The sequence below is a fragment of the Marinovum sp. PR37 genome (genome assembly GCF_028807375.1).
GTDB lineage: Bacteria > Pseudomonadota > Alphaproteobacteria > Rhodobacterales > Rhodobacteraceae > Marinovum > Marinovum algicola.
This window is the reverse complement of record NZ_JARAML010000003.1, coordinates 167,220-221,880: the sequence shown is the minus strand read 5'-3', so window position 1 is coordinate 221,880 and position 54,661 is coordinate 167,220. Positions and strand designations below refer to the sequence as shown.

The following is a 54,661-nucleotide window of genomic DNA, read 5'->3' as shown; positions in this document are numbered from 1 at the left end:
ATGGTTCGACACCTCATACGCCGGCAGGCCGGCGGCCTCGCAAATCTCCTGGGTGAGCGCATACATATCCGCCGAAAGCTCTTCCTGCGGCAGACCGCGCAGCTTGCCGGCCTTGAAACGATCGCCAAAGGCGGTGCCATCCTCGATTGTCAGCTGGTAGAGCGACAGGTGGTCGACGTCCATGTCGAGCGCCCGGCGCAATTCGCTGTCCCACTCGGCAATGCTCTGATCCTGCCGGGCATAGATCAGGTCGAAACTCATCCGCTCGAAGGTCTCTTGCGCAATGGCAATTGCCGCTTCCGCCTGCGCCACGTCGTGCAGCCGCCCGAGCCGCCGCAGATCGGTGTCATTCAGCGCCTGCACGCCCAGCGAAACGCGATTGACCCCGGCGGCGCGATAGCCGCGAAAACGGCCGGCCTCGACCGACGAGGGGTTGGCCTCCAGGGTGATTTCCACGTCATTCGCCAGGGTCCAGCGCTGCGCCACGCGGTTCAGCACCGCCTCGACCGTTTCGACCTGCATCAGCGACGGCGTGCCGCCGCCGAAATAGACCGAGCGCAGCACGCGGCCCGGCGTCTGCGCGGCGATCCGGTCGATCTCGCTCAGATAGGCCTGGCGCCAGGCGTCATGGTCGATGCGTCGGGTAACATGGGAATTGAAGTCGCAATACGGGCATTTGGCCTCGCAGAACGGCCAGTGGACATAAAGCCCGAAGCCGCCGACCTGCCAGTCCTCAGTCAAAGCAGCCGGCCACGAGTTTGGCGAAGGCATCGGCGCGGTGCGAAATCCTGTTTTTCTCCCAGCGCGCCATTTCGCCAAAGGTGATGTCATAGCCATCGGGCACGAAGATCGGGTCATAACCATGCCCCTGATCGCCGCGCATCGGCCATACCACCTTGCCCGGCATCACCCCGGGGAACACCTCGTCATGGCCATCGGGCCAGGCCAGCACCAGGGTGCAGCAGAACTGCGCCAGCCGGGGGTGGGGGGCCTTTATCGCCTCGAGCTCCTCATGCGTGCGGCGCATCGCCATCTCGAAATCGCGGCCATTCGGGGTTTCGGCCCAATCGGCCGTATAGACGCCGGGGGCGTTGCCCAGCGCGGTGATCTCGATGCCGCTGTCATCGGCAAGGGCGGGCAGGCCTGTGGCCCTGGCCGCCGCATGCGCCTTGATCCGGGCATTGCCGACGAATGTGGTCTCGGTCTCCTCGGGCTCGTCCAGCCCCAATGTCGCCGCGCCCACAACCTCGACGCCATATGGCGCGAGCAAAGCCTGAATTTCTTCTAGCTTGCCCTGGTTGTGGGTCGCGATGACCAGCTTGTCGCCCGAGAATTTCCGGCTCATGCCACCGCCGCTTTCTGCGTCGCAGCAAGTTCCTCGACGCCTTTTTCGGCCAGGTCCATCAGCGCGTTCATCTGATCGCGGGAAAACACAGAGCCTTCGGCCGACATCTGCACTTCGATCAGCTGCTTGCTGCCGAGCATGATGAAGTTGCCATCGACGCCGGCTTCGCTGTCTTCGGGATAGTCGAGGTCGAGCACCGGCTGGCCGGCATAGATGCCACAGCTCACCGCGGCCACCGGATCGGTCAGCGGATCCGAGACCACATCGCCGGTCTTCATCAGCTTGTTGACCGCCAGTTTCAGCGCCACCCAGCCGCCGGTGATCGAGGCGCAGCGGGTGCCGCCATCGGCCTGGATCACATCGCAGTCGACAGTGATCTGACGTTCCCCCAGCGCCACCCGGTCGACACCGGCGCGCAGGCTGCGGCCGATCAGCCGCTGGATTTCCACCGTGCGGCCGCCTTGCTTGCCGGCCGAGGCTTCGCGCCGCATGCGGGTGTTGGTGGCGCGCGGCAGCATGCCGTATTCCGCCGTCACCCAGCCCAGGCCCGAGCCTTTGATGAAGGGTGGCACCCGGTCCTCGATGGTGGCGGTGCAGAGCACATGGGTGTCGCCGATCCTGATCATGCAGGAGCCTTCTGCATGTTTCGTGACACCGGTTTCGATTGAAACGGCGCGCATTTCGCTTAAGTTCCGTCCAGACGGTCGCATGATCTTGTCCTTGCTGGTTTCTCCGCCGGGATACGGGCGGGCGGCCTGTTGCGCAACCCTGTCGTGGCGTGGTCCGATGGCAGGAAAGGAAGGGGTCAGAGCCCGATGAGCGACGGCTCGAGAATACTCGAAGAGATGAACGACCGCTCGCGCGAAGTGTTTCGCCGGGTGGTCGAAGGCTATCTGAGCACGGGCGAGCCGGTGGGCTCGCGCACGCTCACCCGCACCCTGTCACAAAAGGTCAGCGCCGCGACGGTGCGAAACGTGATGCAGGATCTGGAATACCTCGGCCTGCTCGACAGCCCGCATGTCAGCGCCGGACGGATTCCCACCCAGCAGGGGCTGCGGATGTTCGTCGACGGGCTGCTCGAGGTCGACGAGCTGGCGATGGAAGATCGCGCCGCGCTCGATCAGACATTGGGCGACAATGCCAGTGATGTGTCGAACCTGCTCGATCGGGTGGGATCGGCGCTCTCGGGGGTGACCCATGGCGCCTCGCTGGTGCTGACGCCGAAACACGAGGCGCCGATCCGCCATATCGAATTTGTCTCGCTGGCGCAGGACCGGGCGCTGGTGGTGCTGGTCTTTGCCGATGGTCACGTCGAAAACCGGATCTTCACTCCGCCGCCGGGCCAGACGCCGAGCTCGATGCGCGAGGCGGCGAATTTCCTCAATGCGCTGATCGAAGGCCGCACCCTCAGCGAGCTGCGCAGCGAGTTCACCAAGGAGATCAAGAAACGTCGCCAGGAAATCGACAGCCTGTCACAGGAACTGGTCGAAAGCGGGCTGGCGATCTGGTCGGACGATGCGGCCGATTCCGCCCGGCTGATCGTGCGCGGACGGTCGAATCTTCTGGGCGAGCAAGGGGCCGAGGAAGACCTGGAACGGATTCGCGTGCTGTTTGACGATCTCGAACGTAAGCGGGACATTGCCGAATTCCTCGAATTGACCGAAACCGGCGATGGTGTGCGGATTTTTATCGGCTCAGAGAACAAACTTTTCTCTCTTTCGGGTTCCTCTTTGGTGGTCTCTCCATATATGAACGCGGATCGAAAGATCATCGGTGCGGTCGGTGTGATCGGCCCCACGCGGCTGAACTACGGGCGCATCGTTCCGATCGTGGATTATACGGCACAGCTGGTCGGCAAGCTGATTTCCGACCGAAGTTAGAGGTGAAGAATGGCAGAGCCGGAGAAAGAATTCCTCGACGATATTGACGAGGCAGAAGCCGAAGAACTTGCAGGCGAGATGGAAGAGATGGACGACGCAGCGATCGAGCTGGACACGCTGCGCGCCGAGCGCGACGCGCTTCAGGACAAATTCATGCGCGCCCTGGCCGATGCCGAGAATTCGCGCAAGCGGGCGCAAAAGGAACGGCATGACGCCGAGCGGTATGGCGGCTCGCGTCTGGCGCGCGACCTGCTGCCGGTCTACGACAACATGAAACGGGCGGTCGAGGCGACCCCGGAAGACCAGAAAGAGGTCGCCGCCGCGCTGATCGAGGGTGTCGAGCTGACCATGCGCGAGCTGGTGTCGGTGCTGAAGAAACACGGCATCGATCCGATCACGCCGCAGGTTGGCGACAAATTCGATCCGCAGCATCATGAGGCGATGTTCGAAGCCCCGGTGCCCGGCACCAAGGCCGGCGAGATCATCCAGGTTTCGGCCGACGGATTCATCATGCACGACCGTCTCTTGCGCCCGGCGCAGGTCGGGGTCTCGTCGAACACCGGCGGGTAAGTTTGAAAGCGCCGCCCCTCGGGGCGGCGTTTTTACGTTCCGGCCTTGATCTGGCGCGGCTCCCGAAAACGAGACCGCCTAGACCAAGCCCTTCAGCTCATAGATCACCTGCAATGCCTCGCGCGGGGACAGCTCGTCGGGATGCAACTCGCGCAGCCGCGCCTCCGCTTCCGATGGCTCGGCCGCAGCCACCGGCGCCGGCGCGGCCGCCATCGCCGAGAACAGCGGCAGATCGTCGATCACCGCCTTCTGCTTGCCGCCCTCACGCTCGCCTTGTTCCAGCGCATCGAGGATCTCGCGCGCGCGGCCGACAACCACCTTGGGCAGCCCCGCCAGTTGCGCCACCTGCACCCCATAAGACCGATCCGCCGCGCCTTTCTTGACCTCGTGCAGAAAGATCACCTCGTTCTGCCATTCCTTCACCGCGACGGTGGCATTCTCGACTCCGGCCATCCGTCCGGCAAGCGAGGTCATCTCGTGGTAATGCGTGGCAAAGAGGCCGCGGCAGCGGTTGACGTCATGCAGATGTTCCAGTGTTGCCCAGGCGATCGACAGCCCGTCATAGGTTGCCGTGCCGCGGCCGATCTCGTCGAGGATCACCAGCGCGCGGTCGTCGGCCTGGTTGAGAATGGCGGCGGTCTCGACCATTTCCACCATGAAGGTCGACCGACCGCGTGCCAGATCGTCCGAGGCGCCAACGCGGCTGAACAATTGCGACACCAGCCCGATATGCGCCTTTTCGGCGGGGACAAAGGCGCCCATCTGCGCCAGCACGGCGATCAGCGCATTCTGCCGCAGGAAGGTCGATTTACCCGCCATGTTCGGCCCGGTCAGAAGCCAGATCGCCGAGGCGCCATCGGCGTCGTTCAGATCGCAATCATTGGCGACAAAGGGATCGCCTTCGCGTTTCAGCGCCGTCTCGACAACCGGGTGCCGCCCGGTTTCCACGTGAAACATCCGGCTGTTGTCCACCACCGGCCGCGTCCAATCCTCCTGCGCCGCCAGTTCGGCCAGCGCGGTGGTGACATCCAGCTCGCTCAAGGCGCGGGCCAGATCGCCCAGCGGCCCGGCAGCGTCGAGAATGGCCCGGCGCAGCGCCGCGAACAGCCGTTTCTCGATCTCCAACGCCCGGTTGCCGGCATTGAGGATGCGGGTTTCCAGCTCTGACAGGTCGACGGTGGTAAAGCGCACCTGGTTGGCGGTGGTCTGGCGGTGGATGAACCGCTCGGACAGCGCATGCATCTTGTCGGCATGGGTGGCGGTGCATTCGATGAAATAGCCCAGCACGTTGTTGTGCTTGATCTTCAGCGAGTTGATGCCGGTTTCGCTGACATACTCCTGCTGCATGCGGGCGATCACGCTGCGGCCCTCGTCGCGCAGGGTGCGAGCCTCGTCGAGCTCCTCGTCATGGCCCGGCGCGATGAATCCGCCATCGCGCGCCAGCAGCGGCGGTTCCGCCACCAGCGCCTGGTCGAGCAGGTCGAGCAGCGCGTCATGCCCCGAGAGCCGCGCCACCGCGTCGTGCAGCCGCGCTGGCAGCGCGGTATCGTCATGGCGCGCGCCGATTTCGGCGGCCTGTTCCAGCGCGTTGCGCACGGCAGTCAGATCGCGCGGGCCACCTCGGTCGAGCGACAGCCGCGACAGCGCCCGGTCGATGTCGGGAACCTTGCGCAGGGCCTCGCGCAGCGCAGAACGAAATTCCGTTTCGTCCAGTGAAAAACCCACCGCCTCGAGCCGCGCGTTGATCTCCGCCAGATCGCGCGACGGGCTGGACAACCGGCGCTCCAGCAGCCGCGCGCCGCCGGCGGTCACCGTGCGGTCGATACAGGCGAGCAGCGATCCGGCCCGCCCGCCGGAAAGTGCCGCGGTCAGTTCCAGATTGCGCCGGGTCGCGGCGTCGATCTGCATCACCCCGCCGCTGGCCTCTTTCTGCGGCGGGCGAAGCAGCGGCAGTTTGCCTTTCTGAGTGATCTTCAGATAGTCGACCAGCGCGCCCATTGCCGAAAGCTCGGCCCGTTCGAACGTCCCGAAAGCATCGAGCGAGGCCACGCCAAAGACCTCGGCCACCCGGTCTGCTGCCAGTGAGCTGTCGAAGGAGCCGCGCCCCAGCGCGGTCAGCGCCGCGCCGGCGTCAGCCACCACATTCGCCAGTTCGTTTTCCTGCGCCTCCGAGACCAGCACCTCTGACGGGGCCAGCCGCGCCAGTTCCGGCCCCAGCCGCACCTGCGGCAAGGCCATCACGTGAAACGCCCCGGTCGAAATATCCACCCAGGCCAGCGCCGCCGCGTCGCGCACAAGCGCATAGGCGGCGAGGAAATTGTGCCGCCGCGCCTCGAGCAGGCTCTCTTCGGTCAGCGTGCCGGGGGTGACAAGCCGCACCACGTCGCGTTTCACAACCGATTTCGCGCCGCGTTTCTTGGCCTCGGCCGGGCTCTCCATCTGTTCGCAGACCGCGACGCGAAAGCCCTTGCGGATCAGCGTCAGCAGATAACCCTCGGCGGCATGCACCGGCACGCCGCACATCGGGATGTCACCGCCATCATGCTTGCCGCGCTTGGTCAGCGCGATGTCGAGCGCCTCGGCCGCCGCCTTGGCATCGTCAAAGAACAGCTCGTAGAAATCTCCCATCCGGTAAAACAGAAGTGCATCTTCATAACCGGATTTGATCTCGAGATACTGCGCCATCATCGGCGTCACGGTGGATTTGCCGCTGCTCATTCTGCCCCCTTCGGTGTTGCCGCAGACCATAAACTTCCGCGATTGTCGGGAAAAGCCGAAAGGCCCCTTCGGGAATTGCGGCAAAGCTTGCGCTTTGCTTCGCTTCGGGGCTTGGTTACAACCCGCCAGACGGAAACAGGGAGGCCAGTGAATGCCCAAAGCCAAGATCACCCGCGAAGAGGCCCTTGCCTTCCATCTCGAGCCCGCACCGGGCAAATTCGAGATCACCCCCTCGGTGCCGATGACCACCCAGCGCGACCTGTCGCTGGCCTATTCGCCTGGCGTCGCCGTGCCCTGCGAGGAAATCGCCGCCAAGCCGGAAACCGCCTATGACTACACCAACAAGGGCAACCTGGTGGCGGTGATCTCGAACGGCACCGCGGTTCTGGGGCTGGGCAACCTTGGCGCGCTGGGCTCGAAACCGGTGATGGAAGGCAAGGCGGTGCTCTTCAAACGCTTCGCCGACGTCAATTCGATCGATATCGAGCTGGATACCGAAGACCCCGACGCCTTCTGCAACGCGGTGCGGCTGATGGGGCCGACCTTTGGCGGCATCAACCTCGAGGACATCAAGGCACCCGAGTGTTTCATCATCGAGCAGCGGCTCAAGGAAGAGATGGACATCCCGGTCTTTCACGACGACCAGCACGGCACCGCGGTGATCTGTGCCGCCGGGCTGATCAACGCGCTGCATCTGTCGGGCAAGAAGATCGAGGACTGCCGTATCGTGCTGAACGGCGCCGGGGCGGCGGGGATCGCCTGTCTCGAACTGGTGAAATCCATGGGCGCGCAGCAGGACAACTGCATCATGTGCGACACCAAGGGAGTGATCTACCAGGGCCGCACCGAGGGCATGAACCAGTGGAAATCAGCGCATGCCGCCAACACCGATCTGCGCACGCTGGAAGAGGCGATGAAGGGGGCGGATGTCTTCCTTGGCGTGTCGGCCAAGGGCGCGGTGACCCAGGAGATGGTGATGAGCATGGCCGAGGATCCGGTGATCTTTGCCATGGCCAACCCCGATCCCGAAATCACGCCGGAAGAGGCGCATGAGGTGCGCGCGGACGCCATCGTCGCCACCGGCCGCTCGGATTACCCGAACCAGGTCAACAACGTGCTGGGCTTTCCCTATCTCTTTCGCGGCGCGCTTGACGTGCATGCGCGCGCGATCAACGACGAGATGAAGATCGCCTGCGCCGAGGCGCTGGCGGAGCTGGCGCGCGAGGATGTGCCCGACGAGGTGGCGCTGGCCTATGGCAAGAACCTGACCTTCGGGCGCGATTACATCATCCCGACGCCGTTCGACCCGCGTCTGATCCACCGCATTCCGCCCGCCGTCGCCAAGGCCGGCATGGACACCGGCGCGGCGCGGCGGCCGATTGTCGACATGGAAGCCTATGAGCTGTCGCTGAAATCGCGGCTCGATCCGACCGCCTCGATCCTGCGCGGCATCAATGCGCGTGCGCGCGCCAATCAGGCGCGGATGATCTTTGCCGAAGGCGACGATCCCCGGGTGCTGCGCGCCGCGGTGATGTATCAGCGCAACGGGCTGGGCAAGGCGCTGGTGGTCGGCCGTGACGACGATGTAAGGGCCAAGCTTCAGGCCGCTGGCATGGGCGATGCGGCCCGCGAGCTGGAAATCGTCAACGCTGCCAATACCCGCTATCTCGAGACCTACAAGGATTTCCTGTACAGCCGCCTGCAACGCAAGGGCCACGACGAGAAGGATATCCACCGGCTCGCCGCGCGCGACCGGCATGTCTTTGCCGCGCTGATGCTGGCGCATGGCCATGGCGACGGGCTGATCACCGGCGCGACGCGCAAATCGGCGCATGTGCTGGAGCGGATGAACTACGTCTTCGACGCCGATGCCGAGCATGGCGCCGTCGGCGTGACGGCGCTGTTGCACAAGGGACGGATCGTGCTGATCGGCGATACGCTGGTGCAGGAATGGCCCGACGAAGAGGATCTCGCCACCATCGCCGAACGCTCGGCCGATGTAGCGCGGCATCTGGGGCTGGAACCCCGGGTCGCCTTTGTCAGCTTTTCGACCTTTGGCTACCCGGTGTCGGAACGGGCGACCAAGATGCTGCTCGCGCCCAAGGTGCTGGACCGGCGCGGCGTGAGCTTTGAATACGAAGGCGAAATGACCGTCGACGTGGCGCTGAACGCCCAGGCGCAAAAGGCCTATCCGTTCTCGCGGCTGACCGGTCCGGCCAATATCCTGGTGGTGCCGGCGCGGCATTCGGCCTCGATCTCGACCAAGCTGATGCAGGAAATGGCAGGCGCCACGGTGATCGGGCCGATCCTCGCCGGCGTCGACAAGTCGATCCAGATATGTTCGTCTGTCTCGACCGCCAATGACATCCTGAACATGGCGATACTGGCCGCCTGCAAGGTGGGGTGAGCGGGCATACGGAAACCCTCCGGTGGCGGGTTTCGCCCGTGACCGGGCGCTGCAGGCAAGGTGAAAGGGGAGCGGCGTGACCATCTTCAACCTCGGCTCGATCAATGCCGATCTCTTCTATCACCTGTCGCATCTGCCGGCGCCGGGCGAGACCCTGGCCTCGACCGAATTTCGCCGCGGGCTGGGCGGCAAGGGTGCCAACATGTCAGTGGCGGCGGCGCGGGCGGCCGGACATGTGGTGCATATCGGCGCGGTCGGCGCCGATGGGCGCTGGGCGGTCGAGCGCCTGTTGGAATATGGCGTCGACACTTGCCATATCGCCGAGCTGGGGGACACCACCGGCCATGCGATCATCCTGATCGACGCGGCGGGCGAAAACCAGATCGTGCTTTATCCCGGTGCCAATGTCGCGCTGGGGCAGGGGCAGGTGACGGCGGCGCTGGCCGGGGCGACCCCCTCGGACAGCCTGATGTTCCAGAACGAAACCAACCTTCAGAGCTTTGCCGCCGGCCTCGGACAGCAGAAAGGCATGCGTGTGGTCTATGCCGCGGCGCCTTTCGATGCCGCGGCGGTGCACGGCGTGATCGACCGGATCGATCTCCTTGTGCTCAATCAGGTCGAGGCGGCGCAGCTGGAGGCGGCGTTGGGGCGGGGGCTGGGCGATCTCGGAATTTCCGATATCGTGGTCACCCTCGGGGCCGAGGGCTGTCGGCATCTGGAGCGCCAGAGCGGCAGCGACCGGCATTATCCCGGGATCAAGGTCGCGGCGGTCGATACCACCGGGGCCGGCGACACCTTTACCGGCTATCTTGTGGCCGGGCTCGACCGGGGCATGCCGATGGAACAGGCAATCGGCCGGGCCCAGCGCGCCGGGGCGCTGATGGTGACCCGGCAGGGCACGGCGGATGTCATCCCCGATCTCAGGGATCTGGAAGACTTCCGCCCCTGATCAACCGCCGACAAAAGGCGCGTCTTCGCCCCAGAGCGCGCGCACGCGATCATCGCGGCCACAGGCCTCGCGGTAACGCTTGTAGGCATCGGCCCGCGAGATATAGCCGAAGCGGGTGAGCGTGGATTTGCTCGATTTGTAGTAATTCTGGTGAAAGTCTTCGGCCAGATAGAAGGGTTTGGCGTCGAGCACCGGGGTCACGATCTCCTGTCCAAGCGCTGCCTGCGCCTCGGCCTTGGCGCGGCTGGCTTCGGCTCTGGCCTGGGCATTTTCGACAAAGACGGCGGTGCGGTAGCTGTTGCCCCGGTCACAGAACTGGCCGCCCGCGTCGGTCGGGTCGATCGAGCGGAAGAACAGGCCGAGCAGCTGCGCGCGGCTGACCTGATCGGGATCATAGCGGATCTGCACCGCCTCGTAATGGCCGGTGCCGCCGCGGGTCACCTGTTTGTAGCTGGGGTTTTCCACGTTGCCGCCGGTATAGCCGCTGACCACCTCTGCCACGCCTCTGACCTTTTCGAAATCAGCCTCGACGCACCAGAAACAGCCGCCGGCGACCGTCAGTACCTCGGTCTCCGCGGCGCGGGCCTTTCCGGAATGCACGATCAGTCCGAGGGCGATCAGGGCTGCCAGCAGCGCTGGCTTGAGCGATGAGAAACGGGACATGGGTGATACCTCCTGCGCCAAGCCTGTTGCAAAAGCGGCACGTCAGGCAAGCCGCCACCGCCCCCTGTCACGCAGAGGTGAGACGGTGTGACCGACCGCATTCGCCAAACATTCCCAGACAACATGAAACTATTGCCGGACCGGCCACGTAGCTGTGAACGCCGGACGCGATCCGGACGTGAAAACAGATTTCCAAGGAGACTTGACGATGACCCGTTTTACACTGAGCCTTGCCGCCGCCACCCTGTCCGCCACCGCTGCCTTTGCCGGCGGTCACGGCATGACCCCCGCCGTCGAGGCGGTTGATCAGGACCTTTCCAATGGCGTCGTGTCGGCCGACAAGGTCACTGCGTCCGAGAACGGCTGGCTGGTGGTGCACCGCACCGACACCGACATGAAGCCGGGCCCGGTTGTCGCTTATGCGCCGATCCGCATGGGGGAAACCATGGATGTCGCCGCCATTCTGCAAGAAGACGTGGCCTCGGGCGACATGCTGATGCTGATGGTTCACAGCGAAGCCGGCGGGATGGAAACCGGCGTTTTCGAATACACGCTCGGCGCCAAGGAAGACGGCCCGATCCGCGTGGATGACAAGCTCGTGATGGGAACCATTACCGCACAGTAGAGTTGGCTTGGCACGCTCGGCAGGGACCGTGAGCCCTGCCGAAGCGTTTTAACGAGTAAGGTGCGGGGCCGTCAGCCCTTCAATCGGCGGTCCCGTGCTGCAAGAAGCTTCAGCCGCAGCGCATTGAGCTGGATGAAGCCCGCCGCATCCTTCTGGTCATAGGCGCCGGCGTCGTCCTCGAAGGTGACATGCGCCTCGGAATAAAGCGAATGATCCGACCAGCGGCCGACGGTGCGCGCCATGCCCTTGAACAGCATCACCCTGACCGTGCCCGAGACATGCTCCTGGCTCTTGTCGATCAGCGCTTGCAGCATCTCGCGCTCGGGCGAGAACCAGAACCCGTTGTAGATCAACTCGGCATAGCGCGGCATGATCGAATCCTTGAGGTGACCAGCGCCGGAATCCAGCGTGATCTGTTCGATGCCGCGGTGCGCCTCGAGCAGGATGGTGCCGCCGGGGGTCTCGTAGATGCCGCGCGACTTCATGCCGACAAAGCGGTTCTCGACGAAATCCAGACGGCCGATGCCATGTTTGCGGCCGTATTCGTTCAGCTCGGTCAGGATCGTTGCCGGGCTCTTGGCGGTGCCGTTGATCGCCACGGCGTCACCTTTTTCAAAGGTGATCTCGATGTATTCCGGCTGGTCCGGCCCGCCGACGGGATCGTCGGTGCGTTGATAGACATAATCCGGTGCCATTTCGGCGGGGTCTTCCAGCACCTTGCCCTCGGACGAGGTGTGCAGCAGGTTGGCATCGACCGAAAACGGCGCTTCGCCGCGCTTGTCCTTGGCGACGGGGATCTGATGCGCCTCGGCAAACTCCAGCAGACGGGTGCGCGAGGTCAGATCCCATTCGCGCCAGGGCGCGATCACCTTGATATCGGGGTTGAGCGCATAGCAGGCCAGCTCGAAGCGCACCTGATCATTGCCCTTGCCGGTGGCGCCGTGGGCCACGGCATCGGCGCCGGTGGCTTCGGCGATCTCGACCAGTCGCTTGGAGATCAGCGGGCGGGCGATCGAGGTGCCGAGCAGGTAGAGCCCTTCGTAAACCGCATTGGCGCGGAACATCGGAAACACGAAGTCGGACACGAATTCCTCGCGTAGATCCTCGATGTGGATCTCCTTGACGCCCATCATCTCGGCCTTCTTGCGCGCCGGTTCGAGCTCTTCGCCCTGGCCCAGATCGGCGGTGAAGGTCACGACCTCACAGCCATACTCGGTTTCAAGCCATTTCAGGATGATCGAGGTATCGAGGCCACCGGAATAGGCCAGGACAACTTTCTTGGGCGCGGACATGGGCGTTTCCTTCTTGAAAGACGCAAGCGCGATACCGGGTTTTCGGGCGCGGGGCAAGGTGGCGGCGTTGACCTTGGTTCGGCTTACGCCCAATGTGCGCCCGAAACCGGTGTCCGAGGAGCGACAGATGAAAGCCTGGTCGATGTTCGTCCATTCCCTGCGGCTTGTGATCAACAATCTCGATGTGGCGCTCAGGGTCTCGCTGGTGCTTTATTCGGTGCAGGCGATCTCGCAGATCTACACCTTTTCGGCCAATAGCGGCGAAATGGTGCAGGGCCCCGACGGAATCCCCTATCCCGACATTTCCGCCGGCGAAGGGTTTGTCATGTTGCTGCTGGGCATTGCCGCGCTTCTGGCGTCGCTCTGGATCGCGGTGGCCTGGCATCGCTATGTGCTTCTGGGCGAAGAGCCGGCGGGCTGGCTTCCGAACTGGCCCGGCGCAGCGATCCCCGGCTATCTCTGGCGCTCGGTGCTCCTGGGGTTGGTGGTGGCGCTGGCGGCGGTGCCGGTGGGCGCGATCAGCGCGGTGATCCTGCCGCCGGTGCTGATGCTGGCGGTCACCGTGGGGGTGGCCTCTTTCGTGTTCTTCCGCCTTTCGCCGATCCTGCCGGCCATCGCGCTGGGCAACAGCCTGGGCTTTCGCGAAGCCTGGGAGGCGACGCGTGGAGAGGCCGGCACCATCGTCGGGCTGGCCGGGCTGATGATCCTCGGCTCGCTGGCGTTGCAGATCCCGACGATGCTGTCCGGCGACCCGAATTCGCTGCTCAGCCTGGTCTATTCCATCGTCGTCGGCTGGTTTGCCACGATGATCGGGATCTCGCTCTTGACCACGGTCTATGGCCATTGCGTCGAGGGGCGCGGCGTCGACTAGGCTTGCCTCGCGGCGAATTCGCCCCATTTTCGCCCGGTATTCACGGTATATGGCGGAGCATGCTTTACCGTGGAGCCCGTGAATGCGAAGAGCCTATGAAAGCCCTGTCTGGACCATGCCCATGCTGACACCCATCCCGTTCCGGCCCGATGAGGCGCACCGGCGGCTCTACCGCAGCGCGCTGGGCCAGTTCGCGACAGGGGTCACCGTCATCACCACGATGACCGACGACGGCCCCACCGGGATGACGGTGAATTCCTTCACCTCGGTGTCGCTCGATCCGCCGCTGGTGCTCTGGTGCCTGGCCGACAATTCGCAGCGCTATGACGTGTTCAGCGGCGCCAGGACCTATGCGATCAACGTACTGCATTCCGGGCAATACGAACTGGCGATGGTGTTTGCCAAGGATGGCGGGCATTTCACCGAGGCCAATTCCTTTGCCGGGGCGCTGGGCGCACCGGTGTTGCGCGATGCGCTGGCGGTGTTCGAATGCCGGCTCGAACAGACGGTGGCGGTGGGCGATCATTCGGTGATCGTCGGCCGCGTCGACCAGCTGAGCTATCGCGAGGGCGATCCGCTGATCTTTCAGGGCGGGCATTTTGGCACCTTTTCCGGATAAGCTGCCGGATTTCCTCTCCGAGCCCGAGCTGTGGCCGCAGGGCGCCGGGCGCTGCCTGCTGTTCGCGCAATACGACATCGCCCGCTGTCGCGACAGCGATTATGCCGTTGCCGGGCTGGCCCCGCCCGATTTCCTGTCGCGTGCCGTGCCGAAGCGGCGGGCCGAATTCCTCGCCGGGCGGGCGCTGGCGGGGCAGGCGCTGGCGCGGTTGGGGGCGACCGGCGCGGTGGGCCGCGATTCCCATGGTGCGCCGGTCTGGCCCCGGGGCATGCAGGGCTCAATTTCGCACAGTCACGGCATGGTCGGCGTCTGGCTGGGGCAGGGGGCGACGACCTTTGGTCTTGATCTCGAGGCGCTGGCCGATCCACGCGCCGTGCGCGCGATCTGTCATTCGGTGCTGACGCCGGGCGACAGGGTGCATCTGGGAGCGACCCCCGATGCCGCCGGCGCCACCGCAGTGTTTTCCGCCAAGGAGGCGCTCTACAAGGCGCTGTTTCCGCGCGTCGGGCGGTTTTTCGGTTTCGATCATGCGGAAATCGCCGAAATTCGGCCGGATGGACTGGCCTTGCGCCTGACAAAACCCCTATCAACGGGCTGGCAGGCAGGCTGCGTTTTCGAGATTGCGCAGCACTGGCGGGCCGGCACTGTTATCAGCCAATGCGAGATTGCTTCATGACGTCCGATTTGCGCCAATGCGCCCTGCACCTGTTCGACAAGGCGGTCGAGGCCGCCGATCCGGCGATTGCCCTGCGCCGCGCTCTGGCCGCGCATCCGCTGCCGCAACCGGACGGGCAGCTGCATGTCATCGCCATCGGCAAGGCCGCCCCGGCGATGCTGCGCGAGGCGCTGGCGCATCTGGACGGCGCGGTTCCCGCGCTGGCGATCACGCATTACGAAAACGACATGGATGTGCCCGGGGCCGAGGTGATCCGCGCCGCGCATCCGGTGCCAGATGCCGCCGGACTGGGGGCCGGACAAGAGCTTATCTCGCGGTTGTCGTCGCTGGGGCCACAGGATGCCGTGGCTGTGCTGGTCTCTGGTGGCGGGTCGGCGCTGGTGCCCGCCCCGGTCGAGGGCGTGACGCTGGAAGACAAGGCCGAGGTCAACCGCCTGTTGCTGGGCGCCGGGCTCGATATCGTGCGGATGAACCTGGTGCGGCAGCAATTGTCCCGGCTCAAGGGGGGCGGGCTGCTGCGCCAGGCCGCGCCGGCGCCGGTGACCGCCTATATCCTGTCGGATGTGATCGGCGACGATCTGCGCGCCATTGCCTCGGGCCCCACCGTCGGCCCGATCGGCACCCGTGCCGAAGCCAGGGCGGTGCTGCAAGAGGCCGGCGTCTGGGAGGCCTGCCCGGCCTCGGTGCGGGCACATCTTTCGGCCGAGGCTCCGGCGCCGGAGACGCCGGCGGCGCAAAACCATCTGATCGGTTCGAACCGCAAGAGCCTCGAGGCGATGCTTGCGGCGGCCGAGGGGGAGACGGCGCGGATCGTGTCGGACGCGCTCGAAGGCGATGTGGACGATGCCGCCCGGGAGGTGCTGCGCGCCGCGGCGGCTGCTCCGAAAGGCACGCCGCAGGCGCTGATCTTTGGCGGCGAGACCACGGTCACCCTGCGCGGCGACGGACGTGGCGGCCGAAACCAGGAGCTGGCGCTGCGGGTCGCGCTCTCGGCGCGGAATTTCGATCTGCCGGCCAATTGGCTGTTTCTCTCCGGCGGCACCGACGGGCGCGACGGCCCGACCGATGCCGCTGGCGGTATTGTCGGCCCCGGCACCGCTGCGGCGATGGGCGCCGAGGCGCAGGCGCTGCTGGCCAACAACGACAGCTTCGAAGCGCTGCGCCGGGCCGATGCCCTGCTGATGACCGGGGCGACGGGCACCAACGTGGCCGATGTCCAGGTCTTTCTGATCGGCGCCGACTAACCGGCGCGGCGGGTGGTCAGCCCGCTGGTGAATTCGCTGCGCGCACGGGCATAGGCGTCGCGGATAGCGGCGACGTCCACCCGCTCGCCCTGGCCGGCATTCGCCGCGGTTTCGCCCGCTTGGCACAGCGCCGCAAAGGCCGCGAACCCGAGGTTCAGCGCGCTGCCCTTGAGGAAATGCAGCTGCGCCTCGAGATCGGCCGTTTCGGGGGCAAGCGTGCCGATCACGCCGTCGACCTCGTCGAGGAACAGCTCGACCACTTCGGCAAAATCCTCTTCTCCCACTTCCTCGCGGAGCTCGGAGACCCGGGACCAGTCAATCATTATACACTTCTCCTGGTTACTGGTCAGGGTTCTACGCGCACGAGGCTAAGATTTGGTTGCCGAATCCGCGCGGATTTTCGGAAATTTCCGGCCTTCATTCCGGGTTAAGGCCGACAGGTCATACCGGGGGAAAGGAACACGCAGGACGGAATCAGCGACCATTGGATTTGGCAGCCAGACATACCCTTTCGGCCGGGGTCAGCGCCCGGCGCCCGCGCATTCTGGTTGTCGATGACAGCAAGATGCAGCGCAAGATCCTCTCGGCTTCGTTGCTTCGGCAGGGCTATATCGTCGATGTGGCCGCCGGAGGGCAGGAGGCGCTGGCGCTGTGCGAGGCCAATCCGCCCGATCTGGTGCTCAGCGACTGGATGATGCCGGGCATGGACGGGCTGGAATTCTGCAAGCGGTTCCGCGCGATGGAGCGGGACGGCTATGGCTATTTCATCCTGCTCACGTCTAAGAGCGAGAAAGGCGCGGTGGCGCGCGGGCTCGACAATGGCGCCGATGATTTCCTGACGAAACCGGTCTATGTCGACGAGCTGCGCGCCCGGATCACCGCCGGCGAGCGCATTCTCGAGATGCAGCGCCAGCTGAGCGAGCAGAACCGGGTGATCTCGCGCACGCTGACCGAATTGCAGGGGCTTTACGATGCGCTCGACAATGATCTGATCGAGGCCAAGAAGCTTCAGCAATCGCTGGTGCGCGACCGGTATCGCCGGTTCGGCAATGCCGATCTGTCGCTGCTGCTGCGGCCTTCGGGCCATGTCGGCGGCGATCTGGTGGGGTTCTTCCCGGTCGGCAAGACGCGGCTGGGCATCTATGCGATCGACGTTTCGGGCCATGGCATTTCCTCGGCGCTGATGACGGCCCGGCTGGCCGGCTATCTCTCGGCCACGACCCCGGATCAGAACGTCGCTCTGTATGAGACCGAGGAGGGCGCCTATGCGATGCATCCGCCCGACCAGGTGATCGGGCGGCTCAACCGACTGGTGCTTGAGGAGATGGAGACCGAGCATTACTTCACCATGTTGCTGGCCGATGTCGATCTTGCCTCGGGACGGGTCCGATTGGCCCAGGCCGGGCATCCGCATCCGCTGGTGCAACGGGCCGACAACAGGATCGAGCTGATCGGTGCTGGCGGCCTGCCGGTCGGGCTGATCGAAGACGCGGCGTTTGACCGGTTCGAGATCGATCTGAACAAGGGCGACCGGCTGCTGCTGTATTCCGACGGCATCACCGAATGCCCCGACGCCGGCGGCGGGTTCTTCGAGGAGGAGGGGCTGATCCGGCTGGCCGGCGATCTGCACCACCTGCCGGGGCGCGAGTTTCTCGAGGCGATGGTCTGGACCCTGGCGGAAAGCACCGGCAGCGAGGATTTCCCGGACGATATCTCTGCCGCCCTGCTGGAGTTCTAGCCCAACAGGCCCGGCGTCGCTCTGACCCGGCGGAGCGCGGCGCGGTCCACCGGGTTCGACAGCCAGTGCCCGGCGTCGGCCATCGGCACGACCCGCACCCTGTGACCGGCTTCCTCGGGTGGGCCCAGGCGATGCACCGGGCGGGCAAGGTAGATGGTGCAGAGCTTTTCGGCCCAGAGGTCGTATTCCGACATGAAGACAAATCGCCGCCAAGCCCCGATCCGGCGCGGCGCGGCGATCTTCCAGCCGGTTTCCTCGCGCACTTCGCGATGCAGCGCCGCGACCGGCGCCTCGCCGGGATCAATGCCGCCGCCGGGCAGTTGCAGCGGCTCGTCCGATCCGCTCTGCCAGGTCAGAAGCAGCCGGTTCCCGATCGGCAGCAGCGCATAGACCCCGGGGCGCAGCCGGTGGCGCTTGTCCCGGGCTGGTGCGGTGCCGACGCGGCGGATCATGGCATACCCCTTTAATGCTGCGCTTTCACGGCTATATAGAGGCGATATGCCAAATCTGGGCAACAAGGAACTCCCATGATCTCTGTGAATGCCATCGCCTGGGACGATACCGTCCTGCCGTTTCAGCTTGACCGCTCGGACATCCGCGGCCGCGTCGCGCGGCTGGACGGGGTGCTGGAAGGCATCCTGAAACAACACGATTACCCCCCGGTGGTCGAGGCGCTGGTGGCCGAAATGGCGCTGCTGACCGCGCTGATCGGCCAGACCGTCAAGCTGCGCTGGAAACTGTCGTTGCAGGTGCAGTCGAATGGCCCGGTGCGGATGATCGCCACCGATTATTACGGCCCGAGCAAAGAGGGCGAACCGGCGCGCATCCGCGCCTATGCCAGCTATGATGCGGCGCGGCTGTCGGGCAACAACCCCTTTGACCAGCTCGGCGAGGGCTATTTCGCCATCATGATCGATCAGGGGCAGGGGATGCAGCCTTACAAGGGCATCACGCCGCTGGCCGGGGGCACCCTGCGCGCCTGTGCCGAAAGCTATTTCGCCCAGTCGGAACAGCTTCCGACGCGGTTCAACCTGAGCTTTGGCCGCTCGACCGAGCCCGGCGACGCCGAGCGCTGGCGCGCCGGTGGCATCATGCTGCAACATATGCCCAAGGCCTCGCCCTTTGCCAGCGGCGAAGGCGGCTCCGGCGAGGGCGGGTTGCTCACCGTCGATGATCTTCTGGATGACGAAGAAACGGCAGAGAACTGGAACCGCGCCAATATCCTGCTCGATTCGGTCGAGCTGATGGAGCTGATCGGGCCGCAGGTGCCGCCGACCGATCTTCTGGTGCGGCTGTTTCACGAGGAACAGCCGCGGGTCTATCCGACCCAGCCGGTGCATTTCGGCTGCACCTGTTCCGAGGATCGGGTGCGGCAGAGCCTGTCGATCTATTCCGCCAAGGACATCGAAAAGATGACCACGGAAGACGGCCGGGTGACCGCCGACTGCCAGTTCTGCGGTGCGCATTACGATCTCGACCCCGCCACCGTGGGTTTCGAGGCGAATGACGATTGATCCGCTCGATCCGCTCGTCGCCGCGCTGTCCCGGGATGGCGCGGCCTCGTCGGATTTCGATCTGAACCCGGATTTCAAGCTTCCGCAATCCCGCAAGCTGCGCCCGGCCGGCGTGCTTGCGGGTTTTGTCATGCAGGACGGCGTGCCGCAGGTGATCCTGACCAAACGCTCCTCGGCGCTCAAACATCACCCCGGCCAGATCGCCTTTCCCGGTGGCAAGCAGGATGAGGGCGACGCCGATGTCACCGCTGCCGCCCTGCGCGAGGCGCAGGAGGAGGTGGGGCTCGATCCGGCGCAGGTCGAGGTGTTGGGCCTCTTGCCGACGCATGAGACGGTGACCAGCTTTCTGGTGACGCCGGTGGTGGCGCGGGTCCGAGGCGATTTCACCCCGCGGCCGGAACCGGGCGAAGTGGCCGAGGTGTTCACCGTGCCGCTCACCCATTTCGCCGATCCGGCGCGGTTTTCCGTGCAATCAAGGCGCTGGCGCGGGCTACGGCGGTCCTATTACACTGTGCCCTACGGCCCCTATTACATCTGGGGTGCGACGGCCCGTATCCTGCGCGGGCTGGCAGACAGGATGGTGGCATGAGGATAACAGGCGACTGGCTGATCACCCCGGCGACCCAAGCGGTCTGCGCGATGCTGACCGAGGCCGGTCATTCGGCCTATTTCGTCGGCGGTTGCGTGCGTAACGCACTGATGGGCGAACCGGTGGCGGACATCGACATCAGCACCGACGCGCGCCCCGAACGGGTGATGGAGCTGGCCCGCGCAGCCGGTTTGCAGGCAGTACCCACCGGCATCGATCATGGCACGGTCACCGTGATCTCGCACAAGGTGCCGCATGAGATCACAACCTATCGCCGGGATGTCGAAACCGATGGCCGCCGTGCCGTGGTGGCCTTTGCCGATAGCATCGAAGAGGACGCCCGGCGCCGCGATTTCACCATGAACGCGCTTTATGCCGATGCCTCGGGCGCGGTGCGCGATCCGGTGGGCGGGCTCGACGATCTCAAGGCGCATCACGTGCGGTTCATTGACGATCCTGCGGCGCGCATCCGGGAGGATTACCTGCGCATCCTGCGGTTTTTCCGCTTCAACGCCTGGTATGGTCGCGCAAAGGGCGGGTTCGACCGCGAGGCGCTGGCGGCGATTGCCGACAACCTCGACGGGCTGGAAACCCTGTCGCGCGAACGTGTCGGCGCCGAGATGATCAAGCTGCTCTCGGCCCCCGATCCGACCCGCGCGGTGGCGGCGATGGACAAGGCCGGCGTGCTGCTGCGCATCCTGCCGGGCGCCGTCATTTCCGCGCTGGGGCCGCTGGTCTATGTCGAGGACGAGGCCGGCCTTGCCCCCGACCCGGTGTTGCGGCTGGCGGCGCTGGGCGGCGAGGATGTGGCCGAGCGGCTGCGGCTGTCGAAGGCCCAGGCCAAGGCGCTTGCCTTCTTTCGCCACGAGGTCGGCGCCGCCACGCCGCCGGCCGAGATCGGCTATCGCCATGGCGCGGAGGAATCGGAGAAGCTGCTCGCCCTGCGCGCCGCGCTCTTGCAGGAACATATCGACCGCAAGGCCTTTGCCGAGATGGAAGAGGGCGCCAACGCGGTGTTTCCGATCCGGGCCGCCGATCTTATGCCGGAGTACGAAGGCCCGGCGCTGGGCGAAAGACTGCGGCTGCTCGAAACGCTCTGGATCACCTCCGGCTTCGAACTGACGCGCGACGAACTGCTGCGGAAGGACTGACCCGCCCCCCCGGGGGGTGACAAACCGTCACAGTCGGGGTATGAAAGGCGCATCTGAACAGGAGAGTGCAGCATGGAAACAGAGATCAGCTTCCGCCACGGCTAAGCCACGTTCTCTGTTTGCGTGGATGTTCCACGCCATGTCCATCAGTTGCCCATTTGCTCGCAGGAGCGCTCCATGTTCAAATTTTTCGAAAATCTTGTCGATCCCTATTGTGCCTACCCCGCCTCGGATCATCCGCCCCAGCGGCTTTGGCCGTTTCTCCTGGCCTATGCGCAGCCGTTCAAACGGGTCTTTGCCGTCGCCGCCGTGATGTCGGTGGTGGTGGCGGTGATCGAGATCGGGCTGATCTGGGCGATGGGCTGGGTGGTCGACATCCTCGCGGGGTCACCAGAGCAGGTGTGGCAGGACTACGGCGGCTGGCTGATTGCGCTGGCGGTCTTCCTGCTGGTGCTGCGGCCGGTGTTGCAGGCGGTGGATGTGGCGCTGCTCAACAATACCATCCTGCCGAATTTCGGCACGCTGATCCGGTTTCGTGCCCATGCCCATGTGCTGCGCCAGTCGGTCGGCTGGTTCGAGAACGATTTTGCCGGCCGCATTGCCAACCGCATCATGCAGACCCCGCCCGCCGCCGGCGAGGCGGTGTTTCAGGTGTTCGACGCGATCACCTTTTCGCTGGCCTATGTGGTTGGCGCCGTGGTGCTGCTGGGGCAGGCCGACTGGCGGCTGTCCTTGCCGCTGCTGGCCTGGCTCGGGTTGTACGGCCTGCTGATCCGCTGGACGATCAGGCGCGTCGGCCCCGCCTCGCAGGCGGCAAGCGACGCCCGCAGCGAGGTGACAGGCCGGGTGGTGGATGCCTACAGCAACATCCATTCGGTCAAGATGTTTGCCCACCATGGCCGCGAGATGGACTTTGCCAAAGAGGCGATCGAGCGCGCGCGCAGGACCTTTCAGGCCGAAATGCGGATCTTTACCATCATGGATGTGGTGCTGACCCTGCTGAACGGCTTTCTGATCGTCGGGGTGGTCGGCTGGGCGCTCTGGCTCTGGATGCAGGGGCTTGCCAGTGTCGGTGCGGTGGCCGCCGCGACGGCGCTGACCCTGCGGCTCAATGCCATGACCGGCTGGATCATGTGGGCGCTGACCTCGTTCTTTCGCGAGCTGGGCGTGGTGAGGGAAGGCATGGAAACCATCGCCCAGCCGATCGCCCTGCGCGACGGGCCGGAGGCCACGCCCTTGCAGCTCGGCGACGGGCGGATCGAGCTGGACCGGCTGTCGCATCATTACGGACGCGGGCGCGGCGGGCTGGACCGGATCAGCCTGAGCATCGCGCCGGGCGAAAAGATCGGGCTGGTCGGGCGGTCGGGCGCCGGAAAATCGACGTTGGTGAAGCTGCTGCTGCGGTTCTATGACGCCGAAAGCGGCCGCATCCTGATCGACGGGCAGGACATCTCGCAGGTCACCCAGGACAGCCTGCGGCGACAGATCGGCATGGTGCAACAGGACAGTTCGCTGCTGCACCGCTCGATCCGCGACAACCTGCTGTATGGCCGCCCCGACGCCACCGAAGCCGAGATGATCGCCGCCGCCAAACAGGCCGAGGCCCATGCGTTCATCCTCGATCTCGAAGACCAGAAAGGCCGGCGCGGCTATGACGCGCAGGTCGGCGAACGCGGCGTCAAGCTGTCCGGCGGGCAACGGCAGCGGATCACCCTGGCGCGGGTGATCCTGAAAGACGCGCCGATCCTGCTCCTGGACGAGGCGACAAGCGCGCTCGACAGCGAGGTCGAGGCGGCGATCCAGTCGACGCTTTACGGCATGATGGCCGGCAAGACGGTGATTGCCATCGCGCACCGGCTTTCGACGATTGCCCAGCTCGACCGGATCCTGGTGATGGATGACGGCCGCATCGTCGAACAGGGCAGCCATGACGACCTTTTGGCCCGCGGCGGGCTATATGCCGGGTTCTGGGCGCGCCAGTCCGGCGGGTTCCTGGCGGTCGAAGACCAGAGCAAGACGGAAGAAACGGAGGCAGCGGAATGACGGCACCATCCTGGATCGATCCCTTTGCCGAGGCGGATACGCCGCCGCCGCGCAGCCTTGGCGCCTTTTTGCGCTGGGCGCTCAGGGGCAGCTTCGGCGTGATCGGCATCGCCGGCGCGACCTCGGCCTTTGCCGGGGTGCTCGAGGTGCTGGCGGCGATGACCCTGGGGCTGGTGGTGGACGCGGCGCTGAACGGCACGGCCGAGAGCGTCTTTGCTGAAAACCTCTGGTTGCTGATCGGTGTCACGCTGTTTTTCCTGCTGCTGCGACCGCTGGTTCTGATGGCCTCGGCCTGGCTGCAATCGATCGTGTTGCAGCCCAATCTGCTCAGCCTCGTGCTGTCGCGGCTGCATCGCTTCACGCTGGGGCAGGATGTCACCTTTTTCGACAATGATTTTGCCGGCCGGATCGCGCAAAAGGAGATGCAGACCGCCCGCGCCATCACCGATGTGGTCGTCGAGGTGGTGCATACGGTGCTCTTTGCCCTGGCTTCGGTGGTGGGCTCGATCCTGCTGCTGGGCACCGTCGATGCGCGGATCGCCCTTGGGCTCCTGCTGTGGATCGCCGGCTACCTGCTGATGATCCGCTATTTCATGCCGCGGATCCGCCTGCGCTCCAAGGCGCGGGCCTCGGCGCGGGCAATGGTGACCGGCCAGGTCGTCGATACGGTGACCAACATCAAGACGGTCAAGCTGTTCGCCCACGCCGATCACGAGGATCAGGCGGCGCTGGGCGCGATGGCGCGGTTTCGCGACCGACAGCTCGATTTCGGCCAGGTCTCGGTGCAGTTCCGGTTCTGGCTGATGGCGCTGGCCGGCGTTCTGCCGGTGCTGCTGGTGGGCGGCGCGCTCTGGTACTGGTCGCGCGGGCTGGTCAGCGCGGGCGATATTGCCGCTACCGGCGCGGTCAGCCTGCGGCTGGCGCAGATGACCGGCTGGGTCTCGTTCACGCTGATGGGCCTCTATGCCAATGTCGGCGAGGTCGAGGACGGCATGCGCACGCTGACCCCGCCGCATGGGCTGACCGATGTTGCCAATGCCACGCAGCTAAAGGTGACCGACGGTAGGATCGCCTTTCGCGACGTGGATTTTGCCTATGGCCGCGATATCGGCGGGGTCGAGCACATCCGCCTTGAAATCGCGCCGGGGGAAAAGCTTGGCATCGTCGGCGCCTCGGGGGCCGGCAAATCGACGCTGGTGGCGCTGCTCCTGCGGCTCTACGACGCCGAAAAGGGCGAGGTCTGCATCGACGGGCAGGACATTGCCGGCGTCACTCAGGAGAGCCTGCGGCGCCAGATTGGCATGGTCACCCAGGAAACCGCCATGTTCAACCGGTCGGCGCGCGACAACATCGCCTATGGTCGGCCCGACGCCACCGAGGAAGACATCATCGCGGCGGCGGAACGCGCCGAGGCGCATGATTTCATCCTCGATCTCGAGGACCACGAGCATCGCACCGGCTATGACGCGCATCTGGGCGAACGCGGGGTCAAGCTGTCGGGCGGCCAGCGGCAGCGGATCGCGCTGGCCCGGGCCATCCTCAAGGACGCGCCGATCCTGGTGCTGGACGAGGCGACAAGCGCGCTGGACAGCGAGGTCGAAGCGGCGATCCAATCGGCGCTGGAACGGGTAATGGAGGGCAAGACCGTGCTGGCCATCGCCCACCGTCTCTCGACGATCGCGCGGATGGACCGCATCGTCGTGCTCGACAAGGGCCGGATCGTCGAAGAGGGGAGCCACGAGGCGCTGCTCGACAAGGGCGGGCTCTACGCGCGCTATTGGGAGCGGCAGTCGGGCGGGTTCCTCAACCTGGTCGAAGCCGCGGAATGAAGCGGATCACGATCGTCGGCCAGCCGGGCGGCGGCAAATCCATCCTGGCCCGGCTGATCGGTGTGCGTCCGGGCCTGCCGGGGCATGTGTTGCGCTCGCCGCGGGCGGTGCGGGCCTTTCTCGCCTCTCTCGACAGCGCCGGCGATTGCAGGCAAAAGCCCGGGCATGACCCAGCATGACATACTCCGCCTCGGCCATCAGGGCGACGGCATCGCCGAAGGCCCGCTGTTTGCGCCCCTGACCCTGCCCGGCGAGACCGTCAGCGGCACCGTTGAGGGGGACCGGCTGCGCGACGTCAGGATCCTCGCGCCCTCGGAGCATCGCGTGGCGCCGCCCTGCCGCCATTTCAAGGCCTGCGGCGGCTGTCAGCTGATGCATGCCTCGGATGACTTCGTCGCCGGCTGGAAACAGGACATCGTCATCCGCGCGCTGTCGGCCCAGGGCATCGAGGCCGCTTTTCGCCCCATCGCCACCTCGCCGGCGCAGAGCCGCCGGCGGGCGACCTTTTCCGCCCGGCGCACCAAGAAAGGCGCGATGGCGGGATTTCACGGCCGTGCCTCGGGTGTGATCGTCGAGATCCCCGATTGCCACCTGCTGCATCCCGATCTGCTGGCCGCACGCCCGCTGGCCGAAGCGCTGGCGGCCTTGGGTGGCAGTCGCAAGGGCGAAGTGTCGGTACAGATCACCCTGTCAGAGGACGGGCTGGACGTGCTGGCCCGGGGCGGCAAACCGCTGGATCGCGCGCTCGGGGTGGCGCTGGCGGAGCTGGCCGGCCAGCAGCGGATCGCCCGGCTGGTCTGGGAGGACGAGCCGATCGCCATGCGCACCCCTCCGGGCCAGCGCTTTGACGGCATCCGTGTCGTCCCGCCGCCCGGCGCCTTTCTTCAGGCCACCGCCCATGGCCAGGCGGTGTTGACGGCGGCGATGATCGAAGCGGTGGGTGGGGCCGGCCATGTCGCCGATCTCTTTGCCGGCTGCGGCACGTTCGCCCTGCCGCTGGCGCGCGGCGCCGAGGTGCATGCGGTCGAGGGCGAGGCCGCGATGCTGCGGGCGCTCGACGAGGGCTGGCGCAAGGCCGAGGGGCTGAAGAAGGTCACCACCGAAGCCCGCGACCTGTTTCGCAACCCGCTGCTGCCGCAGGAGCTGGAGCGGTACGACGCGCTGGTGCTCGACCCGCCGCGCGCCGGGGCCGAGGCGCAGGTGCGCCAGATCGCGGAAAGCAAGGTGCCGGTGCTGGGCTTTGTCTCCTGCAACCCGGTCACTTTCGCGCGCGATGCGGCGGTGCTGCGGGCCGGCGGCTATCTGCTCGACTGGGTGCAGGTGGTGGACCAATTCCGCTGGTCCAGCCATATCGAGCTTGCAGCGCGGTTTTCGCGCGCACATATCTGACGCCGGACAAAAGGGGCAGGCAGATGCGGGACAGACTGGCGGCATGGCTGGAACAGGCATGGGTGCGCAACACGATCATCGGGGTGATTCTGTTCAACGCGGTGATCCTCGGGCTCGAGACCTCGGATCCGCTGATGGCGCAGGCCGGCCCGCTGATCGTGGCGCTCGACATGGCCTGCCTTGCGGTCTTCGTGGTGGAACTGGCGCTCAAGATGTACGCCCAGGGCCTCGGCTTCTTTCGCCGGCCGTGGAACATTTTCGATTTCGTGATCGTCGGCATTTCGCTGGTGCCTGCGGCGCAGGGCCTTTCGGTGCTGCGCGCCCTGCGCATCCTGCGGGTGCTGCGCCTGCTGACCGTGGCGCCGCGCCTGCGCCGGGTGGTCGAGGGGTTTCTGACCGCGCTGCCCGGGATGGCCAGTGTCTTCCTTCTGATGGCGCTGATCTTCTATATCGCGGCGGTGATGGCGACCAAGCTCTTTGGCGACAGCTTCCCCGACTGGTTCGGCGATCTTGGCGCCTCGGCCTATTCGCTGTTCCAGATCATGACGCTGGAAAGCTGGTCGATGGGCATCGTGCGCCCGGTGATGGAGGTCTATCCCTACGCCTGGGCGTTTTTCGTGCCCTTCATCATGGTCACCACCTTCGCGGTGGTGAACCTTCTGGTCGGCCTGATCGTCAACTCGATGCAGGACGCTCACAGCGAAGAGGATACCGCCGCCACCAACACCTATCGCGACGAGGTTCTGGTGCGGCTTGAGGCGATCGAGAAACGGCTGGAAGACGCTCAGCGCAGATAAAGCCTCTTCGCGGCTGATTTGCCCCATGGTATAAGGGGAAAAAATCAAAACCGGGGCAGTGCAGATGCGGGTTCTTCGAGCAATCCTGTTGGTATCCTTGGCCCTCACGGCCACGGCGTGCAGCAAGTTCTATACATATACCGGCCCCGAGGTCACCCGCGTGGTCGTCGACAAGGGCGCGCGCAAGATGTATCTGCTGCATGACACACAGGTGCTCGAACAATATGACGTGGGCTTGGGATTTGCGCCCGCCGGCCACAAGGCGCAGGAGGGCGACGGCCGCACCCCCGAGGGCGAATACCGCATCGACCGGCGCAATCCCAACAGCAGCTTCTATCTCTCGATCGGCATCGATTACCCGAATGAAGAGGACATCCGCCGCGCGCGGGACGCCGGGGTCAGCCCCGGTGGCGACATCTTCATCCACGGCCGACCGTGGAAGAACCGCAAGGGTGGGCGCGACTGGACGGCGGGCTGTATCGCGGTGAGCAATGCCGAGATGCGCGACGTCTATGCCATGGTGCGCAACGGCACGCCGATCACCATCCGGCCCTGATCAGGCGGGTTCGCTCTGGCTGGCCTGGATCTCTTCCCAGGCCTTGTTGATGTCGATCAGGCGCTTTTCGCTCATCCGCACCGCCTCTTCCGGCACGCCGCGCGCGATCATCCGGTCGGGGTGGCTGTCGCGGACCGCCTGACGCCAGATCCGGCGGATCTCGGCCAGCGGCATGTCGGGGCTGACGCCGAGCACCGAATAGGGATCCTTGTCGGCATCCGGGACAAAGCGGGTGCGCAGGGCCAGAAACTGGCGATCATCCAGCCCGAAAATCGCGGCCACATTGCGCAGGAATTCATCCTCGGCCGGATGATAGCTGCCATCGGAGACGGCGATGTGAAACAGCCCCTCGAGCAGGTCGGTCAGCGGCGCGCGGGTGTCATCGAACATCGCGCGCACGCGGCGGGCGTAATCCTCATAGCCGGCGACGTCCTGCCGCGCGAGGTTGAAGACACGGGCGGCCTGCGCCTCGTCCTCGGGAGCGATGAAAAACACCTCGCGAAAGGCCGTGACCTCGACCTTTTTGACCAGCCCGTCGGCCTTGGCCATCTTGGCGCCCAGGGCGATGACGGCGATGGTAAAGGCCACGCTGCGTTCCGGCGGGGTGCGCAGGCGGTCAAAGACGTCGCTCAGCGGTTCCCCGCTGGCAAGCGCGGAAAGGGCGGCGGATATGCGAGACCAGATCGACATGCGACAAGCCTATACCGCAGCGCGGCATAAGTCAGTGTGACAATCATAACATTTTTTGCAGCAGAACCAGGTCCATCCAGCGGCCAAACTTGTGTCCGACCTCCGGCAGCCGCGCCACCTCGGCAAAGCCGATCGCCTTGTGAAAGGCGACGCCATCGGGATTTTCGCCGCTAACCCCGGCAAAGAGCGAATGCACCTCGCGGGCGCGAGCGTGGTCCTCGAGCAGCGCCATCAGCCGCCGCCCGACGCCGGTGCCGCGCGCCTCGGGCAGAAGGGCGATGGAATGCTCTTTGGTATGGCGATAGCCCGGCCCGCTGCGAAACGGGAAGTAACAGGCATAGCCGATGATCCGGTCGCCGTCGCAGGCCACGAAATAGGCGCCACCGTCGCGGATCGCGGTGACGATATCGCGGGTGGATTTCTCGGCGGTGGTAAAGGTGATGGCGGTGTCGCGGATCACCGGATTGACCAGATCGACAATGCCGCGGGCGTCGCGCGGCTTCGCCGAACGGACGATCATCGCAAGGTTACCGGGCCGGCCGGGCCCGTCAGGCGCGCCTCGAGATGCGCCGATCCGGGCTGAAACTGCACGCGGGCGTCCATCAGATAGGGCGCCAGCCGCTGGTGCAACCGGTCGGCCTCGGGATGCGCGACCGTGAGGGATTCGAGCGTGCAGCCCGAGGATGGCAGGGTCTCGCCCGGCGGGGTCGGGCTGTCCCACTGGATCAGGGCCGGAAAGCAGCCATCGAAGGGCAGATGCCCGTCCGGCGGCACCGCCATGCGCCATTTCAGATCGCCGCGCTCCAGGGCCACGATCTCGCCCGCCTCGGGCAGGTCGCGCACCAGCGTCGACAGGTCTTGGGTGCGGCAAATCCAGGTTGTCAGCCGCGGCGCGCCGGCAAAGTCATCGAGGCCGAACCAGCGTGGATAGGCCGGCACCGGGGCCGCGGGGTCGATCGAAATCGCCTCCAGATAGAGCCCCTCGGCCAGCCCCAGCAGGTGGTTGTGGGTGCCGAAATATCGGTGTGCGCCCCCCGGCCGCAGTGCCATGCCCAGGGTCGCCTGCACATGGGCCGCGGCGGCATCGCGGGTTTCACCGGAGATTGCGATGTGATCGAGTTTCATGTCTGCGCCCCCGGCGGGGATCATGGCAGAACGGCCCGAGGTTGCCAGAGGCAAACGGCACCCGGACATGAAAAAGCCCCCCGGAACACCCGAGGGGCTCGGAACACGGGCCGAAGTGCGTTAGTTGACGGCCTTGGCGTCAACCACGTCTTTCTCGATCGCCTTGGTGCCGTTGGCAATCTCGATCCGGCGCGGTTTCAGCGCCTCGGGGATCTCGCGCTCGAGGTCGATGTGCAGCATGCCGTTTTCATGGCTGGCGCCCACCACCTTGACGTGATCGGCCAGATGGAACCGGCGTTCAAAGGCACGGGTGGCGATGCCGCGGTGCAGATAGCTGCGCTCTTCGTCCTCTTCGGCCTTGCGGGCCGAAACGACAAGCGCCTTTTCCTTCACCTCGACGTTCAGGTCCTGATCGGCAAAGCCTGCGACGGCGATCGAGATGCGATAGGCATCTTCGGCGGTCTTTTCAATGTTGTAGGGGGGATAGGTCTGCGACTGGACATCATTGGCCAGAACGCGATCCATAAGGTCGGCCATTTGGTCAAAGCCGACGGTTGCACGGTAAAGCGGTGCAAAATCAAAGCTACGCATGGGTCATCCTCCATTGAGCGATACCATTATGTTGCGCCTTCCCTTCGGGACAGGCGCGTCAGGCGTCCAGACCCGTTGTGGCGTCCGGACAGGGCTGATTTGGGGATGGATCTCGCGGTTTCAAGAGGGCCGGAACCCCGCCTCGGACGAAAGATCACGCAAGCGTGATCGCAATCGGCATCGGCTCAGGGGCGGATGAACTTGGCCCCGCCCGGCCGCGTTCTGTCAGAGGCCTGCCGGAACAGCGACTGGGCCTTGAGCTCGACCATCAGCACCGCCAGCGGCTCTGCCAGCGAGGTGCCGAGCGAGACCGGCGTGCCGTTCGATTCCGCCTTGGCCGAGATCAGCGACACGATCTGCGGCTCGCCGCTGGCCAGCGAAAACACCGGCGCGCCCGAGGCCCCGAAATCGGCATCGCAGGACATCACCAGCACGCCGCGCCGCCGATCGACCACTTCGCAGGCCTCTTGCAGCGAGGGCGCCTCGGCGCGGTCATGGGCATAGCTCACCACGCTGATCCGCGCGCCCGGCCCGGGCCGGCCGGCGGTGTCGAACGGCGCCACCTCGGTGGTGCGGATCGGCCGGGCCAGTTGCAGCAGCGCCACGTCGTTTCTGACCTGGGCGGCATCGGTGTTGCGCGAGAACCGATAGCGCGGGTGCAGTACCGCGTGTTTCACCGCCCGATAGGCGGAGGCGCGACCATTGCGCAGCCCGGCGCTGAAGCGGATTTCCGACGCGGTGAATTTGCGGCCGGTGGTCTTGTCATAAAGGCAATGCCCGGCGGTCAGCACCAGGTCGGGGGCCACCAGCACCCCGGTGCAGAACCCCGAGGTGTCAAAATCGACCCGGCCCACGGCCTCCCATCCCCGGCTTTCGTCGCCGGTGTTGAGCTGTCGCAGGCGATGGATGTCAGCCCAGGCCGCCGTCGCCGAAAGCAGCGCGGCGAAAAGCAGGAAAAGGATGCGCACGGTCTGCCTCCCGATGGTCTTTTCACCGGGCTATCAAGCACTTTGGGCGAAAATGCGGCATTTTCGGTGTATCATTCCGGCGCGAGCGCGGGCGGCGTCGGCCCACCGGTGGCCCAATCCAGAAGCTCGACCGTATGCACCACCGGCACGCCGGTGCCGCTGCCGATCTGCATCATGCAGCCGATGTTGCCGGCGGCGATCACATCCGGGCTGACCGCCTCGAGTGTCGTGACCTTGCGCGCCTTGAGCTGGCCGGAAATCTCCGGCTGCATCAGGTTGTAGGTGCCGGCCGAGCCGCAGCACAGATGGCTGTCGGCCGGTTCGGCGACGGTGAAACCGGCGCGTTTCAGCAGGGTCTTGGGATGGGTCTTGATCTTTTGCCCGTGTTGCAGCGAACAGGCGGCGTGATAGGCCACGCAGAGCCCCTTGTCGGCGCCTTCCGGCAGGTCGAGCGTCATCAAGAGCTCGCTGATATCCATCGCGATCTCCGACACCCGCGCCGCCTCTGCCGCCAGCGGATCGTTGCGAAACATATGTCCGTAATCCTTGACCGTGGTGCCGCAGCCGCTGGTGTTGATGACAATGGCATCCAGGCCCGCGCCGTCGATCTCGGCCGTCCAGGCGCGGATGTTCTTTGCCGCCGCGGCATGGCTCTCGCCGGTCTTGCCCATGTGATGGGTCAGCGCACCGCAACAGCCGGCGCCGCGGGCCACCACCACTTCGCAGCCCAGCCGGGTCAGCAGGCGGATGGTGGCGTCGTTGATATCAGTGTTGAGCGCCTTCTGCGCACAGCCGGTCATCAGCGCCACCCGCTTCTTGCGCGGCACCTCGGGCGCAAAGCTCTGCGGATCGTCGTTGCGGCTGACCGGCGGAATGCGCTTCGGCGCCATCTCCAGCATGGCGCGCAGCCGCGGATCGGGCAGAAAGCGCGCAAAGGGCCGGCCGATTTTGGCGCCCAGCAACGCCAGCCGGAACCGCCCCGGATAAGGCAGGATCCGCGCCAGCAGCCAGCGCAGCGCCCGGTCACCCCAGGGCCGGTCGTAGTTCTTCTCTATATATTCCCGCGCGTGATCGACTAGGTGCATGTAATGCACGCCCGACGGGCAGGTCGTCATGCAGGCCAGGCAGGACAGGCAGCGGTCGATGTGCTTGACCGTCGTCGGGTCGGGCACCCGCTCGTTCTCCAGCATGTCCTTGATCAGGTAGATGCGGCCGCGCGGGCTGTCCAACTCGTCACCCAGCACCTGGTAGGTGGGGCAGGTGGCAGTGCAAAAGCCGCAATGCACGCAGGCGCGCAGGATCTCGTTGGCCCGCGCTGTGCCGGGATCCTGCAATTGCTCTTCGGTGAATGTCGTCTGCATCTGTTACCCCATCAGCCCCGGATTGAGGATGCCCTTCGGATCGAATTTCGCCCGCAGCCCGGCCTCGAGCGCCGCCAGCGGCGCGGGCTGGGGCTGGAACACCCCGGCCTCGGCCCGCCGTGCCGCCGAGGCCCGGAACAGCGTCGCATGGCCGCCGGTCAGGGCCGCGCGCACCGGCGTCCCGTCGGGTACCAGCACCCAGACCAGCCCGCCGCCCCAGTCGTATACCGCCTCGGCCCCGTCCAGCCGCGCGACGATCTCCGGCGCCTTGCTCGGCGTGACCGAAAGCCGCCAGACCTCGCCGGCGCGCCCGTGAAACGGCGCCACGTCGCGAATATACCGCCAGCCGGCCGCGGTCCGCTCGGGATCGCGCTCCACGGTGAAATCGCCGATATCGGCCAGCAGCTTCTGCAATTCTCCGCAGCGATAGGCGACCGAATCCGCCAGCCCCTCGACCCGGATCATCGTCACCGGCGCCCCGTCGAGACCGCGCTGCAAATGCGCCGCGCCGCTGACCTCCCAAGGTGCGCCAAGGGCGCGCGACAGGGCCGAAACCGCCTGCACGTCGCTCAGCCCTTCGCACAGCAGCACCCCCCTGGCCTCGGCCTCGGGCAGCACCTTGAAAGAGACCTCGCTCAGCACGCCCAAGGTGCCCCAGGACCCGCTCATCAGCTTCACCAGGTCGTAACCGGTGACATTCTTCATCACCCGCCCGCCGTTCTTGACGATGCGCCCGGCGCCATCGACAAAGCGCACTCCCAGCATGAAATCCCGACAGGCCCCCGCCGTCACCCGCCGCGGCCCGCTGACATTGGCCGCCACGACGCCGCCGATGGTGCTTTCGCCCTCGGTGCCCAGAAGCCCGCGCCAGTCGCCCGGTTCAAAGGCCAGCCGCTGGCCTTCCGCCGCCAGCGCCGCCTCGATCTCGGCAAGCGGCGTTCCGGCCCCGGCCACCATGGTCAGCGCGCCGGGTTCGTAAAGCCGGATGCCCGACAGCCCGCCGGTCTCCAGCATGTCACCCGCAATCGCGCGCCCCACATCGCGCGTCCCGCCGCCGCCTATCCGCAGCGGCGCTTCGGCCGCCGCAATCATCTCCGCCAGTTCGGCCTCGCTGTCAGGTCGCATGATCCGTCTTCTTCTGTTTGAGATTGCCTTCGGGCAGGCCCGAGGCCGCATTCACGCCGCCGCCGGCCGCCCGCGCCGCGCCTCGGAGGCATCGAGCGGAAACACCTTGGCCGGGTTGAGCAGCCAGGCCGGATCAAACACATCCTTCACCGCCATCTGCGCCTCGAGATCCGCCGCCTCGTACTGGTGCCACATCAGGTCGCGTTTCTCGATGCCGACCCCGTGCTCGCCGGTCAGACAGCCGCCGACCTCGACACAGAGCTTCAGGATATCCGCCCCGAAGCGCTCGCAAAGCTCGAGATCGCCGGGCTTGTTGGCGTCATAGAGGATCAGCGGATGCATGTTGCCATCGCCGGCGTGAAACACATTGGCCACCTCCAGCCCGTAGTCGCGGCTCATTTCGCCAATCCGCTGCAACACCTGCGGCAGCGCCGACACCGGGATCGTACCGTCGAGACACATGTAGTCATTGATCTGCCCCATGGCGCCAAAGGCGCTCTTGCGCCCGAGCCAGATGCGCCCGGCCTCATCGGCATCGCGCGCCTCGCGCAGTTCCAGCGGGTCATGGCGCCGGGCAATCGCCTTGATCCGGGTCAGCTGGTCGTCGATCTCGGCCTCCGAGCCCTCGACCTCGACGATCAGCAGCGCCTCGCAATCGGGATAGCCGGCCTGGGCGAAATCCTCGCAGGCGCGGATGCAGGGCCGGTCCATGAATTCGATCGCCACCGGCAGGATCCCGGCCTTGATGATATCCGAGACACAGGCCCCGGCCACGGCATTGCTGTCAAAGGCCATCAGCACCGGGCGCGCGCCCTCGGGCTTGGGCAGGATGCGCAAGCTGGCCTCGGTCACCACGCCCAATTGCCCCTCGCTGCCGCAGATCACCCCCAGAAGGTCGAGCCCGCCGGCGTCCATATGCGCACCGCCGATCTCGACCACGCTGCCATCCATCAGCACCATGGTGACGCCGAGCAGGTTGTTGGTGGTCACCCCGTATTTCAGGCAATGCGCCCCGCCGGAATTCATCGCGATATTGCCGGCAATGGCGCAGGCGAGCTGGCTCGAGGGGTCGGGGGCGTAAAAGAACCCGTCCTCCTCCACCGCGCCGGTCACGCTCAGGTTGGTGCGCCCGGTCTGCACCCGGATCACCCGGTTGGCAAAATCGGTCTCCAGCACCGCATTCATCCGCGCCACGCCCAGGATGACGCAATCCGCCGTCGGCAGCGCGCCCCCGGCCAGCGAGGTGCCGGCGCCGCGCGGCACCACCGGCACCGACATCCGGTGGCAGATGCGCAGCACGGCGGCCACTTCGGCGGTGTCCCGCGGCAGCACCGCCGCCATCGGCGGGCAGCGATAGGCCGAAAGCGCATCGCATTCATAGGCCCGCAGTTCCGCCAGCTGATGAATCACGCCCGTTGGCCCCAAGGCCTCGGTCAGCCGCGCCACAAGCTCGGTTTTCAGCGCCAGCCGCTCTGGCCGGGGAGGGGGCATATCCATGGTGCTCTCCTGATATTGGTAAGAAAATATAACCAATTAACCCAAAGTGCAACCCGCTTGTCGCGCAGCCCCTCTTTCGCTTGCGCGCGGCCGCGGCTACGGTGCTGCGATGACCTGGACCGACCGCCTCTTTTTCTTCACCGCCTGGGACTACGCCGCGCTGACGCTGCTCTTCGTTGCCTGGATCGGCATCGGTTTCGTGATCGAAAACCCCGGCAAGCGCGGCTCGGTCTCGCATCTCACCGCCGAATACCGCCGCGTCTGGATGGAGCAGATGGTCACCCGCGATCCGCGCATCTTCGACAGCCAGATCCTCGGCATCCTGCGGCAGGGCACGGCGTTTTTTGCCTCGGCCTGCATGATCGCCATTGGCGGCATGCTGGCGCTGATCGGCAATGCCGAACGCCTGGCCGGCGTGGCCCAGGATCTCACCCTCGACACCGCGCCGATCATCGTCTGGGAACTCAAGCTCCTGGTGGTGATCCTGCTGGCGGTCAACGGCTTCCTGAAATTCGTCTGGTCGCACCGGCTGTTCGGCTACTGCGCGGTGATCATGGCGGCGGTGCCCAATGATCCGGCCGATCCGGCGGCCTACCCCCGGGCGCGCAAGGCGGCGGCGCTCAACATCACCGCCGCACGAAGTTATAACAAGGGATTACGATCAATTTACTTCGCCATGGCCGCGACGGCATGGCTATTGGGCGCGGTTCCTCTCATACTGGCGGTGCTCTTCACGCTGGCCGTGGTCTACCGCCGGGAATTTGCCTCGCAATCGCGCGAGGCGCTGCTTGCCGACGAAGGTCAGACCGCGCAAACACCGGAGATCCGATGATCCGCGCCGCCATTGCCGCCCTGCTTCTCATGCTGCCACTCACCGCCCGGGCCGCCGAACCCGAGATTGTCAAGGTCCAGGTCAGCAAGCCCGACATGGGCTGGCTCTTCGAGGTCACCCTGCGCCATGCCGACACCGGCTGGGATCACTATGCCGATGGCTGGGAGGTGCTCGACCGCCACGGCAACCGGCTGGGCTTCCGCAGGCTGACCCATCCGCATGTCAACGAACAGCCCTTCACCCGCTCGCTGCGCGGCGTGATGATCCCCGATGGCATCCGCATGGTGATGATCCGGGTGCATTGCACCGAGGATGGCTGGTCGTCCCGCCCGATCAAGGTCAAGCTCTCGCCGGCGGGCCGCGGCACCTACTGATATCTTCCTCTTGCCGAAAATACCCTCGGGGGAGTCCCGCAGGGACGGGGGCAGCGCCCCCCCCCGGTCCTAGCGGCGCCCCTCGCGCAGCCAGGCGCCGACGATCAGCCCCGAGGCCAGCAGCAGCACCAGCCAGGGCGGCAGCAGGGCAACCTGGGTCACGTCGCGGGTCTCGAAGGCGCCGCGCGGGGTCAGCCCGATCCAGCCACGCCCCGCCGCCGGCCGGCCTTCGCGCACGTTGCGAATCCGCGGCAGACCGTCGTCGAGCGGCATCACCCCGCCGCGCAGGCTGTCGATTTGCGGCGCCAGCACCGCGCCGGTGGCGATCGTCTGCTCGAATTCCTTCGGTGCCGCCGGCCCCAGGCCGATCACGCTCTCGAGATCGCCGTCGCGCAGCCGGTAGAGTCCGATCTCCGGGCCTTCGTAGACCGCTTCGAAGCGGCCCGGGCTGACCTCCTCCAACTCGAGCACCACCTCGGCGCCGTCCGGCCCGGTCACCGTCACCGGCCCGGCCGCTTCGTCCAGCGTGCGGCGGATGATCCGCATGGTCTGGCCGCTGGCCTCGGCATAAAGCGTCTCTTCCTCGAGCTCGGGCTCCTTCATCATCCAATGCGCCAGCCGTCGCAGCAATTCGAGCTGCGGCCCGCCGCCCTCGAAACCGCGACTCCAGAGCCAGGCATGGTCCGAGGCCAGCAGCGCGACGCGGCCCTCGCCGACCCGGTCCAGTACCAGCAGCGGCCGGTCCTCGACGCCGGACATCAGGATATCGCCGCGTTCCGGCTCGACTTCGATCTGGCGCAGCCAGCGGCCCCAGGTCTCGGGATCGCCCAGCCCCACGGTGACCGGGTGGCGCGCGCCCTGTTCGGTGACCCTGGGCGCATAGCCCTGTTCGATCACCCGTGCCGTGGGCGCGGCCGGCACCACCTCCGACAGCGGCGAACGATAAAGCGAATCGGCGCTGGCGAAATCCGGGCCCGAGGCGATCAGCACCGCGCCGCCCTCTTCGACATAACGCGCCACGTTGTCGAGGTAGATCGCCGGCAGGATGCCGCGCCGCTTGTAGCGGTCAAAGATGATCAGGTCGAAGTCGTCGATCTTCTCCAGAAACAGCTCGCGGGTGGGAAAGGCGATCAGCGACAGCTCACGCACGGGCACGCCATCCTGCTTTTCCGGCGGGCGCAGGATGGTGAAATGCACCAGGTCGACCGAACTGTCGGATTTCAGAAGGTTGCGCCAGGTCCGGCCGCCGGGATGTGGCTCACCCGAGACCAGCAGCACCCGCAGCCGGTCGCGCACGCCGTTGATCTGGATCAACGCGGTATTGTTGCGCCCGGTCAGCTCGCCCTCGGCCTCCGGCACGGTGAATTGCAGCACGTTGCGCCCGCCATGCGGCAGGGTGACCGGGATCTCGATATACTCGCCCAGCGGCACGTCGAATTCCATCGGTTCGCCGCCATCGACCGAGACATGCAGCGGCGTCCGGGCCGCCTCGGGCGCGGCGCCGCTGTCCTCGACCCGCAGGGTCAGGGTGACCGGCTCGCCGAGGATGGCAAAGGCCGGGGCGTTCGACACGATCAGCCGCCGGTCCCAATCGTCGTCATGGCCGGTCATCAGCAGGTGCATCGGCGCCGGAAGTTGCGTCGCGCGGGCCATGTCATGCACCCGGCCGTCGGAGAGCGCGATCACCCCGGCGATCCGCCCGCGCGGCTCTTCGGCCAGGGCCGAATTGAGCGCGGTCATCATCTGGGTGCCGAGATCGCCCTCGCCGTCGCCGACGCGCACCCGCCGCACCTCGGTATTGTCGCGGGCCGAAAGCTGCGCCTCGAGCGTTTCGGCGGCCTGCGCCGTCACCTCGGCGCGGTCGTCGAGCTGCTGCGAGGCGCTCTGATCCTCGACCAGCATGACGATATCGGTCAGTGGCGCGCGGTCTTCCTCCTGATAGGCCGGCTGCGCCAGCGCGGCGAGCACCACCAGGCCGCCGAGAAGCCTGAGGCCCCAGCCGGAAAGTCCGCGCCAGAGCGCCAGCCCGGCGGCAAAGAGCACCAGCAGGCCGACGCCCGCCAGCACCGGCCAGGGCAGCATCGGGTCGAAGATGAGCGTTCCGGTCATTGGCCCAACCTGTCGAGCAGAGCAGGCACATGCACCTGGTCGGATTTGTAGTTGCCGGTCAGCACATGCATGATCAGGTTGACGCCGAAGCGATAGGCCAGCTCGCGCTGGCGTTCGCCGGAATAGCCCCGGCCGACCGGATAGATCGGGTTGCCGCTCTCGTCCATCGCCCAGGCCGCCGCCCAGTCATTGCCGCCGATCACCACCGGCGTCACCCCGTCATTGAGATTGCGGAATGGCATGCCTTCGATCCGTTCGGCATCCGGCGGCGCGGCCTCGACCCAGACGTCGCGGCCGACATGACGGCCGGGGAAATCCTGCAACAGATAGAAGGTGCGGGTGAGCACGTGATCTTCCGGCACCGGCTCCAGCGGCGGAATGTCGAGCGGCTGTGCCAGCCGTTGCAGCCGCTGGCCGTTGGGCGAGGCGGCGCCAAAGCCGGCGATATCGGCATCGCGGGTGTCGAACAGGATCATCCCGCCGGAGCGCAGGTATTCGTTCAGCTTGGCATAGGCCTCATCCGAGGGGATCGGCTGATCCGCCGACACCGGCCAGTAGAGAAAGGGAAAGAACGCCAGTTCGTCGGTCTCGAGATCGACGCCGATCGGCTCTGCCGGTTCGACCGAGGTGCGGAAGAACAGCGTTTCGCTCAACCCCGTCAGCCCCTCATAGGCCATCTGGTCGAGCTGCGGATCGCCGGTCAGCACATGGCCCAGCACCACCTCCGAGGTGACCGCCAGGGCGAAATCGTCGGTGCTCTGGGCGGCGGCCGGGGGCGGGCTTGCGCCCAACGCCAGAAGCACCACGGCGGCGGTTCTCATCCCGCCGGTGAGCCGTCCGGCCAACGCCAGCGAGGCCACCACATCCACCGCCAGCAGCGCCAGGGCGAGGCTCAGCAACAGTCCCGCCAGCGGGGTTTCCCGCGGCCGGCTCAGCCCTTCGACCGGGATGCGCGCCGGCCAACTGGCGGCGGCAAGCTCGGTTTCGGCGGTGATCACGTTGCGCGCCAGCCGGCGGTCTTCGCTCTGATAGAGACCGGGCAAGAGATCGGGACCAAGCCGGGCGGCCACCAGCTCCGGCCCGTCGACACCGGGCCGGGTGCCGGCATCTTCCAGCGCGCCGAAGGCATCCATCACCTGCAACGGCTCCCATGTGGTGCCTTCGAGGCTTTCGGCATCTGGGGTCGTGGCCGAGGAGGAGACCGCCAGCCGGTCGAGCATCTGCACGAAGAGCCCCGACAGCGGCAGCGTCGACCATTCGGCATTGGCAGTGACATGCACCAGCACCACCTGCCCCTGATCGATCCGCTTGCGGGTCACCAGCGGCGTGCCGTCGGCCAGTTGCGCGATCACCCGGTCGGCCAGCACCGGATCGGGCTGCGCCATGACCTGAGCGCTGACCCGCACGTCCTCCGGCACCGGCAGCCCGGCAAAGGGGCTGTCCTCGGCAAAGGGCGCCAGCGCTTTGGGCTCGCCCCAGGACATGGCGCCGCCGACGGTGCGGCCGCCGGCGCGCAGGCGCACCGGCATCAGCGCGTCTTCCTCGGCGCGGCTCACGTCGGAGGCGGCAAGCCGGGGCCCGGCAAAGCGCAGCAGCAGCCCGCCCTTTTCCACCCAGGCGAGCAGCGCGTCTTCCTCGGCCGGGGCGAGGGTCGCCACATCGGCGAGCACCACCACATCGGGGTTGGCCGGCAGGATGTCACCCAGCGCGCCCTGCAACAGGTCGGCATTCGGTTCCAGCGCCTTTTCGAGATAATGCAGCGGCGAGAGCAGCTCGAGCCCCTCGCGGTCGTCCCGGCCGGCAATCAGCGCCACCTCGCGCCGCCTGAGGGAATCGTCGGACAGCGCCACCGCGCCGGCCGAACGCTGGCCCTCGACCTCGAAGTGGGTGATCCTTCCGCGCAGCTCGGCGGGCAGCGACAGCGAGACCTGCGCCTCGGCGGCGCCATCGGCAAATTCCGCCCCGGCGCGGGCCAGCACGGCGGCATTGCCCGAGGGATCGCGGCCATGAGCGGCAATCTGCGCGGCATAGCTGCCGGCGGTCTCGACCCGCCGCAGCGTCAGCTCGATCGCCCCGTCGGCAAAGCCCGGCGGCGCCATCACCACCAGCGGCCGGGCCGATTGCACCACCCGCACCGCGCCATGCGATTCCAGCGCCGCGAGGAAATCGGCGCGCCCGTCATGCGCCAGCCCGTCAGACAGCCAGAGCGTGTCAAAGGCGCCGTCATCCAAGGCCGCTTCCGCCTCGGCATAGAGGTCTTGACCGGGCAGCCAGGGCTCCGGCGCCAGCCCCGGCAGGCGCGACCGCCAGGTCTCGGCGGCCTGGAACTGCAACGGCTCGGGGTCGCTGACCCGGAGCATCGCCACGGTGCGCCCGTCGCGCTGCGCCTCGAGCAGCAGCGCCTCCAGAGCCTCCTGCTGCGCCGCCCAGTCGCCGGCGCTGGCCCAGCTTGCATCCATTGCGATGAGCAGCGGCCCGGAGCCGCGTTCGCCGGCCTCGCGCGGGTTGAGGATCGGCCCGGCAAGGCCGAGGATCACCGCCGCCACCGCCAGGATGCGCAGCAGAAGCAGCCACCAGGGGGTGCGGTCGGTGACCTGATCGTCGTCTTTCAGGCCCAGAAGCAGGACCACCGCCGGAAACATCCGCCGGATCGGTGCCGGCGGCACCGCGCGCAGGATGATCCAGAGGATCGGCAGCGCCAGAAGCCCCAAAAGCAACCAGGGGGACAGGAACCCTATACCAAACAAAGTCATCGCACGCCTTCCATCGCCCGATAGAGCCAGAGCAGCGCCTCATGCGCCGAGCGGTCGGTGTGGTGCACCGCATATTGCCAGCCGGTCGCCCGCGACACCTGCGTCAGCCAATCCTTGCGGTCCGCCAGCCGCTGCAAATACCGGGCGCGCAGTTCGCCCGCCTTCAACGTCTCATGCTGCACCGTCTTGCCGACGCTTTCGAATATGGTGCGGCCCCGGAAGGGAAAGGCCTCTTCGCTGGGGTCGAGCACTTGCAGGATCACGCCGCGCACCCCGCGGTCGGCCGCCTTGGTCAACGCCGCCTCGACCGGAGCGCTGTCGGCAAGGAAATCCGAGATGAAAATCGCCCGGGCGTGCGGCAGCATCAGCCGGGCTTCCGGTTCGGCGTAATCCTCGGGCTGGTCGGTGGAAAACGCCTGCGCCAGCCGCAACAGCTGGGGCTCGCCGCGACGCGGCGGCAGCACGCCACCGGTCAGGCCGACCCGTTCGCCGCCGCGGATCAGCAGCACGGCGGTGGCCATGGCAATGAGCCGTGCCCGGTCGCCCTTTTCCGGCAAGGCCGTGTCAGAGGCAAACCGCATCGAGGCCGCCTGATCGACCCAGAGCATGACGCTCTGGGCGATCTGCCATTCGCGTTCGCGCACATAGGTGCCATCGGACCGGGCCGAGCGGCGCCAGTCGATACTGCGCCGTCGGTCGCCGGGTTGCGCCGGCCGGTATTGCCAGAAATCGTCGCCCATGCCGGCGCGCCGCCGGCCGTGTTCACCCAGGAGCACCGTGCCGGCCAGATGCTCGGCCTTGGCCAGAAGCGGCGGCAGGGTGGCCGCCTCGGCCTCGGATCTTGCGCGCAGATGGGCGGGGCTGTGGCTCACGCAGCCGCCTCGGCCCGCATCAAGCCTGTTGCGGTCTCGTCGATCAGGTCGCTCAGCGACATGCCGCGTGCCCGCGCTGCGAAATTGAGCGCCATGCGGTGGGTGAGCACCGGCCGCGCCATGTCGAGCACATCCTCGACCGAGGGCGCCAGCCGGCCATCGATCAGCGCCCTGGCGCGCACCGTCAGCATCAACGCCTGCGCGGCCCGCGGGCCGGGGCCCCAGGCGACGTTTTCGCGCACCTTGTCAGAGGCTTCCGGCTCGTCCGGCCGGAAGGCCCGCACCAGATCGAGGATCATCTCGACCACGCTTTCGCCCACCGGCATGCGCCGCAGCAGGGCCTGCGCCGCGATCAGCTCTTCGGCGGTAAAGACCTCATGCGCCGCTTCCTCGGTGGCGCCGGTGGTGGCCAGCAGAATGTCGCGCTCGGTGTCGCGGTCGGGATAAAGCACGTCGATCTGCACCAGAAAGCGGTCGAGCTGCGCCTCGGGCAGCGGATAGGTGCCTTCCTGCTCGATCGGGTTCTGCGTGGCCAGCACGTGGAACGGCGCCGCCAAGGTGCGGTTTTCGCCCGCCACGGTCACCTGTTTTTCCTGCATCGCCTGCAACAGCGCCGATTGCGTGCGCGGGCTGGCGCGGTTGATCTCGTCGGCCATCAGGAGCTGGCAGAACACCGGGCCCTCGATGAACTTGAAGGCGCGGCTGCCGTCCGACGAGGTTTCCAGAACCTCGGAGCCGAGGATGTCGGCAGGCATCAGGTCGGGGGTGAACTGAATGCGGTTGCCATCGAGGCCCATGACGGTCGACAGGGTTTCGACCAGCCGGGTCTTGCCCAGGCCGGGCAGGCCGATCAGCAGCGCATGGCCGCCGCAGAGCAGCGCCGAAAGCGTCAGGTCGACCACCCGCTCCTGGCCGATGAACCGCTTGGTGATCGAGGCGCGTGCAAGGGCGAGCTTGTCTTCCAGCGCCTCGATTTCGGCGACGAGATCGGGGACGTCATTCATGAAAAAGGCTCCTTGCACACTTTGTCCTTGGCTGTGAGTGTATCGTTGAAACGGGAAATGGCAAAAGCAATGACGTCACAAAATCGCGTGCAGCCCTCGGCCGAGGGGATCGCCGCTTCGGCCAAGGCGGCGTCGCAGGGCAAGGGCCTGCCGCCGGTGCATCTGTGGAATCCGCCGGATTGCGGCGATCTCGACATGCGGATCGCACGGGATGGCACCTGGTTCTATCTCGGGACGCCGATCGGCAGAAAAGAGCTGGTGCGGCTGTTTTCCACCATCCTGCGCAAGGACGGCGCGCGCTACGTGCTGGTGACGCCGGTCGAAAAGGTCGGAATCACCGTCGACGATGCGCCGTTTGTGGCGGTGGATTTCGAGGTTGCCGGAGAGGGCCGCGACCAGGTGCTGACCTTCGAGACCAATGTCGGCGATTTCACGGTGGCGGGGCCGGAGGCGCCGATCCGGGTGGAGCGCGATGCCGAGACCGGCGAGCCGTCGCCTTATGTGTTGGTGCGGGCCGAGCTGGAGGCGCTGATCGACCGGAAGAGTTTCTACCGGCTGGTCGAGATCGGCGCGCATCACGCGGTCGAGGGCGAGCGCTGGTTCGGGCTGTGGTCTTCCGGCACCTTCTTCCAAGTGATTCCGTCCGCCGAGCTTCCCTGACCCCGTCCCGGACGTGATCTGGGACCTCTTGGCGCGGGAGGCCCCGGATCAGGTCCGGGGCGCGCCCGCCAAATTCGCCCCAATCAATGCGCCTCCGCCCAGTTGGCCCCTTGCCCGGCATCCGCCACCAGCGGCACGTCGAGCTTCACCACCGGGTCTGCCGCGCCTTCCATCACCGCGCGCGCCACCGAAATCAGCTCTTCGGCCGCCGCCGCATCCACCTCGAACAAGAGTTCGTCGTGCACCTGCAACAACATCCGGGCCGGCAGCCCCGCAATCGCCTCGGGCATGCGGATCATCGCCCGACGGATGATGTCCGCCGCCGTGCCCTGGATCGGCGCGTTGATCGCCGCGCGTTTGGCAAATCCGGCGTGCGGCCCCTTGGCGCCGATCTCGGGTGTGTGAATCTGCCGGCCAAAGAGCGTTTCGACGCGCTTGTGTTCCTTGGCGAAGGCCACGGTCTGATCCATGTATTCCTTGATCCCCGGGAACCGCTCGAAATAGCGGTCGATGAAGCCCTGGGCATCGGCGCGCGGGATCCGCAGGTTGCGCGCGAGGCCGAAGCCGGAAATGCCATAGATGACGCCAAAGTTGATCGCCTTGGCCTGTCGCCGCACCTCGGGCGTCATCTCGTCCAGCGGCACGCCGAACATCTCGGACGCGGTGGCGGCGTGGATGTCCTGGCCCTCGCGGAAGGCCTCTTTCAGCGCGTCGATGCCGGCGATATGCGCCAGGATGCGCAGTTCGATCTGGCTGTAGTCGAGCGAGACCAGCACATTGCCCGGCTCGGCCACGAAAGCCTCGCGGATGCGGCGGCCTTCCTCGGTGCGGATCGGGATGTTTTGCAGGTTCGGGTCGGTCGAGGCGAGACGCCCGGTGTTGGCCCCGGCAATCGAATAACAGGTGTGCACCCGCCCGGTGTCGGGGTGGATATGCTCTTGCAGCGCGTCGGTATAGGTGGATTTCAGCTTCGACAACTGCCGCCAGTCCAGCACCCGCGCCGGCAGATCGTGCAGCGTCGCCAGATCCTCGAGGATATCGGCGCCGGTGCCATAGGCGCCGGTCTTGCCCTTCTTGCCGCCTTCGATGCCCATCTCGTCGAACAGGATCTCGCCCAGCTGCTTGGGCGAGCCGACGTTGAACTTGCGCCCCGCCAGCTCGTGGATCTCGTCCTCCAGCGCCGCCATCTTCTGGGAAAAGGCGTTCGACATGCGTGAGAGCGTGTCGCGGTCGACCTTGATGCCATGCATCTCCATCTCCGCCAGCACCGGCACCAGCGGCCGTTCCATCCGTTCATAAACCCGGGTCACGCTCTTGCGGTGCAGTTGCGGCTTGAAGGCCTGCCAGAGCCGCAGCGTGATGTCGGCATCCTCGGCCGCATAGCCGACGGCCTTGTCGATCGCGACCCTGTCAAAGGTGATCTGGGCCTTGCCGGTGCCCAGCAGCTCCTTGATCGGGATCGGGCTGTGCGACAGGTAGCGTTCCGAGAGCGCGTCCATGCCATGATTGTGCAGCCCGGCGTTCATCGCATAAGACATCAGCATGGTGTCGTCGATCGGCGCCACGTTGATGCCGTTGCGGGCCAGAATCTTGGCGTCATACTTCATGTTCTGGCCGATCTTGAGCACCGCCGGATCCTCGAACACCGGCTTCAGCAGCGCCAGGCATTCCTCGAGGTCCATCTGCCCCTCGGCCAGATCGTCCGAGCCGAAGAGATCGTCGGTGCCGGCGGCGCGATGGGCCAGCGGGATGTAGCAGGCCTGTCCCGGCGTGACACAGAGCGAGAGGCCCACCAGATCGGCGCGCATCTCGTTGAGCCCGGTGGTCTCGGTGTCCACCGCCACATAGCCCCGGTCGTTGATCCGGTCGATCCAGAGCTGAAGCGCCGCGGCGTCGCGCACGCATTCATAGGTCTCCGGGGCGATAGGCACCTGCTCGGCCTGCGCCTCCGGCGCCTCTTGCACCGGCTCCGGGATCGCCGGCGCCTCGACGCCCAGCTTGTCGGAAATGCGCTTGGTCAGGGTGCGGAATTCCATCTCGGACAGAAAGGCCAGCAGCGTCTCGGCATGCGGGTCGCGCACTTCCAGATCGTCCAGCGTGAAGGGCAGAACCATGTCGCAATCAAGCTGCACCAGCTTCTTGGAAATCTCGATCTGTTCGCGTTTCTCGATCAGGGTCTGGCGGCGTTTCGGCTGCTTGATCTCGGCGGCGCGGTCGAGCAGATCCTCGAGCGAGCCGTATTCGTTGATCAAGAGCGCGGCGGTCTTGATGCCGATGCCGGGCGCGCCGGGCACGTTGTCGACGCTGTCGCCGGCCAGGGCCTGCACATCCACCACCCGCTCCGGCCCGACGCCGAATTTCTCCATCACGCCCTCGCGGTCGATGCGCTTGTTCTTCATCGGGTCGAGCATGTCGACGCCGTCGCCCACGAGCTGCATCAGATCCTTGTCAGATGACAATATGGTCACCCGCCCCCCGGCCGCGCGCGCCTGACAGGCGAGGGTGGCGATGATGTCATCGGCCTCAAAGCCTTCCAGCTCCTTGCAGGCGATGTTGAAGGCCTCGGTGGCGCGGCGGGTCAGCGGGATTTGCGGCCGCAGATCCTCGGGCATGGCCTCGCGATTGGCCTTGTAAAGATCGTAGAGGTCGTTGCGGAAGGTATGGCTGCCCTTGTCGAAGATCACCGCCACATGGGTCGGCGCATTGGGGCCGGCGTTGTCCTCGACGAACTTCTGCAACATGTTGCAGAACCCCGAGACCGCGCCGATCGGCAGCCCGTCGGACTTGCGCGTCAGCGGCGGCAGCGCGTGATAGGCACGAAAGATATAGGCCGATCCGTCGATCAGATGCAGATGGCATCCCTTGCCGAATTGTTGCGACATTGCGCATCCCTCCACTGGCGTCGGCCCGTTTCATGCCACGCCCGGCCGGGCAAGACCAGCCGCCCTCTGCGTCTCTTTTTCGGTTCCGCGGTTTCCGGCCTCAGCCGTGCTGCGCCAGCTGCCGGACCGAGAGCATGCGCGCCACTAGCAGGATGATGCCGCCGAGCACCGCGAAGGCGGCAATCAGCCCGGCGATGTTGATCAGCACCTGCACCAGCCCCTGTTCGGGGATGTCGAGGAAGAAATAGGGATAGACCCCGTCGAACGCGGCGCGGCCCAGCGCATAGAAGCAATAGACCGCCGGAAAGGCCAGCCAGGCGGGCAGAGCGGCCGGGCGGGCGCGTTCTTTCGGTTCGAAGGCCAGCCAGTGCAGTACGAACCAGATCGGCACCACGGTATGCAGCATCTCGTCGAGCAGCAGCTCGAGCCCGGCATAATCGCTGAGATGGGCCAGCAGCGCGTGATAGACGAGGCCGACGGCGGCAATCGCCATCACCAGCCCGCCGCTGATCCGCCCGTCAAGCCGACCGCGCAGGGCGATCAGCCCGGCGGCCAGTGCCACGGCGGTATTGGTCCAGATGGTGAAATAGCGATAGATCCCCCAGAGCGCCTCGGGCAGCGTGGTGCCATTGGCCTCCATGTTGAGCGCGATGCGGGTGGCGAGCGTTGCCACCACCGCCAGTGCCAGAAGCCCCGCCGAGACGCGACGCAGCGTCATTTTTCCGCCGCCTCGGCGAAATCGCGGTGCACGTATTTGGTGTCGCAATAGGGGCATTCGACCCAGCCGGTCTTGGCCGGGATCATCAGCCAGACGCGGGGATGGCCCAGCGCGGATTCGCCGCCGTCGCAGGCAACCCGGTTGGCGGCAACGATCTTGGTTTCGGGCGGGGCGATGGTCATGTCAGTCTCGCTTGTTTCCGGTCGGCGCGGCGGGCCGCGCAATCGGGCTGCATGATAGCGATCCATGGCGCTTCGGCAAGAGCTTCGGCCCGGCCCGCTTGACCTCGCAGGCGGCCGCGCCATGTCCTTGGCCACGTGCAGCACGAAAGGCGGGACAGGATGGAGCAGGACGAAACCGGGATCGAACAGGTTGACGCGGACGTCGGCAACATCTTTGAAAAGATCGATACTTGGCTCGACGGCTTCTTTCGCCTGCTGCCGAACCTCGCGGTCGGCCTTGTCGTGCTCTTGCTGTTCTGGTTTGCTGCCGGCTGGATCGGCCGCCTTCTGGCGCGCGCGGGCCACAAGCACGACCGCCCGAGCCTGGGCGACGTCGGCGGCGCGCTGGTGCGCTGGGCGATCATCATCGTCGGCGTCATGCTGGCGATCACCATCATCGCGCCCTCGGTGACGCCGGGCGATCTCTTTGCCGGCCTCGGCATCTCTTCGGTGGCCATCGGTTTTGCCTTCAAGGACATCCTGCAAAACATGCTGGCCGGCATCCTGATCCTGTTGCGCCAGCCCTTCGAAGTCGGCGATCAGATCGTCTCGGGCGGTTTCGAAGGCACGGTCGAGCGGATCGAGACCCGGGCGACGCTGATCAAGACCTATGACGGCCGCCGCGTCGTCATCCCCAATGCCGACATCTATACCGATGCGGTCACCGTCAATACCGCCTATGACACCCGGCGCTCGCAATATGACATCCAGATCGGCTGTTCCGACGATTTCGACCGCGCCTGCAAGATCATGGTCGAGACCTGCACCCAGGTCGACGGTGTGCTGGGCGATCCGGCCCCCGAGGCGCTGCCCTGGTCGATGGACGCCGACGGCAACACGGTCCGTCTGCGCTGGTGGACGAAATCGCCGCGCGCCGACGTGGTGCAAGTCTTTGCGCGGGTGATCAAGGAGGTCTACAACGCGCTCGATGCCAAGGGGGTCGACATGCCCTATCCGACGCGGATGGTGCTGTTTCACGACCAGACCGAAGAGACCGACGGCGACCGCAACGCGCAGCGCGAAGGCTGGCCGGCCAATGCCGATGGCAAAAATCCCCGTGCGGCGCGGATCGAAACCGCGCTGTCGCGGCGGGGCGACGCCGGCGACAAAGCGGAGACGCCGGCCTGATTGCCGGTTTAAGCCGGGCGTCAGGCACGGTATCCCAAGGGCGTCACGATCAAACGGAACTCTGCATGACCCAGTCAGCCATCGAGATTCGCGGCTTGAAAAAGACCTATGCCGCGCAAAAGAACGCCCCTGCCAAGGAGGCGCTGAAAGGGATCGATCTCGATATCCCCGAGGGCTCGGTCTTTGGCCTGCTCGGCCCCAATGGCGCGGGCAAGTCGACGCTGATCAACATCCTCGCCGGGCTGGTGATCAAGACCGCGGGCTCGGTCAAGATCTGGGGCTTCGACCAGGATGTGAACCCGCGCCAGTCGCGCGCCGCCATCGGCGTGATGCCGCAGGAGCTGAACCTCGATCCGTTCTTTGCCCCGCGCGCCGCGCTCGAGGTGCAGGCCGGGCTCTACGGCGTGCCGAAATCGGAACGGCGCAGCGACGAGATCCTTGCCATGGTCGGGCTCGAGGACAAGGCCAACGCCTATGCCCGCACCCTGTCGGGCGGGATGCGGCGGCGGCTGCTGCTGGGCAAGGCGCTGGTGCATCATCCGCGCATTCTGGTGCTCGACGAACCGACGGCCGGGGTCGACATCGAGCTGCGGCAGATGCTCTGGGACAACGTGCGCAAGCTCAACCGCGAGCGGGGCATGACGATCATCCTGACGACGCACTACCTCGAAGAGGCCGAGGAAATGTGCGACGAGATCGCCATCGTCAATCACGGCGAGGTGGCGGCGCGGGATTCCACCGCCAACCTGCTGGGGCGGCTGGATGCCAAGGCGATGGTCATTCACCCCGAAGGCGCGGTCGAGACCCTGCCCGAGGCGCCGGGGCTGGATGTCAGCCGCAAGGGCGATGCGATCTTCGTGCAGTACCGCAGCCAGGACACCAGCGCCGAAGACGTTTTGGGCGCGGTGCGGGCCGCGGGCATCCGCATTCGCGACGTCAAGACCCAGGAGGCCGATCTCGAAGACGTCTTCCTGTCGCTCACCCGGTCGCGGGCGGCGGTTTGACGGCGTTCAGGAGCCGTCTTCGGACAGGTTGATCGCGGCGGCGGCGATATCCTCGATCGGTTGCAGGCCGGCCGGGCCGGTGGCGATCGCGGCATCTGGCCGATAGCCCGGCGCGCCGGGGGCACCCAGAACCATGGTCCACCAGATCTTGCCGTTGGATTCCTGGAAGTAGGCAAAGCCCATGTCGCGGGCATCGGGCGCGAGGATCACGTCGCGCGTGCCCGGCTCTTCCATCCAGGCGGCCAGGGTTTCCAGCTCGGTCTCATAGGTTTCCGAGATCGCCTCGCCCAGCATCCGGCCGCGATAGCCGACCCGCGCCACCCGGTCGATCGGCGAAGAGCCGTCAGAGCCGAAGTGCCAGGGCCGGTTCTGCACCGACATGTCGCGCGCATGGGTGGCGGCGGCGGCGTTGAGCTGGGCGTTGAGCTGCACGTTTGCCAGCCCGCGCGCTTCGCGCAGAGCGTTGACCGCGTCGAGCATGCGGAACTGCACCCGGCCTTCGTCGCCGGCGCCGAGGCGATAGACCTTGGGCAGCGGCTTGCCGTCGGGGCCAAGCTGCGGCGGGCCCGAGGGCGTCGTGGTGCAGGCCGCAACCAGAAAGACCAGAGGCAGAAGCAGGACTGCGAAACGTTTCATGACTGGATCCACCCGAAATTCGTTTTGTCCGACTTATCCGGAAAGCAGTGGCCTTTCAAACCCACCTCGGCGGCGATCCGCGCGCTGACGGCGGTTTGATTTGCGACTGAGGCTTTCGCGCACTAAAATTGTCGTGATCATGACGGCGTTTGCGAGGAACGGGATTATGACCAAGACTTCAGCGACTCAGTTGAATCGCCGCGCCTTCGTGGCCGGTTCCGCCGCACTGATCGGCGCGCCCGCACTGGCGCAGACCCAGGGCAGCATCGAGATCGAGCAGGATATCTCCTCGGCGGTGCGGCGCAATATCTCGAGCTTTCGATCGCTCGACTGGCGGCCCTATTTCAATTCGCTCTCCAACGGCGCGATCCTCGTCGACATCACCAGCCGGGCGCTGCACTACTGGTCGCAGAACGGCGAGACCTACCGGCTTTATCCCACCTCGGTGCCGCTGACCGAAGATCTGACGCGACGCGGCCGCACCTCGGTGATCCGCAAGGTCGAGGGGCCGGAATGGCGCCCCACGCCGTCGATGAAAAAGCGCAATCCCGAGTGGCCGGATTACGTCGGTCCGGGGCCTGACAATCCGCTTGGAACCCATGCGCTCTATCTGAGTTGGACCTACTACCGTATCCACGGCACACATGACACGCGCAAGATCGGCCGTCGCTCGTCGAACGGCTGTATTGGCCTTTATAATCAGCACATTGCGGAACTTTTCAGCCGGGCCAAAGTGGGCACACAAGTGTTGCTAATTTGACGACAAATCGGCGCTCTGCGAGAGCCCACAACAAAGATGAGTTTGCAATCCCCCAGATAAGCTGCTTAGAAAAAAACCACGAGGTAAGTCTTGGGTGCTTGCCGCAACCAGTATGGTTAAAGAGCGGTAAGTGAATATCTGGAGGATATGATATGAAGAAACTCGCACTCGCAGCGGCCCTGTCCGCAGCAGCTTCGACCGCATTCGCCGGTTCGTATGCAAAAGACGACGTCATCATCGAAGCACCGGTGATCGTTGAAGAAACCACGCAAGCATCCACGTCGGCCGGTATCCTGGTTCCGCTGATCCTGCTTGCCCTGGTTGTTGCTGTCGCTTCGGCTGACTAAGCACGACCTGATCGAAAAAAGAGAAAGCGGCGTCCTCGGGCGCCGCTTTTTCTATTCTGCATCGGGCCGGTTCGGCGCCGGCCGCCCGGTCAGTCGAGCCAGCCGCCGAGGTTCTCGCGGATCACCGTGCTCAGCGCCGCGATATGCGCCGGATCGTCGTTCAGGCAGGGCACATAGGTAAAGCGCGCGCCGCCGGCTTCTTCAAAGCTCTCGCGGATCTCTTCGTTGATCTCTTCCAGCGTCTCGATGCAATCGGCGGAAAATGCCGGCGCGATCACCGCGATGTTCTTTTTGCCGTCCTCGCGGGCCAGCCGCGCCACCTCGTCCACCGTGTAGGGTCGGAGCCAGTCCTCGGGGCCGAACTGCGACTGAAAGGTGGTGGTGATCTCGGTATCCGCCCAGCCCAAGCGTTCCTTCAGCAGGCGCGTCGTCTTCTGGCACTGGCAGTGGTAGGGGTCGCCTTCCATCAGATAGCGCTTGGGCACCCCGTGGTAGGAGCACACCAGGATATCCGGCCGCGTCTCGAGATCGGCGTAGCGCCGCTCGACCGATTGCGCCAGGGCGTCGATATAGGCGGGATGTTCGAAATAAGGATCGACGATGCGCGCCGTGGGTTGCCATTTCTCCTGCATCAGCGCCCGAAAGAACTGATCGTTGGCTGTGGCCGAAGTGGCCCCGGCATATTGCGGATAAAGCGGGAAAAACACGATCTTGGTGCAGCCGGCGGCGACCATCTCGCGCACCTTGGACCCGGTCGAGGGGTTGCCGTAGCGCATGCAGAATTCGACCATCACCCGGTCGCCGTACTGGTCGGTCAGGGTCTCGCGGATCGCGGCGGTCTGGGCCTTGGTGATCGTCATCAGCGGGCTTTCGTCGGCCTCGGTGTTCCAGATCGTGCGATAAGCCGCGCCCGAGGTGAAAGGCCGCTTGCTCAGGATGATGAGCTGCAACAGCGGCTGCCATTTCCACGCCGGATAGTCGATCACCCGCTTGTCTGACAGGAATTCGCCCAGATAGCGGCGCATCGACCAGTAATCGGTGCCGTCCGGCGTGCCGAGGTTGGCCAGAAGGATGCCCAATTTCTGCGCCGGGATCGCGGGGTGGTCTTTCGGGGCATGGGCCGGGCAGGTGGCTCCGGGCTGGCTGGTGTCGCGCATCAGGGTCTCCGCTGGCATAGGATCGGGAGACAGATAACGACTGTCCTCCCGCCGTCAATCATTCAGCTTGGTTTCACGGGTTGCCAATGCGTCAGCCAGCCGCGCCTTGGCCGATCCCGGCCGCAACGGCTGCGGCTGGCTCTCGTCGGGCGCCCAGCCGGTGAGCACGATGATTTCGAAGGTGGCGGGGATACGGCCGCCGGCATCGGCATGGGCCTCGGCATAGATCTCGGCGGCGCGGAGCAGCACCGCGCGGCGGGTCGGATGGCGCAGCCGCGCGTCCAGCGCATTGGCCTCGCCCATCGCCCGCAGATCGCGCATCAGGTGCAGCGCCGAGGCATAGGTCACTGTGAGCGCAAAGGCATCGGCCACCGGCAGGGCAAAGCCCGCGCGCTGCAACAGCCCGCCCATGTCGCGGATCTCGGCCATCGGCGCGATGCGCGGCGACAACCCTCCGGTGACCTCGGCCTCGGCGGTGGCAAGGCAGGCGCGCAGCTCTTGCAGGGTGCGGCCGCCGAACAGCGAGGCAAGAAAGAAGCCATCGGGCCGCAGCGCGCGGCGGCATTGGATCAACTGGCCGACCGGGTCTTCGGCCCAGTGCAGCGCATGGCTGTGCAGGATCAGGTCATGCGACTGCTGATCAAGCGCCAGGGTGTCGCTGTCGGCCACCAGCCGCGCCCCGGGCAGCGTGCCCCGCCAGATCTGCGGCTGGCCGGTGACGATCGCCGGCGCCGTAAAGGTTCTGTTAACCAATGTCAGCCGATCCTGAAGGTCGTCGCGCGCGGTCTGAAACAGGAACAGCGCCTCCTGACGGGCGCGCTGGCGGTTGCGGGCGAGGGCCGCGGTATCGGTGAGGCGTGGCTGCATGTGGGGTAGATAGAGCCATGGGAGAGATTGTTCAAACCGCTCTGCGGATGATCTATCCGCCGCAATGTCTGATCTGCCGCGAGATGGTCGAAAGCGATTTCGGTCTCTGCGGGGCCTGCTGGCGCGACACGCCGTTTCTGGGCGGGCTGGTCTGTGACGGCTGCGGCACGCCCCTGCCGGGCAGCAACCCCGACGAGATCGCCCACTGCGATGCCTGTCTTGCCTATCCGCGCGGCTGGGACCGGGCCCGCGCGGCGCTGCTCTATCATGACAATGGCCGGCGGCTGGTGTTGGGGATGAAACACAATGACCGCAATGACATCGCCCGCATCGGCGCGCTCTGGCTGGCCCGCGTGCTGCGGCCGCTGATCCTGCCGCAGATGCTGGTGGCGCCGGTGCCGCTGCACTGGCTGCGGCTGATGTCACGCCGTTACAATCAATCCGCGCGGCTGGCCAGGGCGCTGGCGGGCGAGCTGGGGCTGTCCTACTGCCCCGATCTGCTGCAACGGGTGCGGCGCACCCGCAGTCTTGGCCGGATGACGGGGGAGGAGCGGCGCGCCGTGCTGGCGGGCGCGATCCGGCTGCACCCCGGCCGGCGGCATCGGGTGGCGGCGCACCGCCCGGTGCTGCTGATCGACGATGTTCTGACCACCGGCGCGACGCTCTCGGCCTGTGGCGCGGCGCTGCGTGCGGCGGGCGCCGGGCCGATATGCGCCGGTGTACTGGCAAGAGCGGTGCGGGAGGACTAGGTAAGGGGCAACAGCAAAGGAAAGCCAGAATGCCCCGGATTGAAATCTACACCTCGCCGCTCTGCGGCTTCTGTCACGCCGCCAAACGGCTGCTGGACCAGAAGGGTGTTGCCTATGACGAGATCGACGTGCTGCAAAACCCCGACCGCAAGCCCGAGATGATCCAGCGCGCCAATGGCGGCCGTACCGTGCCGCAGATCTTCGTGGGCGAAACCCATGTCGGCGGCTGTGACGACCTGTTTGCGCTGGAACGCTCCGGCAAGCTCGACCCGCTGCTCGACGCCGCCTGATGCGCAGCGCGCTGCTGCAACTGTCGTCCACCGACGATCCGGCGGAAAACCTCGCCACCACGGCGGCGCGGATCGACGCCGCGGTGGCCGAGGGCGCGGGGTTCGTTCTGACGCCCGAGGTGACGAATTGCGTCTCGGCCAGCCGGTCCCGGCAGCAGGCGGTGCTGCAACAGGAGAAAGACGACATCACCCTCGCCGGATTGCGCGATCTGGCGGCGCGGCGGGGGATCTGGCTCTCGATCGGGTCGTTGGCGTTGAAAACCGGCGCGGCCGACGGGCGTTTCGCCAACCGCTCCTTCCTGATCGGACCAGCGGGCGACATCGTCGAGCGTTATGACAAGATCCACATGTTCGACGTGCAGGTCAGCGAGACCGAGACCTATCGCGAGAGCGCGGGCTTCCGCCCCGGCACCGCGGCGGTGGTGGCCGAGACGCCCTTTGCCACCCTCGGCCTGAGCATCTGCTACGATCTGCGG

Annotated in this window: 55 protein-coding genes (2 of these 55 only partly in view); 29 read left to right on the top strand and 26 right to left on the bottom strand. The window is 66.1% G+C overall.

Going from position 1 to position 54,661, the window contains the following annotated elements:
- The 3 genes in view from hemW to rph are tightly spaced (each overlapping or abutting the next) and all read right to left on the bottom strand, a layout consistent with a single transcriptional unit that may run on beyond the window.
- Window positions 1–771 carry the 5' portion of a radical SAM family heme chaperone HemW gene (gene hemW / locus PVW49_RS04195; RefSeq protein WP_274589964.1) on the bottom strand. Its footprint begins 420 nt before the window's first position, so only the first 771 of its 1,191 coding nucleotides appear in the window; it begins with the start codon at window positions 769–771; the stop codon falls past the left edge of the window.
- A complete protein-coding gene (gene rdgB / locus PVW49_RS04190) occupies window positions 734–1,345 on the bottom strand; it encodes an RdgB/HAM1 family non-canonical purine NTP pyrophosphatase (protein WP_274589963.1) in 612 nt (203 codons plus the stop codon). Before rdgB ends, hemW begins: the two co-directional genes overlap by 38 nt.
- Window positions 1,342–2,055 (bottom strand): ribonuclease PH, encoded by a 714-nt coding sequence (gene rph, locus PVW49_RS04185; RefSeq protein WP_274589962.1) that lies wholly within the window; start codon window positions 2,053–2,055, stop codon window positions 1,342–1,344. The genes rdgB and rph overlap by 4 nt, the downstream gene beginning before the upstream one ends.
- Window positions 2,056–2,160: 105 nt before the next feature.
- On the opposite strand from rph, the gene hrcA reads away from it, so the two are divergent.
- A complete protein-coding gene (gene hrcA / locus PVW49_RS04180) occupies window positions 2,161–3,225 on the top strand; it encodes a heat-inducible transcriptional repressor HrcA (RefSeq protein ID WP_048533553.1) in 1,065 nt (354 codons plus the stop codon).
- A gap of 9 nt (window positions 3,226–3,234) precedes the next feature.
- A complete protein-coding gene (locus tag PVW49_RS04175) occupies window positions 3,235–3,795 on the top strand; it encodes a nucleotide exchange factor GrpE (protein WP_048533552.1) in 561 nt (186 codons plus the stop codon).
- Window positions 3,796–3,873: 78 nt separating this feature from the next.
- On the opposite strand, the gene mutS is transcribed toward PVW49_RS04175, so the two are convergent.
- A complete protein-coding gene (gene mutS, locus PVW49_RS04170) occupies window positions 3,874–6,513 on the bottom strand; it encodes a DNA mismatch repair protein MutS (protein ID WP_274589961.1) in 2,640 nt (879 codons plus the stop codon).
- A gap of 151 nt (window positions 6,514–6,664) precedes the next feature.
- Here mutS and PVW49_RS04165 point away from each other — a divergent pair, with 151 nt between their 5' ends.
- Together PVW49_RS04165 and PVW49_RS04160 are read left to right on the top strand one after the other, a co-directional pair.
- Window positions 6,665–8,920, top strand: coding sequence for an NADP-dependent malic enzyme (locus tag PVW49_RS04165; protein ID WP_048533551.1), 2,256 nt, complete (start codon window positions 6,665–6,667; stop codon window positions 8,918–8,920).
- A 76-nt stretch (window positions 8,921–8,996) separates the two neighbouring features.
- Window positions 8,997–9,869 carry a ribokinase gene (locus PVW49_RS04160; protein ID WP_274589960.1) on the top strand — a complete coding sequence of 291 codons (873 nt, stop codon included), beginning with the start codon at window positions 8,997–8,999 and terminating at the stop codon, window positions 9,867–9,869.
- On the opposite strand, the gene msrA is transcribed toward PVW49_RS04160, so the two are convergent.
- Complete coding sequence (gene msrA / locus PVW49_RS04155) at window positions 9,870–10,532, bottom strand: peptide-methionine (S)-S-oxide reductase MsrA (protein WP_074836503.1); 663 nt, start codon at window positions 10,530–10,532, stop codon at window positions 9,870–9,872.
- Window positions 10,533–10,740: 208 nt separating this feature from the next.
- Between msrA and PVW49_RS04150 the strand changes: the two genes are divergently transcribed.
- Complete coding sequence (locus PVW49_RS04150; RefSeq protein ID WP_048533548.1) at window positions 10,741–11,157, top strand: DUF7282 domain-containing protein; 417 nt, start codon at window positions 10,741–10,743, stop codon at window positions 11,155–11,157.
- 71 nt (window positions 11,158–11,228) lie between these two features.
- Here the strand turns inward: PVW49_RS04150 and PVW49_RS04145 are convergent, their stop codons facing one another.
- Window positions 11,229–12,449, bottom strand: coding sequence for an argininosuccinate synthase (locus PVW49_RS04145; RefSeq protein WP_074836502.1), 1,221 nt, complete (start codon window positions 12,447–12,449; stop codon window positions 11,229–11,231).
- A 127-nt stretch (window positions 12,450–12,576) separates the two neighbouring features.
- Here PVW49_RS04145 and PVW49_RS04140 point away from each other — a divergent pair, with 127 nt between their 5' ends.
- From PVW49_RS04140 to PVW49_RS04125, 4 genes are all read left to right on the top strand, one after another.
- Window positions 12,577–13,320, top strand: a complete 744-nt coding sequence (locus PVW49_RS04140; protein WP_074836606.1) for a hypothetical protein — start codon at window positions 12,577–12,579, stop codon at window positions 13,318–13,320.
- 121 nt (window positions 13,321–13,441) lie between these two features.
- Complete coding sequence (locus tag PVW49_RS04135; RefSeq protein ID WP_274561916.1) at window positions 13,442–13,939, top strand: flavin reductase family protein; 498 nt, start codon at window positions 13,442–13,444, stop codon at window positions 13,937–13,939.
- Entirely contained in the window at window positions 13,920–14,615 is a 696-nt protein-coding gene (locus PVW49_RS04130) for a 4'-phosphopantetheinyl transferase family protein (RefSeq protein ID WP_274589959.1), read from the top strand. The genes PVW49_RS04135 and PVW49_RS04130 overlap by 20 nt, the downstream gene beginning before the upstream one ends.
- Window positions 14,612–15,859, top strand: a complete 1,248-nt coding sequence (locus PVW49_RS04125; RefSeq protein WP_274589958.1) for a glycerate kinase type-2 family protein — start codon at window positions 14,612–14,614, stop codon at window positions 15,857–15,859. Before PVW49_RS04130 ends, PVW49_RS04125 begins: the two co-directional genes overlap by 4 nt.
- Here PVW49_RS04125 and PVW49_RS04120 read toward each other — a convergent pair.
- Window positions 15,856–16,182, bottom strand: coding sequence for an Hpt domain-containing protein (locus PVW49_RS04120; RefSeq protein ID WP_274589957.1), 327 nt, complete (start codon window positions 16,180–16,182; stop codon window positions 15,856–15,858). The two genes, PVW49_RS04125 and PVW49_RS04120, sit on opposite strands and share 4 nt — an antisense overlap.
- Window positions 16,183–16,349: 167 nt before the next feature.
- Here PVW49_RS04120 and PVW49_RS04115 point away from each other — a divergent pair, with 167 nt between their 5' ends.
- Window positions 16,350–17,597 carry a PP2C family protein-serine/threonine phosphatase gene (locus tag PVW49_RS04115; RefSeq protein WP_274561908.1) on the top strand — a complete coding sequence of 416 codons (1,248 nt, stop codon included), beginning with the start codon at window positions 16,350–16,352 and terminating at the stop codon, window positions 17,595–17,597.
- Here the strand turns inward: PVW49_RS04115 and PVW49_RS04110 are convergent.
- Window positions 17,594–18,049, bottom strand: a complete 456-nt coding sequence (locus PVW49_RS04110) for an NUDIX domain-containing protein (protein ID WP_048533540.1) — start codon at window positions 18,047–18,049, stop codon at window positions 17,594–17,596. The genes PVW49_RS04115 and PVW49_RS04110 overlap by 4 nt on opposite strands.
- Before the next feature lie 75 nt (window positions 18,050–18,124).
- Here PVW49_RS04110 and hslO point away from each other — a divergent pair, with 75 nt between their 5' ends.
- From hslO to PVW49_RS04065, 9 genes are all read left to right on the top strand, one after another.
- Entirely contained in the window at window positions 18,125–19,111 is a 987-nt protein-coding gene (hslO, locus tag PVW49_RS04105) for an Hsp33 family molecular chaperone HslO (protein ID WP_274589956.1), read from the top strand.
- The gene (locus PVW49_RS04100; protein WP_074836497.1) at window positions 19,101–19,700 is read left to right on the top strand and encodes a CoA pyrophosphatase; all 600 of its coding nucleotides are present in this window, start codon (window positions 19,101–19,103) and stop codon (window positions 19,698–19,700) included. The genes hslO and PVW49_RS04100 overlap by 11 nt, the downstream gene beginning before the upstream one ends.
- Window positions 19,697–20,851, top strand: a complete 1,155-nt coding sequence (locus tag PVW49_RS04095; protein ID WP_074836496.1) for a CCA tRNA nucleotidyltransferase — start codon at window positions 19,697–19,699, stop codon at window positions 20,849–20,851. Before PVW49_RS04100 ends, PVW49_RS04095 begins: the two co-directional genes overlap by 4 nt.
- 177 nt (window positions 20,852–21,028) lie before the next feature.
- Complete coding sequence (locus tag PVW49_RS04090; protein ID WP_274589955.1) at window positions 21,029–22,894, top strand: ABC transporter ATP-binding protein; 1,866 nt, start codon at window positions 21,029–21,031, stop codon at window positions 22,892–22,894.
- Window positions 22,891–24,723 (top strand): ABC transporter ATP-binding protein, encoded by a 1,833-nt coding sequence (locus tag PVW49_RS04085; protein WP_274589954.1) that lies wholly within the window; start codon window positions 22,891–22,893, stop codon window positions 24,721–24,723. Before PVW49_RS04090 ends, PVW49_RS04085 begins: the two co-directional genes overlap by 4 nt.
- Window positions 24,720–24,902, top strand: a complete 183-nt coding sequence (locus PVW49_RS04080; RefSeq protein WP_074836493.1) for a hypothetical protein — start codon at window positions 24,720–24,722, stop codon at window positions 24,900–24,902. The genes PVW49_RS04085 and PVW49_RS04080 overlap by 4 nt, the downstream gene beginning before the upstream one ends.
- The gene (locus PVW49_RS04075; RefSeq protein WP_274589953.1) at window positions 24,889–26,112 is read left to right on the top strand and encodes a class I SAM-dependent RNA methyltransferase; all 1,224 of its coding nucleotides are present in this window, start codon (window positions 24,889–24,891) and stop codon (window positions 26,110–26,112) included. The genes PVW49_RS04080 and PVW49_RS04075 overlap by 14 nt, the downstream gene beginning before the upstream one ends.
- Before the next feature lie 23 nt (window positions 26,113–26,135).
- Window positions 26,136–26,909, top strand: coding sequence for an ion transporter (locus tag PVW49_RS04070; RefSeq protein ID WP_274589952.1), 774 nt, complete (start codon window positions 26,136–26,138; stop codon window positions 26,907–26,909).
- Between the two features lie 64 nt (window positions 26,910–26,973).
- Window positions 26,974–27,465 carry a L,D-transpeptidase family protein gene (locus PVW49_RS04065; RefSeq protein WP_274589951.1) on the top strand — a complete coding sequence of 164 codons (492 nt, stop codon included), beginning with the start codon at window positions 26,974–26,976 and terminating at the stop codon, window positions 27,463–27,465.
- On the opposite strand, the gene PVW49_RS04060 is transcribed toward PVW49_RS04065, so the two are convergent.
- The 8 genes from PVW49_RS04060 to PVW49_RS04025 form a co-directional block, all read right to left on the bottom strand.
- The gene (locus PVW49_RS04060; RefSeq protein ID WP_048533530.1) at window positions 27,466–28,155 is read right to left on the bottom strand and encodes a molecular chaperone DjiA; all 690 of its coding nucleotides are present in this window, start codon (window positions 28,153–28,155) and stop codon (window positions 27,466–27,468) included.
- Window positions 28,156–28,198: 43 nt separating this feature from the next.
- Window positions 28,199–28,675, bottom strand: coding sequence for a GNAT family N-acetyltransferase (locus PVW49_RS04055; RefSeq protein WP_274589950.1), 477 nt, complete (start codon window positions 28,673–28,675; stop codon window positions 28,199–28,201).
- Window positions 28,672–29,280, bottom strand: coding sequence for a VOC family protein (locus tag PVW49_RS04050; RefSeq protein ID WP_274589949.1), 609 nt, complete (start codon window positions 29,278–29,280; stop codon window positions 28,672–28,674). Before PVW49_RS04050 ends, PVW49_RS04055 begins: the two co-directional genes overlap by 4 nt.
- Window positions 29,281–29,400: 120 nt before the next feature.
- Window positions 29,401–29,871, bottom strand: a complete 471-nt coding sequence (locus PVW49_RS04045; RefSeq protein WP_048533529.1) for an Hsp20 family protein — start codon at window positions 29,869–29,871, stop codon at window positions 29,401–29,403.
- Window positions 29,872–30,056: 185 nt separating this feature from the next.
- Entirely contained in the window at window positions 30,057–30,839 is a 783-nt protein-coding gene (locus PVW49_RS04040; RefSeq protein WP_338020384.1) for a trypsin-like serine peptidase, read from the bottom strand.
- A 71-nt stretch (window positions 30,840–30,910) separates the two neighbouring features.
- Window positions 30,911–32,200, bottom strand: coding sequence for a glycolate oxidase subunit GlcF (gene glcF, locus PVW49_RS04035; RefSeq protein WP_274589948.1), 1,290 nt, complete (start codon window positions 32,198–32,200; stop codon window positions 30,911–30,913).
- 3 nt (window positions 32,201–32,203) lie between these two features.
- Entirely contained in the window at window positions 32,204–33,325 is a 1,122-nt protein-coding gene (locus PVW49_RS04030; protein WP_274589947.1) for an FAD-binding protein, read from the bottom strand.
- Between the two features lie 51 nt (window positions 33,326–33,376).
- Complete coding sequence (locus PVW49_RS04025) at window positions 33,377–34,822, bottom strand: FAD-linked oxidase C-terminal domain-containing protein (RefSeq protein WP_074836485.1); 1,446 nt, start codon at window positions 34,820–34,822, stop codon at window positions 33,377–33,379.
- A 109-nt stretch (window positions 34,823–34,931) separates the two neighbouring features.
- Between PVW49_RS04025 and PVW49_RS04020 the strand changes: the two genes are divergently transcribed.
- Both PVW49_RS04020 and PVW49_RS04015 read left to right on the top strand, forming a co-directional pair.
- Window positions 34,932–35,654 carry a DUF599 domain-containing protein gene (locus PVW49_RS04020; protein ID WP_048533524.1) on the top strand — a complete coding sequence of 241 codons (723 nt, stop codon included), beginning with the start codon at window positions 34,932–34,934 and terminating at the stop codon, window positions 35,652–35,654.
- Window positions 35,651–36,028, top strand: coding sequence for a hypothetical protein (locus PVW49_RS04015; RefSeq protein ID WP_048533523.1), 378 nt, complete (start codon window positions 35,651–35,653; stop codon window positions 36,026–36,028). The genes PVW49_RS04020 and PVW49_RS04015 overlap by 4 nt, the downstream gene beginning before the upstream one ends.
- Before the next feature lie 69 nt (window positions 36,029–36,097).
- Here PVW49_RS04015 and PVW49_RS04010 read toward each other — a convergent pair whose 3' ends face one another.
- The 4 genes from PVW49_RS04010 to PVW49_RS03995 are packed head-to-tail and all read right to left on the bottom strand — an operon-like array spanning window position 36,098 to window position 42,766.
- Window positions 36,098–38,137, bottom strand: a complete 2,040-nt coding sequence (locus PVW49_RS04010; RefSeq protein ID WP_274589946.1) for a hypothetical protein — start codon at window positions 38,135–38,137, stop codon at window positions 36,098–36,100.
- Entirely contained in the window at window positions 38,134–40,890 is a 2,757-nt protein-coding gene (locus PVW49_RS04005) for a DUF4159 domain-containing protein (RefSeq protein WP_274589945.1), read from the bottom strand. Before PVW49_RS04005 ends, PVW49_RS04010 begins: the two co-directional genes overlap by 4 nt.
- Entirely contained in the window at window positions 40,887–41,762 is an 876-nt protein-coding gene (locus PVW49_RS04000; protein ID WP_048533520.1) for a DUF58 domain-containing protein, read from the bottom strand. The genes PVW49_RS04005 and PVW49_RS04000 overlap by 4 nt, the downstream gene beginning before the upstream one ends.
- Window positions 41,759–42,766 carry an AAA family ATPase gene (locus PVW49_RS03995; RefSeq protein ID WP_048533519.1) on the bottom strand — a complete coding sequence of 336 codons (1,008 nt, stop codon included), beginning with the start codon at window positions 42,764–42,766 and terminating at the stop codon, window positions 41,759–41,761. Before PVW49_RS03995 ends, PVW49_RS04000 begins: the two co-directional genes overlap by 4 nt.
- Before the next feature lie 69 nt (window positions 42,767–42,835).
- On the opposite strand from PVW49_RS03995, the gene PVW49_RS03990 reads away from it, so the two are divergent.
- On the top strand, window positions 42,836–43,426 hold the full coding sequence (locus PVW49_RS03990) for a DUF1285 domain-containing protein (RefSeq protein WP_274589944.1): 591 nt from the start codon (window positions 42,836–42,838) through the stop codon (window positions 43,424–43,426).
- A gap of 83 nt (window positions 43,427–43,509) precedes the next feature.
- Here the strand turns inward: PVW49_RS03990 and polA are convergent, their stop codons facing one another.
- The 3 genes from polA to PVW49_RS03975 form a co-directional block, all read right to left on the bottom strand.
- The gene (gene polA, locus PVW49_RS03985) at window positions 43,510–46,308 is read right to left on the bottom strand and encodes a DNA polymerase I (RefSeq protein WP_074836482.1); all 2,799 of its coding nucleotides are present in this window, start codon (window positions 46,306–46,308) and stop codon (window positions 43,510–43,512) included.
- Window positions 46,309–46,408: 100 nt separating this feature from the next.
- Window positions 46,409–47,026: a Pr6Pr family membrane protein gene (locus PVW49_RS03980; RefSeq protein WP_048533516.1), complete on the bottom strand. Its 618-nt coding sequence runs from the start codon at window positions 47,024–47,026 to the stop codon at window positions 46,409–46,411.
- Window positions 47,023–47,208, bottom strand: a complete 186-nt coding sequence (locus PVW49_RS03975; protein WP_048533515.1) for a zinc-finger domain-containing protein — start codon at window positions 47,206–47,208, stop codon at window positions 47,023–47,025. Before PVW49_RS03975 ends, PVW49_RS03980 begins: the two co-directional genes overlap by 4 nt.
- Before the next feature lie 159 nt (window positions 47,209–47,367).
- On the opposite strand from PVW49_RS03975, the gene PVW49_RS03970 reads away from it, so the two are divergent.
- Together PVW49_RS03970 and PVW49_RS03965 are read left to right on the top strand one after the other, a co-directional pair.
- Entirely contained in the window at window positions 47,368–48,375 is a 1,008-nt protein-coding gene (locus PVW49_RS03970) for a mechanosensitive ion channel family protein (RefSeq protein ID WP_244526480.1), read from the top strand.
- A gap of 65 nt (window positions 48,376–48,440) precedes the next feature.
- Window positions 48,441–49,379: an ABC transporter ATP-binding protein gene (locus PVW49_RS03965; RefSeq protein ID WP_048533513.1), complete on the top strand. Its 939-nt coding sequence runs from the start codon at window positions 48,441–48,443 to the stop codon at window positions 49,377–49,379.
- Window positions 49,380–49,385: 6 nt separating this feature from the next.
- Here PVW49_RS03965 and PVW49_RS03960 read toward each other — a convergent pair whose 3' ends face one another.
- The gene (locus PVW49_RS03960) at window positions 49,386–50,015 is read right to left on the bottom strand and encodes a CAP domain-containing protein (protein WP_083416013.1); all 630 of its coding nucleotides are present in this window, start codon (window positions 50,013–50,015) and stop codon (window positions 49,386–49,388) included.
- Between the two features lie 166 nt (window positions 50,016–50,181).
- Between PVW49_RS03960 and PVW49_RS03955 the strand changes: the two genes are divergently transcribed.
- Both PVW49_RS03955 and PVW49_RS03950 read left to right on the top strand, forming a co-directional pair.
- A complete protein-coding gene (locus PVW49_RS03955; RefSeq protein ID WP_048533512.1) occupies window positions 50,182–50,775 on the top strand; it encodes a L,D-transpeptidase in 594 nt (197 codons plus the stop codon).
- 152 nt (window positions 50,776–50,927) lie between these two features.
- A complete protein-coding gene (locus tag PVW49_RS03950) occupies window positions 50,928–51,122 on the top strand; it encodes a hypothetical protein (protein ID WP_048533511.1) in 195 nt (64 codons plus the stop codon).
- An 89-nt stretch (window positions 51,123–51,211) separates the two neighbouring features.
- Here the strand turns inward: PVW49_RS03950 and hemH are convergent, their stop codons facing one another.
- Entirely contained in the window at window positions 51,212–52,279 is a 1,068-nt protein-coding gene (hemH, locus tag PVW49_RS03945) for a ferrochelatase (RefSeq protein ID WP_274589943.1), read from the bottom strand.
- Between the two features lie 54 nt (window positions 52,280–52,333).
- Complete coding sequence (locus tag PVW49_RS03940; RefSeq protein WP_274589942.1) at window positions 52,334–53,146, bottom strand: methyltransferase domain-containing protein; 813 nt, start codon at window positions 53,144–53,146, stop codon at window positions 52,334–52,336.
- Window positions 53,147–53,163: 17 nt separating this feature from the next.
- Between PVW49_RS03940 and PVW49_RS03935 the strand changes: the two genes are divergently transcribed.
- The 3 genes in view from PVW49_RS03935 to PVW49_RS03925 are tightly spaced (at most 29 nt apart) and all read left to right on the top strand, a layout consistent with a single transcriptional unit that may run on beyond the window.
- The gene (locus tag PVW49_RS03935) at window positions 53,164–53,895 is read left to right on the top strand and encodes a ComF family protein (protein ID WP_074836479.1); all 732 of its coding nucleotides are present in this window, start codon (window positions 53,164–53,166) and stop codon (window positions 53,893–53,895) included.
- 29 nt (window positions 53,896–53,924) lie between these two features.
- Window positions 53,925–54,185: a glutaredoxin 3 gene (grxC, locus tag PVW49_RS03930; protein WP_048533507.1), complete on the top strand. Its 261-nt coding sequence runs from the start codon at window positions 53,925–53,927 to the stop codon at window positions 54,183–54,185.
- Window positions 54,185–54,661, top strand: partial view of a carbon-nitrogen hydrolase family protein gene (locus PVW49_RS03925; RefSeq protein WP_274589941.1) — the 5' portion only. It continues 354 nt past the right edge of the window; only the first 477 of its 831 coding nucleotides appear in the window; it begins with the start codon at window positions 54,185–54,187; its stop codon lies off the right edge, out of view. Before grxC ends, PVW49_RS03925 begins: the two co-directional genes overlap by 1 nt.

Bases quoted from the DNA above. Each gene is read 5' to 3' on its own strand.
- PVW49_RS03990 (WP_274589944.1), top strand. From the start codon at position 42,836: ATGACGTCACAAAATCGCGTGCAGCCCTCGGCCGAGGGGATCGCCGCT.
- PVW49_RS03955 (WP_048533512.1), top strand. From the start codon at position 50,182: ATGACCAAGACTTCAGCGACTCAGTTGAATCGCCGCGCCTTCGTGGCC.
- PVW49_RS03940 (WP_274589942.1), bottom strand. From the start codon at position 53,146: ATGCAGCCACGCCTCACCGATACCGCGGCCCTCGCCCGCAACCGCCAG.
- PVW49_RS03980 (WP_048533516.1), bottom strand. From the start codon at position 47,026: ATGACGCTGCGTCGCGTCTCGGCGGGGCTTCTGGCACTGGCGGTGGTG.
- PVW49_RS03950 (WP_048533511.1), top strand. From the start codon at position 50,928: ATGAAGAAACTCGCACTCGCAGCGGCCCTGTCCGCAGCAGCTTCGACC.
- PVW49_RS04045 (WP_048533529.1), bottom strand. From the start codon at position 29,871: ATGCGTAGCTTTGATTTTGCACCGCTTTACCGTGCAACCGTCGGCTTT.
- PVW49_RS04070 (WP_274589952.1), top strand. From the start codon at position 26,136: ATGCGGGACAGACTGGCGGCATGGCTGGAACAGGCATGGGTGCGCAAC.
- PVW49_RS04005 (WP_274589945.1), bottom strand. From the start codon at position 40,890: ATGACTTTGTTTGGTATAGGGTTCCTGTCCCCCTGGTTGCTTTTGGGG.
- PVW49_RS03995 (WP_048533519.1), bottom strand. From the start codon at position 42,766: ATGAATGACGTCCCCGATCTCGTCGCCGAAATCGAGGCGCTGGAAGAC.
- PVW49_RS04065 (WP_274589951.1), top strand. From the start codon at position 26,974: ATGCGGGTTCTTCGAGCAATCCTGTTGGTATCCTTGGCCCTCACGGCC.
- hemH (WP_274589943.1), bottom strand. From the start codon at position 52,279: ATGCGCGACACCAGCCAGCCCGGAGCCACCTGCCCGGCCCATGCCCCG.
- msrA (WP_074836503.1), bottom strand. From the start codon at position 10,532: ATGTCCCGTTTCTCATCGCTCAAGCCAGCGCTGCTGGCAGCCCTGATC.
- PVW49_RS04165 (WP_048533551.1), top strand. From the start codon at position 6,665: ATGCCCAAAGCCAAGATCACCCGCGAAGAGGCCCTTGCCTTCCATCTC.
- PVW49_RS04030 (WP_274589947.1), bottom strand. From the start codon at position 33,325: ATGCGACCTGACAGCGAGGCCGAACTGGCGGAGATGATTGCGGCGGCC.
- PVW49_RS04020 (WP_048533524.1), top strand. From the start codon at position 34,932: ATGACCTGGACCGACCGCCTCTTTTTCTTCACCGCCTGGGACTACGCC.
- PVW49_RS04175 (WP_048533552.1), top strand. From the start codon at position 3,235: ATGGCAGAGCCGGAGAAAGAATTCCTCGACGATATTGACGAGGCAGAA.
- PVW49_RS04120 (WP_274589957.1), bottom strand. From the start codon at position 16,182: ATGATTGACTGGTCCCGGGTCTCCGAGCTCCGCGAGGAAGTGGGAGAA.
- glcF (WP_274589948.1), bottom strand. From the start codon at position 32,200: ATGCAGACGACATTCACCGAAGAGCAATTGCAGGATCCCGGCACAGCG.
- PVW49_RS04085 (WP_274589954.1), top strand. From the start codon at position 22,891: ATGACGGCACCATCCTGGATCGATCCCTTTGCCGAGGCGGATACGCCG.
- PVW49_RS04055 (WP_274589950.1), bottom strand. From the start codon at position 28,675: ATGATCGTCCGTTCGGCGAAGCCGCGCGACGCCCGCGGCATTGTCGAT.
- PVW49_RS03935 (WP_074836479.1), top strand. From the start codon at position 53,164: ATGGGAGAGATTGTTCAAACCGCTCTGCGGATGATCTATCCGCCGCAA.
- PVW49_RS03965 (WP_048533513.1), top strand. From the start codon at position 48,441: ATGACCCAGTCAGCCATCGAGATTCGCGGCTTGAAAAAGACCTATGCC.
- PVW49_RS04050 (WP_274589949.1), bottom strand. From the start codon at position 29,280: ATGAAACTCGATCACATCGCAATCTCCGGTGAAACCCGCGATGCCGCC.
- hrcA (WP_048533553.1), top strand. From the start codon at position 2,161: ATGAGCGACGGCTCGAGAATACTCGAAGAGATGAACGACCGCTCGCGC.
- PVW49_RS04025 (WP_074836485.1), bottom strand. From the start codon at position 34,822: ATGGATATGCCCCCTCCCCGGCCAGAGCGGCTGGCGCTGAAAACCGAG.
- PVW49_RS04010 (WP_274589946.1), bottom strand. From the start codon at position 38,137: ATGACCGGAACGCTCATCTTCGACCCGATGCTGCCCTGGCCGGTGCTG.
- PVW49_RS04125 (WP_274589958.1), top strand. From the start codon at position 14,612: ATGACGTCCGATTTGCGCCAATGCGCCCTGCACCTGTTCGACAAGGCG.
- grxC (WP_048533507.1), top strand. From the start codon at position 53,925: ATGCCCCGGATTGAAATCTACACCTCGCCGCTCTGCGGCTTCTGTCAC.
- PVW49_RS04060 (WP_048533530.1), bottom strand. From the start codon at position 28,155: ATGTCGATCTGGTCTCGCATATCCGCCGCCCTTTCCGCGCTTGCCAGC.
- PVW49_RS04150 (WP_048533548.1), top strand. From the start codon at position 10,741: ATGACCCGTTTTACACTGAGCCTTGCCGCCGCCACCCTGTCCGCCACC.
- PVW49_RS04110 (WP_048533540.1), bottom strand. From the start codon at position 18,049: ATGATCCGCCGCGTCGGCACCGCACCAGCCCGGGACAAGCGCCACCGG.
- mutS (WP_274589961.1), bottom strand. From the start codon at position 6,513: ATGAGCAGCGGCAAATCCACCGTGACGCCGATGATGGCGCAGTATCTC.
- PVW49_RS04145 (WP_074836502.1), bottom strand. From the start codon at position 12,449: ATGTCCGCGCCCAAGAAAGTTGTCCTGGCCTATTCCGGTGGCCTCGAT.
- hslO (WP_274589956.1), top strand. From the start codon at position 18,125: ATGATCTCTGTGAATGCCATCGCCTGGGACGATACCGTCCTGCCGTTT.
- PVW49_RS04075 (WP_274589953.1), top strand. From the start codon at position 24,889: ATGACCCAGCATGACATACTCCGCCTCGGCCATCAGGGCGACGGCATC.
- PVW49_RS04090 (WP_274589955.1), top strand. From the start codon at position 21,029: ATGTTCAAATTTTTCGAAAATCTTGTCGATCCCTATTGTGCCTACCCC.
- rdgB (WP_274589963.1), bottom strand. From the start codon at position 1,345: ATGAGCCGGAAATTCTCGGGCGACAAGCTGGTCATCGCGACCCACAAC.
- PVW49_RS04140 (WP_074836606.1), top strand. From the start codon at position 12,577: ATGAAAGCCTGGTCGATGTTCGTCCATTCCCTGCGGCTTGTGATCAAC.
- PVW49_RS04080 (WP_074836493.1), top strand. From the start codon at position 24,720: ATGAAGCGGATCACGATCGTCGGCCAGCCGGGCGGCGGCAAATCCATC.
- PVW49_RS03970 (WP_244526480.1), top strand. From the start codon at position 47,368: ATGGAGCAGGACGAAACCGGGATCGAACAGGTTGACGCGGACGTCGGC.
- PVW49_RS04015 (WP_048533523.1), top strand. From the start codon at position 35,651: ATGATCCGCGCCGCCATTGCCGCCCTGCTTCTCATGCTGCCACTCACC.
- PVW49_RS04100 (WP_074836497.1), top strand. From the start codon at position 19,101: ATGACGATTGATCCGCTCGATCCGCTCGTCGCCGCGCTGTCCCGGGAT.
- polA (WP_074836482.1), bottom strand. From the start codon at position 46,308: ATGTCGCAACAATTCGGCAAGGGATGCCATCTGCATCTGATCGACGGA.
- PVW49_RS04095 (WP_074836496.1), top strand. From the start codon at position 19,697: ATGAGGATAACAGGCGACTGGCTGATCACCCCGGCGACCCAAGCGGTC.
- PVW49_RS03960 (WP_083416013.1), bottom strand. From the start codon at position 50,015: ATGAAACGTTTCGCAGTCCTGCTTCTGCCTCTGGTCTTTCTGGTTGCG.
- PVW49_RS03975 (WP_048533515.1), bottom strand. From the start codon at position 47,208: ATGACCATCGCCCCGCCCGAAACCAAGATCGTTGCCGCCAACCGGGTT.
- PVW49_RS04135 (WP_274561916.1), top strand. From the start codon at position 13,442: ATGCTGACACCCATCCCGTTCCGGCCCGATGAGGCGCACCGGCGGCTC.
- rph (WP_274589962.1), bottom strand. From the start codon at position 2,055: ATGCGACCGTCTGGACGGAACTTAAGCGAAATGCGCGCCGTTTCAATC.